This window comes from Gottfriedia sp. NPDC057991 (assembly GCF_042886615.1).
GTDB lineage: Bacteria > Bacillota > Bacilli > Bacillales > Bacillaceae_G > Gottfriedia.
The window spans coordinates 1,531,542-1,577,737 of record NZ_JBHVQN010000001.1 but is presented as its reverse complement, the minus strand read 5'-3'; the positions used below and the strand labels follow the sequence as shown (position 1 = coordinate 1,577,737).

The window sequence follows — 46,196 nt, the reverse complement described above, 5'->3', positions numbered from 1 at the left end:
GTTGGAACGCCGTATGCGGTGAAAGTCGCACGTACGGTGTGAACAGGGGGAAAAGGGAGCGATAACTTCAAACCCTTACCTATCTGTATCAATAATAAATGTTATATTTACTTGTTATAACAATGACATTGTTGACAATTTTGAGGATTATAAGGAACTACCAACTAAATATGAAATTATAGAAGACTTTTGTTCGACTATTCATGATGAGAAAATACAAAAAATGCTACTAATCACCTCGGGGGAAAAGGAGCATTTTGAAGATTTAAAGATATGGTAAAAGAATTTGAGATTGAAATAGATTGGTAAAAATATCGAGATAAACGGTATAGACAGTAAAATCATTGAAACAGTTAGCTAATATTGGGAACATAAACCTTCTTTTTGGCTTGAGATGGGAATAGGCTTACAGCTGTAATTCAAAACATTAAGAAAATCAAGCAATGCACCTAAACGTACAACATAGGTGTATTTTTTATGTTTTAAACACTATTTTTTCACTCAATCCAATAAAAAAATATGAAATAAAAAAGAGTGTAGAGAAATTTTAGAGTTTTCTCTACAATAAGAGATTTTTATATTATGAAATCTCTTTTTTATTTTAAGTGTGTTAAAAACGTTGAAGTCGTCTTTGGAAAAGGAGTGGATTTTATTGGAAATAAGCAAATTTTTTTAAAATGAATCTAGATAAAAAGGAACGAAGTTTAACAACTATCCTTGAATTTCTTGATGAAATATGTCGGAAAACATTTAAAAGTTGATTTAATAGGGAAACGAATAACCCAATTGACTGAATATTTAGAATAATTAATAATAAAAAAGACTTTTATTTTTGAAAATTTGGAGGTTGAAAATGGGGAAAAATATTTCTAGAAGTAAGTTCGTCAAAAGTTTTTCAGTATTAGCATTATCGTCCAGCTTTATTCTTGGCTCCCTAAGTCATATAACAACCGTATCAAAAGCTGCAACTTATTCGAAAGTAGATGAAATGCTAGCCAACCTATCACCAGCTCAAAGAGCATCACTTCACCAACTCTCAACGAGTAATGAGACAGGACTTCAAGTTAATCCTGATATCGATTTAGATTCTACTACCCAAACGAGTGTAATTGTTGAATTTAATAATAAACCAGCAAAAGTCGCACAACTTGAATCAAGTTTAAATGGTCAACAGCTAACAAACACTGAAGCATCAAACTTGGTTGATCAAGATCATGCAACTTTTTCAAAGGATTTAGGACAAGTATTAACTGAAGACAATAATGAAAAAGTAGATTTTAAAGTAAATCGTTCATTTAAGTATGCTTTTAATGGTGTTTCGATGAGTCTACCAGCAAATCAAATTAAAAACCTATTAAAATCGAAAGCTGTTAAAGCAGTATGGAGTAATGAAGAAGTTCATGCAGAAGTCGATAACTCTAAAGAAGATATGCAAACTGGGGGATCGAGCAATCAAACAGCTCTTTCTTTTCTAGGGGTAGATAAACTTCATCAGGAAGGAATTACTGGTAAAGGAGTTAAAGTAGGAGTAATTGATACAGGTATTGATTATAATCATCCAGATTTAAAGGATGTATATAAAGGTGGGTACGATTTTGTCGGTAATGATAATGACCCGATGGAAACTACATATGAGGATTGGAAAAAATCTGGTGTAGCCGAATTTTTCTGGGCAAATGGAGCATCGTATTATACTGAACATGGAACTCATGTCGCAGGAATTATTGCTGGTCAAGGAAAGAATGATAGCGATTATAAAATGGAAGGTATTGCCCCTGATGTAGACTTATATGCTTATCGTGTATTAGGGCCTTACGGCTCTGGTACAGATGCTAATATTTTGGCAGGTATCGATAAGGCTGTAGCAGATGGAATGGACGTTATTAATCTATCTTTAGGTGCAGGAATTAATAATCCTCTTTATTCTACAAGTATAGCAATTAATCAAGCGGTTCTAAGCGGTGTTACAGCAGTAATCGCTGCAGGAAACAGCGGAAATGATCTGTACACATTAGGTTCTCCAGGTACTGCAGCACTTGCCTTGACTGTAGGTGCAAGTAATGCACCAAATAATTTACATACATATAAGAGTGTACTTCAATCAGGTACAGAAACAACTTCTGCTGACTTGCAAGAAATGGCTAGGGGATACACAGATCATGTTGAGCAATTGAATGGCCAAACTTTTTCTATCATTGATGTTGGATATGGCGCATCGACTGATTATAAAAACAAAGATGTAAAAGGTAAAGTTGTATTAATAAGTCGCGGAAATAATATTACTTTGGGCGATAAAGTAAAATTTGCGAAACAAAACGGTGCAACAGCAGCCTTACTTTTCAATAATAATCCAGATGAAGGTTTAATCCCTTCTTATTTAGGTGAAGGATTAAATTATATTTCAACATTCACATTAACGAATGCCCAAGGCCTAGCTTTGAAATCAAAAATCAATACAACAAGTACATTTACTTTTAATGAACTTGGACAAATCCAAACAAAAGCGGACGAGTTAGCAGATTTTAGTTCTCGTGGGCCGGCCCGTGTTACGTACGATATTAAACCGGAAATTACTGCTCCAGGTGTTGGCGTATTCTCTACTGTTCCAGCTTATATGATTAATAAAAATACGCCAAACGATTATAAATACGCGTATGAACGTCTATCAGGTACATCGATGGCAACACCAAATGTTGCAGGTATGGCTGCACTTTTACTCCAAGCAAAACCAAGTCTGCAACCAAGTGATGTTAAAGCCATTCTTATGAATACAGCTGATCCATTAAGTAAGGACTATAGTGTATTTGAATCGGGAGCAGGGCGAGCGGATATATATAAAGCGGTTCATTCGTCGATTGAAATGAAAGTTCAAAATGAAACACCAATTTTAAAAAATGGAAAAGAAAAAACAATTAAAGATGAAACAGGTGCTCTTAGTTTTGGTTCAGTCGATTTAAGCGATGATGTTAATGAAGAGCGTAAAATTGTAATTAAAAATACAGGTGATGAAACAAAAACATTTGATGTAGCAGTTAAATTTCAAACAGGTTTAAGAGGATCTAAAGATGCTGACAAAAATGGAGTAAAAGTTTCGAATGAACCAACTATTAAACTAGCTGCAAATTCACAAAAAAATACGAGGGCGTCCATCTTCATACCGAAAACAGCAGAGAAAGGTAATTATGAAGGATATATCGTTTATACAAATCAGAATGATTCCGGGGAAACTTATAAAATTCCTTTTGCTGTACATGCTGTTGAAGAAGGTATAGGATTATTCGAAACATCATCACTAGGGTTATCAGAAGATCGTTATAGAGATGGATCTTCAAGTCCTAACACAATTAAGGCTATAACTGCTCAAGTTCAAATGAAATCCAATGTAAGAAATATTGATTTCATTTTGGAGGATGGAAAAACGAATCAGGAAATAGGGTATATTGGAACAGTAGATGGATTTAGTTTAAACGAAGGTGATTTAGTTAATATGTATCTCTTTAATGGTACGTATAGTCCGCTTGCTAACTCTGGAATAAGTTCTAAAAGTGTCGTTGCAGAGGATGGGTTTTATAAGATTAAAATGCTTGCTACAACTGATACTGGAAAACTGTTTACAGAAATTCGCGAAGTAGTAGTTGATAATAGAAAGCCTAAGTATACAATCGATGGACCAGTAGGAGATATAATTGAATATGAGGAAGGGCAAAAATCAGTTACAATAACTGGCTCAGTATTTGATCAAGATATTGATAATTATAAAGCAGCTGGAATGAAGAGTGAGCAGTCTGCAAACAAAGTCTATGATCTAGCACAAGGAGAAGTACCACTAGAAATACCTGTAAATAAAGATGGTACATTTAAATATGATGTACCGATTGGAACAGGTGCTAAAGTGGTTCAATTAGTTGTAACCGACCCTGCAGGTAACGGCAGTATTATACCTAAGACAATTAAAATCGTGAAAAAGGGTACACCGTACTTGACTGCGGTTGTAGATAAAGACACTGCAAAACCAGATGAATTAATTCATGCAAAAATTGTCTTGAAAAATGCAGTAGATTTTAAAAAGGGTACGATAAATTTAAGTGTTGCTTCAGATTATTTAAATATTGAAAATATTGGTTTGCATCCAGATTCTAGTAAACTAGGAGAAATGAAACTAACCAAAACTTCAGCAAGTAGTGTAACGGTTGAAGCAGCTGATACTAATACGCAAACTTTAAATGGAGATATCCCATTGGTGGAAGTTACTTACAAAGTAAAGGATTATAAATTCGACATAAGACCTGATAGCTCCCTTGTATATACATCTGGCTCATATGTAAATCGATCAGGTAAGACAAATTCTCTTATCGCAAATGCGCCTTTTGTTGATTTAGTTCCGACTTATTCGAAAATGACATCTGTTTTATATGCTCAAGGTTTATTAACGAGTGGTGGAGCGTTTGATAGTAGGAGAGATTACAGTAAGATAGGGGCAGATGTATCACTACAAGATGCTGAGGGGAATACGTATAATCAAATCTTTACTCAGTATGGAAAAATTGAAGCTTTACATTTAGCGCTTACTGACAAACCACTCCGAATGACTGTAAAAGTTCCAGGACATTTTAAAAGTATATATGATTTTAAAATTGGGATGCTAAGTGATACAGGAGAATTGATGGGTCAATTTAAAAAGATAATACTTCCAACATTACTTGGTGGAGACGTAAATGGTGATGATGTAATTGACGTAATGGATGCGCTATATATTCAAACATATTGGGGAACAAACAAACGAAGTGCAGATATTAATTTTGATGGAACAGTGGATGCAAAAGACCTTGTATTCGTTGAAAAGAACTATTTAATGCAAAATCCTTCAGTACAAGATGCATCTAAACCCAAAAGTAAATATAAAACGAAAACGTTAGAAATTGTAAAGAGTGAACTAGGTTTATAATCAGTGTATCTCAAAAACCTCAATAAATAAATAAATAAATGAACTCACAAGGTTATTAATGAAGTGAGCCCAAAAAGTTAGACACGTAATTAAATTATACTGCTAGTGAGGATTGGACCCTGTATTGTACAGGGCTCAATCCTTTTAATTTTGTCTTAATTCGTTTGTGATTGTAGTAGTGGATATACTTTTCTAAATTTTAATGTGAAATCTTCGACACTCATAAATTCAAGAAGATAAAATAATTCAGACGCATACTGACTATTGCTTTTGATTCAAAACTCTTCCCCAATCGTTCGGTAGCTCATATGTGTCACTTGATCAATAGGGACAGTTCGGCCTTTATTAGACATGTTCATAACATATAAATCTCCAGTGATAACAGCAGATTCGATCTTGATTGGTATGACAGTGTCTGACTTTTTGTCAATTTTATTAATAGTTTAACTCTTTTCTTTTACATGATAAGACCTAACGAAAACACCATATTGACCAATTGAAAGATCTCTAAGATTCCCATTTAATTCAAGGCGTTTTACTATTTTATTAAGAATGTAACAGTTAAGAATTGCGATTCATACTAATGGTATAAGAAAATCTTATTAACCTATCAATATTTCGAATTGGATTAGAAAATTCTGATTAAGTATACTGTAAATAGCAAATGGGGAAGGAGAACGAATACGGTCGAAATCTGATAGATTATGAGTTCAGTAAATACATATATCTAATGGAAACTGAGCGATTCTATCATAATATTATATATAGTTTGCAGGAGGACTGGAGAAATGGGGAAGAAGTATTTAAAAAAGAAAATTGTCAAAAATGCTACAGCTCTAACTTTAGGTGTAGGTTTAATTTCTAGTAGTTTTCACACATTTAACTTTAATGGAACATCTAAAGTAAAAGCAGCTTCGCTTAATACGAAGGCAGAGTCAATTTTAGCAAATTTAACGCCGGCTCAAAGACAAGCATTAAATCAGATTTCTAAAAATGATGATCAATCAGGCCTATTTGTAAGTCCAGAAGTCGACTTAAATAGTACTGAAAATGTGTCGGTAATTGTTCAATTCAATCAAAAACCTCATAAAGTAGCAGTACTTGAAGCAGCATTAAAAGGAAATAGTTTATCAGATAGTGAGGCTAAAAACTTAGTAGATGCTGATCATACTACATTTAATAAAGATTTAAACACTTTATCAAGTGAAGATGATAAGAATTATAAAATTAGTCATGAATATAAAAATACATTCAACGGTGTCTCAATTAAGATACCTGCAAATAAAATTAATTCACTTTTAAAATCAAAAGCGGTTAAAGCAATTTATAGTAATGCAGTTGTAAAAGCCGAACAACCTGTTGCAGAGGCGGCACCTTCCAATGAAGCAAGAGGAAAAGGTATGGCTGCAGAAAATGAATTTTTAAACATAAATAAGTTACATGATGAAGGTTATACAGGTAAGGGCATTAAGGTCGCTGTAATTGATACTGGGGTTGACTATAATCATCCTGATATCTCACCTGCTTATAAAGGCTATCGAGCACAAGCAGGAGTTGATCCTAAAACGATTGATCCGAATTCTGTAAAAGGTTGGGACTTCGTTGATAATGATGCTGATCCAATGGAAACAACTTATGCTGATTGGGTAAAAGCTGGTAAACCAAATCCAACTAACAATGGTTCAGATTATTATACAGAACATGGAACACATGTATCTGGAACAATTATTGGACAAGGTAAAAATGATAGTGATTATGCAACAAATGGAGTTGCGCCAGATGCGGATCTTTATGTTTACCGAGTTCTAGGTCCTGGTGGAAGTGGAGCATCAGATGTCGTCGTTGCAGGAATCGAAAAAGCAGTTTCAGATGGCGTGGACGTTATGAACTTATCTTTAGGAGCAAATTATAATGATCCTTTAACAGTAGAGTCCATTGCAATTAATAATGCGGTATTAAGTGGTGTAACTGCAGTCGTTGCAGCTGGAAATTCAGGAAGCGGCATGTATACAGTAGGTAATCCAGGAAATGCTTCTTTAGCTCTAACAGTTGGCGCTAGTGATGTTCCAAGTGAAATCGCTACGATGAAAGCAACAGTAGCAAATCAAACTTCAGATTTACGATTAATTGCAACAGGTTTTACTAGTGATTTAAATACGTTAATCACACCTAGTCAACCACTTCAAATCGTTAATATTGGACAAGGTAATAGCTATAACTATAATGGAGCGAACGCTAGAGTTGATGGTAAAGTCGTCCTAATTCAAAGAGGAGGCAATACGATCAACGATAAAATCTTACAAGCTAAAAACCGTGGTGCTGTTGGAGTTATTATTTACAACAACAATGCAGCTGAAGGGCATTTACCTTTTAACTTAGGTGAGGGTACAGATTTTGTTCCATCATTCTCAATGACGAACGCAGATGGTGTAGCATTAGCGCAAAAAATTCCATTAGGCTCAACGGGTTCAATTTCACTTAGTGACCTAGGAAAAATTAAATTACCAGGAGATAACTTAGCGGATTTTAGTTCTCGTGGGCCATCACGTGTAACATATGACATTAAACCTGAAGTTACTGCACCGGGTGTAGCTGTATTATCAACTGTACCAGGATTTGTACACAACCATGATAATCCTTCAGATTATAAATATGCCTATGAAAGATTGTCTGGTACATCAATGGCAACACCAAATGTTGCGGGTATCTCTGCATTACTTTTACAAGCGAAACCAGATTTACAACCAGAAGATGTAAAAGCAATCTTAATGAATACAGCTGATCCTTTAAGTAAACCTTATAGCGTATTTGAAGTAGGTGCAGGACGAGTTGATCCGTACAATGCAATTCACTCAAATTTTGAAATTAAAGTAGAAGAGAAGTTCCCAACAATTATTAACAATAAAGAAAAATTAGTGAAAGAAAATTCAGGAGCGATTAGCTTCGGAAATGAAGCCTTTGAAGGAAAAGATATTGTAGATACTCGTTCAGTTACATTGTTTAATAAAGGTGAAAAAGCAAAAACATTTAATGTAAGCGTAAAATTCAATACGAATTTACGTGGTTCAAAAGATGCTGGAGCAAATGGTGTAACACTACAGACAGATTCGACGATTACGTTAAAAGGAATTTCTCAAAAGAAAACAAATGTGACATTAACGATACCTAAAGAAGCTGAAAAAGGGATTTATGAAGGTTATATCGTTTATACGAACAAAGATAATCCATCGGAAAGTTATAAAGTACCGTTTGGTGTTCACTATGTAGAACAAGGATTTGATAGCTTTACATTATATAAACGCTCAGTTCCAGAATCAGTAAGAATGAGCAGCCAAAAGTGGAATCGTGGAGATGCTGCTTATATGAGCTTAAAATCGCATATGAAGATAATTGATGCAGTTATTTCTGATCCGAAAACTGGTAAAGATCTTGGCGTTATTGGTACATTTGATGGAACAACAATGGACGAAGGTGTACAATATGCGATGTATTACTTCTACAAAGGATATTACTTCCCATTTACGAATGATCCAAACAACCCAATTGGATTAAGAACAGATCAAATCGTCATGCCAAAAGCAGGTCAATACCAATTTAAACTGATTGGGCAAGATGATAATGGGAAAATTTATACAGTCACACAAGATTTCTTTGTTGATAATACAAACCCTAAATTTGATCTACATGTGGATGGCGAAGTACCAGGAAAACAAATTGTCGAATTTAAAGATGGACAAACTTCTGTCGGTGTAACGGGTCATATTACTGATGATAATGTTGACGTAAAACGAGCAGCTGGCATGACTGCTGATCAAACACAAAATCAAATTTACTATTCTTACAACTCTTGGTTACCAAATGGTAACATGACGCTCGATAAAGATGGTAATGCGTCTGATGACATCGCGATGTTGCCTAACGGTATTTTAAGCGTTAAATTTGAAGGGATGGACGAAGCTACAAATGGTGGCATGCAAAAGCAATATTATTTTGTAAATGAACATACTCCATATGTTTCTGTGGAGGCGAATCATTCAACACTATATAATGCTACTATCGTAAAACCAGGTGATACTTTTACTATGACATTAAATGCAAACAATGTAAGTAAACTAATGAAAGCGAACTATAAGTTTTCTGATGCACCTTCTACAAAAATTACAAATATTGCATTAAATCCTGAAGCACAAAAACTTGGCGGAACGCTAGATGTTAAACAAACTACTTCAGGAAGTACAATCTCATCTGACGTAACTGTAAACTTTAATGGAACTACAGGAGTAAATGGTGATATTCCTATGCTTGATTTAACAATTCAAATTCCAACAACAATCGTACCAAGTCTGAATAACACGTTTAATCGAGTAACATCAACTTTTACGAATGTAGATAATGTAACAACTACCCCATTTACTAACGTTTCTACTATAGGTGTATTAAATAATCAAACGGAGATTAAAGGATCAGTTTATGGAGAAGCATTTTTAGCTGCGAATGGTCAAGTTGATTATACTAAAGATTACTCTAAGATTTCTCCTACAATCACGATTGTAGATCATAATGGAAAAGAAGTAAAAACGAATGTCGTTAATAAAAGTGGACAGTTTGATATTTTAGGAAATGAACCGTCTAAAGAAGATTATACGATTATTCAAGACATTCCTGGTCACTTTACTACTTATAAGAACTTTAATATTTATGATAATAATTATGGTACCCTTGAAGGTGGACCATTTGGAGTTTATTATAATTTAGGTTCAGATATAGTACCTACAGCAACTGCTGGAGACGTTAACAAAGATGATGTAATCGATATAATGGACGCATTAGCAATCCAAACATATTGGGGAACAAATAAGCGCAGCGCAGATATTAACTTTGATGGAACTGTCGATGCAAAAGACTTTGCATTTGTTGAAAAGAATTACTTAATGCAAAATCCTTGGGTCGTAGCACCACCTAAAGCAGTTAAGAACTATAAAGGTGCAACTTTAGAATCAGTTAAGAGTCAATTAGGATTACAATAATCGTAAGCCCTGAAAAAACATATTTTTAGGACTTTGTCTTCACAATGTAAGCCTGTTCTCAATACTCGAGAACAGGCTTTTTCAATTTATACCTATCGTTTTGTAAATTGTTAAAATAACTAATATAGAAAATATAGTTTGTAGTATACTAATAACGTTGATAGAAGGAGAAGAATATGAATATTGAAAAATTAGTATATCTTGTCGAAGTCGCCAAAACAGGTTCCTTTTCGATTGCTTCACAAAATCTTTTTGTGAGTCAGTCTGCAATTAGTCAATCGATTATTAGTATCGAAAAGAAATTTGGTATAAAATTGTTCGATCGTAAAAAAGGTAATCGTGCTATTCTAACGAGTGATGGAGAAGAAATTATTAAGAATGTGAAAGACATTTTTATAAAATATCAAGAACTTATCGAAAAAGTACAAATTATTAATAATAATGTGAATGGTAAGTTAAAAATATCTACCGCACCAGGTTTTTTTGCAGTCCTTTTAAACCCAATTTCATCGATCAGAGATGACTATCCTAAAATTAATATCGAGATTTTTGAAAAGCCAGGACAAGTTATTATTGAAGATATTTTGGAAGAACGAAGTGATATCGGTGTATTACCTTTTATAAAACATTTACTGGAAAATAATGATCGCCTAGTTTATCATAATTTATTTGAAGCAAAAATGAAATTAATGGTAAATAAAAACTCTCCATTAGCAGAAAAAATATTTGTTACACCGCAACAAATCGTCAATGAAACACTGATTACCTATGATGGGGAATTCATTCATTGGTTTAAAAAACTTTTCTATAGGGAGTTTGGCATCATGAATGAGTTATTTACTACAACAAGTACTGATACTTTAAAAAAAGCGGTCGAAGAAAACTTAGGCGTGTCATTTGTACCTGCTTTTAACGGAGTTAATTATAATTTGAGTGATGGTGTAATATTACTCGATATTGTAGATTACGATGCTGTCAATCTACAATATGTATGGATCATGTCTAGTAAAAGGCATTGTTCAAGTATGATAACTGATTATATATTGAAATTAAAGGAAGAACTAAATTCATAATTTGTAAAGGGGTGTCCAATAAGTCAGAGTAACTGATTAAAGGGCGGTCCTTTTTTATATGCTCTAAGTTCAACGCTTTGAATATTTTTGATAAAGATGTGAGTTTTATGCACACCTCTCTTTTTTGTTTGGATAATGAAAGGCTTCCCTCATCAATACGAACAAATTTAAAATTCCTTTTTTTACAAAATAAGTAATAAAACCTTCATGCGCATTGTTTTCGTTCATATTGCTTTTCTTTATAACGCTGATAATACCAGATTGCAGTACTAATCCAAAATCCTCCAATAAAGTAACCAGCAATTACATCACTTGGAAAATGAACACCTAAATAAATTCTGCTTATGCCAATTAAAAGAATCATTATTAAACTTATTATGATCAATAGAGAACGCCCAGATTTTGTACGAATATTTCTCCACAATATAAATGCTAAGATTCCATAAACTGTCATAGCGTTAGTTGCATGCCCACTCGGAAAACTATATCCACTTATTTCAATTAAACGGTGTAAATCAGGTCTCGCCCTATGAAAGAAGAGTTTTAATAAAACACAAAGAATATTTGAGCCAATAAGAGCTGCAATAAATAATATTAACTCAGAACGGTGATCTAAAACTTTATAAAGAAAATATAGAATACTTATAGAAAGTAGAATAATAAATACGCTTGAACCTAAAAAAGTTATTATTTTCATAAAAGATGTCATGTCCGGTGATTCAAGTCCTTGTATAAAGTTAATAACTGTGCTATCAAAATGATATATACTATGATTGCTCACAAGTAATGCCATGAGTCCGAAACCAAAAAGTGACAAAAGACTAATTAAAAAAGCAATCGACAAAAAATACTTTAAATTCATTTAAAAATACCTCAAATTTACAAAGTTGTTATTGGATTGAGTTAAGATAATATCTTTTCCATTCCGTTTTACTTATATGTCATAATTTTACTTTTTCATTGATTAAATGTCTACATGGTACGTTTGTTTAGAACACAATGATAAAGATATAAAATATTATGATAATACAAAAAAACAATCTGTTATTTCTCAAAGCAAAGTAGTTTCCATTGCAAAAAATGCTGTTAAAGGTAATGTAATAAAAGTGGAAAAAGAAGAAGGAATAAAATATGAAATCGAAATGGAGACCAAAAAAGGCGAAGCAGATGTTATGGTTGATGGAACGACAGGTAAAATTTTAAAAATAGATTATGACGAAGAAGGTTTTGGGGATACATTAAAAGTTCCAATAACCAATCATTTCATAGTATAAACTTCAACATTCTATACGATCAAACTGTGATAAAAAGGTTTGATCAGCGATATTTTATTATGATTTGTACTACTCAAAAAAATAAATCTAAAAATTTCATTTAATGCAATTTCAATTGTTTTAATAAAGAGTATATGGTAAATTAAGGTCATTAACTTATTAAAGCTGTTTAATAAGTTTTTTAAGGTGGTGAATTTAGTGAATGAATTTTTAGCAACTCCAAGCAATATGAAGAAAATGGTACTTCGTGGTATTCGTACCATACTCTTAAAACTAGGTAGTGCAACTAAAGTTGAATTAAGTCAAAGGCTAGAAATTAGTTTTCCTACAATTAGTAAGTTTCTAACAGAAATGGAAAAAGAAGGAGAAGTTCTTTTAGTCGGATTAGATCATTCTAGTGGTGGAAGAAGGGCTAAAAGATATTCTTACAATCCTGAACATATGTTAGGTTTAGTAATATTTTTAGAGGGAACTGAAACGAACTATATCATTTTTAATTGTGTTGGCGAAATCAAGGAACAAGGCAAAGCGCCGAGTGCATTAATAGATAATAGTTTGCATTTTTTAACGATGACCATTGAAAGTATCATAACTAAATATCCAAAAATCAGTTCAATGTCGATTGGAGTTCCAGCGGCGGTTGATAATGGAAAAATCTTTTATATCCCGGGATACGAACAGTTTCAAAACATTAATTTAAAAGAATATTATGAAGAGCATTTTTCAATCCCTGTCATAGTAGAGAACGATATGAATGCAGCTGTTTTAGGTTTTCACAATAATAGAGGTATAAAGGATAAACAATCCCTTGTTTATTTGTATTCAGGGCAAAACGGTCCTGGTGCGGGAATAATGGTAAATGGTGATGTTGTAAGAGGAAGTACTTTTTTCTCGGGTGAGGTTTCATTCGTACCTCAATATAATGAAAGAAATTTTGGGCAGGCATTAGAAAATAGAAAAGGACTTAAAAACCTAATAATAAGTGAGGACTATGAAATTGATGCAATCAGCAGGTTAGTCGCCTCATTTGTAGCGATCATTAACCCTCATATCATCATTTTTTGTAATGATGAAGTTGAAAACGTAATATTAGATAAAATTAGAATTGCTAGCTCAAAATATATTCCGTCCGAACATCTTCCAGTGCTTACGACGAGTGATTGGAAACAAGATTACTTATATGGATTACAAAGTCTTTGTCTTAAACTTATGATCGATTGAATATTTAAAAGGTAGTCATATAAGGTGGTGAGTCGCATTCAATTCTAAAATATAGAAAAAAATAATACTTGGGAGTGATAAATAAATGAAAATTGAACATGTTGCGATATGGGTTAATGATCTGGAAGGTATAAGGAAATTTTACGAAACTTTTTTTAATTGTAAGTCAAACAATAAATATCATAATAGTAAAAAGAAATTTGAATCTTATTTTCTTACTTTTGAATCTGGTGCACGATTAGAGATTATGCGTAAAGAGGGAATTAATAAAACAAATCCTGATGTTCCAATTGGTTGGGCTCATATTGCAATCTCTTTAGGAAGTGAAGATGCCGTCAATCAAATGAGTGCCAAATTTATAGATAGCGGTTATTCGCTCATCAATGGTCCTCGTTTTACTGGTGATGGGTACTATGAGAGTGTCATAGAAGATCCTGAAGGGAATCTTATTGAGTTGACTGTTTAACATATACTTATTAAAGATGTTAAATAAGTATTTGATTCCGCACTTTTTAAATAAGTTCGCTTTTTTTATACTTTTTAAACGTGTTTAAAAAGTATTATAACTCTATAACTAGGAGGTTAAGTATGGATACTTCATTAAATACCCGCCAAATTCAATTATGGCGGGTCGCCATATATTTCATTTTTGCACTGACTGGATTTGCATTCGCATCATGGGTATCTCGTACGCCTGCAATTAGGGATTCACTAGGATCTACAACAGCAGAGATGGGTATAATCATATTTGGGCTTTCCGTAGGATCGATAATTGGACTGATAAGTGCCAGTATCCTTATTGCTCAAAGGGGCGGACGTTTTGTCATGGTTTTTGGGCTAGCTGTAGTTTCTATTGGACTCTTAATTGTTGGAATCAGTGGTTCATGGCTGACAAATAGTATGATGGTATTTTTAGGGCTTATCGTTTTTGGTTTCGGGCAAGGAATATGCGATGTAGCAATAAATGTAGAGGGAACCGCTGTTGAGAGAGCTGCACAAAAGTCGCTCTTAACCGGTTTTCATGCAGCATTTAGCTTGGGTACGCTTCTTGGAGCATTGGTTGGTTCGACAATGACTAAGTCGGGTATCTCTGTAACGATTCACTTGTCACTTACAGCCTTGGTTATCGTTCTGACTGTTTTATCTTTATACCGTTTCATAACTGCTGACACAGGTAAAGAAGTTGCTAGTGACGCTGTTAAAGTAAATAGAACGAAGGAATATATGGCTGTATGGAAAGAGCAACGTACAATCATGATCGGAATCATTGTTCTTGGAATGGCTTTCGTTGAAGGATCAGCAAATGACTGGCTACCACTTATTATGGTTGATGGCTATAATGTTACGCCAGCAATGGGTTCGGTTGCATATGGGATATTTGTCGGTTCAATGACGATTGGACGTGCAATAGGAGATAAAATATTAGACCGTTTCGGTAGAGTGATCGTTTTGCGTGCCTCAGCACTTTTGGCTTTTATAGGACTGATAATTGTTATATTGAGCCAAAGCTTTGAGGTAGCAACTATTGGTATTGTATTTTGGGGACTAGGGGCAGCATTTGGTTTTCCAGTTGGACTGTCTGCTGCAGGAGACGATCCAAACAGAGTAGCTGCAAGAGTAAGTGCAGTATCGACCGCTGGTTACCTAGCATTCCTAGTAGGACCACCATTTTTAGGAATTATCGGTGAACATATAGGGTTACTTCGTGCTCTAATTTTCGTCCTTATTGCTGTAACGATCTCTGGACTGCTCTCAAAAGCTGCGAAACCTATAGGAAAACAAAATAATTTGGAAATGGAGTCGAAAATATCTAATTCCGTAAAATTGTAGTTTGAAAAGTATTGATCCTGGAATTTCAACATAATTAGTATAACAACGAATAGAGGATAATTATTAAACGATTATCCTCTATTTCTTTATTTGGTAAGTTAGTTAGTGTAGGGAAATTCTATTAAAAAGGTTGAAAATCCCCCAAACCATTAACCAAAATGGTTAAGAGATATTTTTTTCAACTTAATCTCTAAGAACACAAAATTTCAACCGATCAATTTTTGAAATAGTGACCCATATCAAGATCCGAAATTAAACTTGAGTGTGTTGGATGCCATCCTAATAGTTCTTGAGTTTGTACGCTTGACCTTGGGATGTCTTGCGAAGCGATTGTACCTAGAAAACCAAAGTGCTCGAATGCTTTTTCCTGAGTTAGCGAAAAAGTTGGGTTTATCAGTCCACACTATTCGGTTTTATGAAAAAGAAGGCTTGTTGGACAGTCGTCATAGTCGTCATGTTCAAAGAGAGGAAAATAACTATCGTAACTATTCAGACGAAGCGGTTGAACGCCTGAAACTCATCAAAAAATTTCAGGTTATAGGATGTTCTTTAATTGAATTAAAGGATATATTAGAGGACAAAGACAAAAATACCCGTTCTAATCAACAGGTAATTGAATGGATTTCTCAAAAATTAACTGAAATCGAACGGATGAGAAATGAATATGATCAAATGCTTGTTACTCTTAATATCATGTTAGAATACAGGAAGACATTAGATAATGATTTAAAAAATGAATAATCTTAATAGTTTACTAATGTTTTTCTTTTAGTAGAAATTTGTATATCCATTTTTTATAGGCTATACTACTTTAAACCATTTCTTTACCTGAGCTCCACGTTTGAATTTCCCCCTATTCTTAAATGGATAGGGGGTTTTTATTTTTTATTAGATAAAAAAAGTCAGATTCTATTATTAGAATCCGACTTTTTAATGTTTAAATTATGCTTTTTTAACGTTAGTTGCTTGTGGTCCGCGTTGTCCTTTTTCTACATCAAATGTAACTGCTTGACCTTCATCTAATGATTTAAATCCGTCAGTTTGAATTGCTGAGAAGTGAACGAACACATCATCACCATTTTCACGCTCGATGAATCCAAAACCTTTTTCTGCATTAAACCATTTTACTTTACCTTGTTCCATTTTTGTTTCCTCCTAGTGCGCTTTACACACGTTGTAATAATTATATCTTAACATTAAATGTAAAGATAATCAAATTCACCAAAATATTGGTGAATTTACATATTTTTTATAAACAATTTTCACTTAATTCTTAGTCATTAATTTTAAAAATAAAAACACTAACTAAAAAAAATCATTTACTTATTGACATGTCTTATTTATTACTGGTAGAATATTTATTTTGACAAAAAAATAATAAATGTTATGCTTATATAGGTTCATAATTAAATGGGGGTGTAGATAATGTTTGAAGTTGGTGATAACATCTTTTATCCAATGCAAGGTGCAGGTGTAATCGAATCTATTCAAGAAAAAGAAGTACAAGGTGAAATACAGCAGTATTTTATTATAAAATTACTAATTAAAAAGATGGAAGTAATGATTCCAATTTCAAAAATGAGTAATTCAAGAATTCGAATGGTCGTTGATTCAAATACACTCGACAATATATTAATAAATTTTCATAATGGAGAATCTGATTGTTCTCTATCATACAAACAAAGATTTAAGCTAAATACTGAGAAAATGAAAACAGGTAATATTGAAGAAGGCGCAGAAGTAGTACGTGATTTAATGCGTATAGATAAAGAAAAATCTCTTAATTCAAGTGAAAAACAAATGTTAGGTAACGCAAGTAAAATTTTTATAAGCGAACTTGAATTAGTTAAAGGGATATCAGAAAGTAAAGCCAAAGAACTATTATACGGGTAAAAATTCTTTAACTCAACTTACAAAGGAAGATTACAGAATTTCAAATTTTTAAATCGTGTATGAAACGAAACCCCTTATATAAGACATTAGCCCCGTTCAATTTATGCTAATGTTCCTACTTTTAAATTCCATTTAGAATATAATGTTGCTAATTTAAAAATTAATCCATTATATATTGAATAACTGAAATCGAGTATCCATTTCATATTTAACTTGTTCAACGATAAAAAAACATCCAATTTATTTGGATGCATATTTAAGTATTCCGCTTAAAAAGAGTGAATCTTCTAACTGTGTGCACTCTTTTAGTTTGATTAATCCATCTAGTTCTAGATCCTTAGCTAGTTTTTCAATCAAATTTGTATCATTTTCCAAGGAATTTTTAATGTCGATTATAAAGAAATTTCCTCTTGTTGCAAGTCGAAGGTTCTTTAATAGATTTTCCTTACTCATTTTCACAGCTCCCTTCTAAATTATATAATTCGACACAGAAGTGGTGTTATCCTGTAAATTCAATTAAGTTACAAATTTATCTTCAGAGTATAACATTAATAGTTCTCATACACTTTCAATATACAAATACACATAGTATTGTGAATAAAATTAACTTAATGAAGGTATAAAACGAATGTTGTGTATTCATTTTTTATAAGCTATAATACTTTAAACCATTTCTTTACCCGAGCTCAACGTTAAAATTCCCTCTATTCAATGAATAGGGGGTTTATATTTTTAACAGAAAAAAAAAGTCAGATTCTACAAATAGAATCCGACTTTTTTAATTATGCTTTTTTAACGTTAGTTGCTTGTGGTCCGCGTTGTCCTTGTTCTACATCAAATGTAACAGCTTGACCTTCATCTAATGATTTGAATCCTTCAGATTGAATTGCTGAGAAGTGAACAAATACATCATCACCATTTTCACGCTCGATGAATCCAAAACCTTTTTCTGCATTAAACCATTTTACTTTACCATGTTCCATTCTTGTTTCCTCCTTATGTGCTTGAACACATTTAATGTTTATATAATAACAATTTAATGTTAGATAATCAAATTGTCTTGTAAAAAAACAGGACTTTTCACTTACTTAATTGGAAATTAAAGGATTTTATTGCACTTTTTTTAGAAATCATTGGATTATAGAAGCTATTTACGATAATTAATTAAGGATAAAGATAGACACGAGCCCATCATTTTCTTCATAAGATACTTTGTAAAAAATAAAAAATATGAAGAGATTGATTAATATGTCAACTTGTCAAAGACTTGCGGATATGATTGGAGGAGAAGTTGTTCAAGCAACACCTGTATATGTTATTATGCGTCTTCGCGATATTAATGCAACTATTTTAGGGCGTAGGACTCGTTCTCCTTTAGCACTTCAATTCATGTTATCTTTTGAAGATAATGGTTTAAACTTTGGCGAATCTGTTATCTGTCAGAAAGAAATTAACCCATTAATGACAGCTTTACGAAAAAGAGGAATTATCGTGACTGCAGTTCATAACCATTGGCTGTTTGATAAACCACGATTAATGTATAAGCATTGGGAAAATGTTGATATGGATCCGGTTGACTTTACTAGAATTAGTTTTAAAGCAACAAAAGAAGCAGGCCTTTTTTAAGTATACTTACTTGAAATTGAGTGACTAAAATTGCATAGTTTAAAAAACAATAAATGATTTAAAAAAAAGCAAATGGACAGTTTACTTCTGATCCGTTAGCTTTTTTTAATAATTCTCTTTTTTCAAAAAATAGTCACGAGTTTTGTTTAGGTAGTACTGCGAGCATCGGATAAAATTCCGTTGTCATGATCCCAGCAATCACGGCTGGATCTTCTTCGATAAGTTTCGGGACTTGAGCTTCATTTTCAACTTCAATTATTGCAATCCCATGAGGTGATGAAGGATTTCGAACCGGTCCGAACACTAGAGCAATACCCTGGTTTTGTTTGTCAGTCCAATAAGCAATATGTTTTCCCATGATATTCCGTTCTACATCTGTCATGTCCTGTTGAAAGGTTGTCCTTGGGGGTATAGATTTTAGCATAAAGTGCATCTTTACTGAATCATTAATTGGTGTGTTATCTGCCATTCTTAATTTACCTCCATTGATTCTGAAGATCTTTACCTTCAATTATTTCACAAATCACCTTTGAATACACTTCACTATTTAAGATAAATCAAATTACTGAATAATTTAAGAAATACAGTAGAAAATATCCTATCTTATTTTTTATTAATAATTTTTAATTGTACAAATGAACAATAAAGTTTTATTATTAGTTTACAATGTAAACAGTTTATAAAGTAAACTAATGTAATGGGTGATATGATGTCAGATTTTCAACAAGCAATTGATTTAACAAATTCATTTGTTTCAATTGCGCGCCAACTTAAAAAAATAAGCTTACTAACCGCTACTAAACTTGGTCTAACATTCCAACAATTAATTATCCTAAATTCAATTCGAAATAACGAAGGCCTAACACAAAAAGAACTAACTGAACGCTTAAGAACTGCTAAAAGCAGAGTTAGCCTTAGTATTGATGAGTTAGAGAAAAAAAATTATGTAAAAAGAGAAACGTCAGCTTATGACCGTCGCGAAACTCAATTATTTTTAACACCTGATGGTGAACGATTATGTCAACGCTATCGTGAAGAATCAGAAGCTTATAAGAGTTTAGCAAATTCACTGGAACAATTTTCACAGGATGAGCTTAATATACTTATAGACATGCAAAAAAAAATTTTAACTGATTTGTTAAATGAACAAACAAATTGTTCGAAATAAGGAGGACGTTTAATTATGTCAGGATGGGGTGGTGGACCTCCAATGGGTCCCCATGGTTTTGGGCGAATGAAATTTGATCAAAACGCACAAAAACCAAATATAACAAAGGCAATACTACTTAGAATTGCAAAATATTTTATTCCGTATTGGAAGCAAACAACACTTGTCGTGTTTATTTTATTAGTTACTTCAGTACTAGGCATTTTACCGCCTATCATCATTCAACATATTGTTGATACAGCCTTACCAAATAAAGATTTAAATCTCCTAATCTATCTCGTACTTGCCTCACTTAGTACTACGATTATTTCAGAGTTATTGGGTGTGTGGCAAAATTATTTAAATGCATATGTTGCCCAAAAAATTATTTACGATATGAGAAACCAAATGTATCTTCATTTACAACAAATGCCATACCAATTTTATTCAAACGTAAAGCAAGGTGAAGTGATCACCCGAATGACGGCTGATATTTCTGGTGTTAAAGCTGTTTTTGATAGTACGATTGTGAGTTTCGCTAATAATCTATTCATTCTTATTTCTACCGCTACCACATTGTTAATAGTGAACTGGAGGCTTGGAATACTAGGATTAATCATTGTACCATTATTTATTCTACCGACTCGTAAAATGGGGAATGTTCGTTGGAGTATTGCAAAGCAGACACAGGAAAAAACAAGTGAGCAAAATCATATTATACAAGAAACATTAAATATTAGTGGTTATTTATTAATGAAGCTTTTTACAAAGGAACAAAGGGAATTTAAAAATTTTGATGACATTAATGTACAGGCTACTAATCTTAAAATAAAGGAATCTATGGCGGGTCGCTGGTTTATGATGATTTTATCAACTTTTACTAGCATCGGCCCAATGCTTATCTATTTATATGGTGGATATTTATTTATTCACGGTCAGATTACGATTGGAGCTATTATCAGCTTCGTTGCTTTACTTGGTCGTTTATATGGGCCAGTTGGACAATTAACAAATCTTTATGTAAATATTACTAGTTCGATCGCGTTATTCGAACGTATTTTTGAATATTTTGATATGAAACTAACGATCAAAGATCGTGATGATGCGACTGAAATGAATGTTAATCATTTAGATATTGAATTTAGCGATGTATCATTTTCTTATCAGCAAAATAAAACTGCATTGCAAAATATTTCCTTTATTGCTCCATCTGGTACAATGACTGCTTTAGTTGGACCTAGTGGCGCTGGTAAAACAACCATTACCAATTTAATTCCTCGTTTGTATGATTTCACATCAGGTACAATCAAAATTGGCGGTCGTGATATTAGAGAATTCACGTTAGAATCATTACGGTCTCATATTGGACTTGTCACACAGGATAGCTATTTATTTAATGGAACGATTAAAGAAAATTTATTATATGCAAGCCCTGATGCATCTGACGAAGAAATTACGAATGCTTGTAAGGCAGCATATATTCATGATTTCATAATGGATTTACCAAATGGTTATGAGACAGTTGTTGGAAATCGAGGAATCAAACTTTCAGGAGGCGAAAAACAAAGAATTTCAATCGCTCGTGTATTATTGAAAAATCCTGAAATCATTATTCTTGATGAAGCAACTTCATCGTTAGATACTTTATCTGAATTTTATATTCAAAGTGCGATACAAGGATTATTAAAAAATAAAACGTCTATTGTTATTGCTCACCGACTTTCAACTATTATGGCCGCGGATCACATCATTGTTTTAAAAGATGGTCAAATTGTTGAAGAAGGCAAAAATGAAGAGTTGTTAATGCAAAATGGATTATATAAAGAGTTATACAATAAACAATTTGGTAGAAAAGCAATCGCATCAATTGAATAGAAAAAAAGCACAGATTAATTTCTGTGCTTTTTTCATTATGTATTGTAGTAAATTTAATTACTAATTTTTTACGAACTCTTCCTACTTTAATTATACCATAAAAAAATTGGTCAAAATAGACTTTATATTCCTATTTTCTACTGATAAAATCAATAGACATTAACGGTTAGGAGAGATGTTGAATGAATTCTTTAGTTCTCGATTTCCAGGAGATTGATAAAAACCAACTTTTACTCGTTGGCGGAAAAGGGTTAAATTTAGGTGAATTGTCAAAAATTCAAGATATAAAAGTACCAGAAGGATTTTGTATTACAACAGTGGGTTTTCAAAAAGCCATTAAACAAAACGAATCCTATCATGCTTTATTGGATCAACTAACAATGCTAAATGTAAAAGATCGAGAGCAAATTAGTAAGATTAGCACAAAGATTCGAGACATTATTTTGGAAGTAGCAATCCCTTCAGATGTTGTAAATGAAGTTTCTAACTATCTCTCCAAATTCGGCGAGGAACTTGCATACGCTGTGCGTTCTAGTGCAACTGCTGAAGATTTGCCACACGCCTCTTTTGCTGGCCAACAAGACACTTATTTAAATATTATTGGTAAAGAAAACATCTTGCAACATATTAGTAAATGTTGGGCTTCTTTATTTACGGATCGCGCGGTTATCTACCGTATGCAAAATGATTTTGATCACAGTCAAGTATATTTATCCGTTGTTATTCAAAAAATGGTTTTCCCACAAGCTTCAGGGATATTATTTACTGCTGATCCTGTTACTTCTAATCGTAAGGTATTATCAATCGATGCGAGTTTTGGACTTGGAGAAGCTCTAGTTTCTGGTATCGTATCCGCCGATTGTTATAAGGTACAAGATCATGAAATCGTCGATAAGAGAATCGCAACAAAAAAAATGGCTATTTATGGTCGAAAAGAAGGCGGAACAGAGTCACAGCAACTTGATCCCAAAAAACAATTCACACAAACACTTACTGAACAACAAATTTTACAACTAGCACAAATAGGTAGACAAATAGAAGCTTATTTCGGTTTTCCACAAGATATCGAATGGTGTTTAGTAGAAGATACATTTTATATTGTCCAAAGTCGTCCAATCACAACTCTTTTTCCGATTCCCGAAGTAGATGATCAAGAAAAACACGTCTATCTATCTGTTGGCCATCAACAAATGATGACCGATCCAATAAAACCATTGGGATTGTCGTTTTGGATGTTAACATCTAGGGCACCTATGCGTAAAGCTGGAGGTAGATTATTTGTTGATATCTCACAAAATCTTGCTTCACCTGACAGAAGAACAATGTTTATTGAGGCCATAGGAAAATCCGATCCGCTCTTAAAAGACGCTTTATTAAAGGTTGTTTCAGGAGAAGATTTTATAGAATCATTACCTGAGAATACAGCACCAACCTCAACTAGAAATGTTCAAGAACATTCGTCGTCGAGTTTTAAAGCACTAATCGAAAACGATCCAACAATTGTATCTGAATTGATTAAGAAAAGCCAAACATCAATCGAAGAGTTAAAACAAAACATACAAATGAAATCAGGATCAGATTTAATGGATTTTATTTTAGAAGATCTTCAGAAATTACGAGCGTTATTATTTGACCCACGAAGTTCGGCAGTGTTTATGTCTGCAATGAATGCTACAGAATGGATCAATGAAAAAATATACGAGTGGTTAGATGAAAAGAATGTAGGAGATACCATTACCCAATCTGTACCAAATAATATCACTTCAGAAATGGGACTAGAACTCATGGATGTCGCGGATGTAATTCGTCCTTATCCAGAAGTAATCGATTATTTGCAAGATGTAGAAGATGATAACTTTTTGGATAAATTGATTAAATTTGAGGGTGGACAGGAAACTAAAGACGCAATTGTTGATTATCTGAAAAAATATGGAATGCGATGTACTGGTGAAATTGATCTTACGAGAACTCGTTGGAGCGAAAAACCATCTACACTCTTACCAATGATTCTTAGTAACATCAAAAACTTTGAGCCGCATGCAAGTAGACGGAAATTTGAACAAGGGCTAGATAAAGCATTGCAAAAAGAAAAAGAACTTGTAGAACGATTGTTGGAATTACCCGATGGTAAACAAAAAGCGGAAGAGGTAAAAGAAGTTATTAGTCTAATCAGGAATTTCATTGGATATCGTGAATATCCAAAGTATGGAATGATTAGTCGCTATTTTGTGTATAAGCTAGCTTTATTGAAAGAAGCTGAACAACTCGTTAAAATGAATGTCATTTCTGAAGTAGAAGATCTATTCTATCTCACATTTGAAGAACTTCACGAAGTCGTTCGTACAAAAAAACTAGATTACCAAATCATTAACAAACGAAAAGACGAGTACAAATTATATACTAAACTAACACCTCCACGAGTTATAACATCTGATGGTGAAATCATTGTGGGTGAATACAAACGGGAAAATCTTCCCTCTGAAGCGATTATAGGTTTAGCTGTTTCTTCAGGTGTAATCGAAGGAAGAGCACGTGTTATTTTAAATATGGAAGATGCAAATCTAGAAGAAGGTGACATATTAGTTACTTCATTTACTGACCCAAGCTGGACACCATTATTTGTTGCAATAAAAGGACTGGTCACTGAAGTTGGTGGACTAATGACACATGGAGCGGTTATCGCGAGAGAATATGGTTTACCAGCAGTTGTCGGAGTAGAGAATGCTACCAAATTGATAAAAGACGGACAAAGAATTCGTGTACACGGAACTGATGGGTATATTGAAATATTATAATTGTTGAAAGCATAGGCCGTTTTTCCAAATGTGGAAAACGGCTTATTTTTTATTGAAATAACTAACAGTTTAGGCAATTACTGCAAAATAATGTTGTATAATAGTCTAAATATAAAATAACGAGAGAGGAAATGATCATCATGCTTTCATTTATTTTAGTTGTATTAACGCTATTTTTAATACCAGGACCGGCTGTACTTTTAACATTATCCCAAACAATGAAAGGTGGGAAATGGAATGGCATCTTAACAGGCGTTGGTATTGCTGTCGGCGACTTAATTCACACATGTGCATCCGTATTTGGACTTTCTGCAATTTTAATGACTTCTGCATTTGCTTTTGAAGTCGTTAAATATTTAGGAGCAGCCTATTTATTTTATTTGGGGATCACTGCAATCATTAAAAAATCTAAGTCTAGTAAAAAAACAAATCAACCAAAAGTAGTAAATACTAAACTTTCCTTTCGTCAAGCAATTCTTATAGAAGTATTAAACCCTAAAACTGCCCTATTTTTCTTAGCCCTTTTACCTCAATTTGTTCAACATAATGGGCATCCGGTATTCATTCAACTTTTAACTCTTGGTTTGACATTTGTATTACTTAGTATTTTGTACACAACTTTACTAGTGCTGTTATCAAGTGTAATCGGTAAAAAAATCTTTAGTAAAAAAACAAAAGGACCAAAATGGATGGGAAAAGCGATTGGTTTAGTCTATATTGGACTAGGTTTAAGAGTTGCTCTTCAAACACAATCATAACAGTTTATTAATATTCAATATAAAAAGGAGGCCGACTGGCATCCTTTTTCTTTCGCACGGGATATTTGTTTTATCAATTTTTTTGGAAAAAAGGTGTGTTCTAATGATTAATTTTGAAAAATTTGTATATCCAGCAATAATTAAACAAGAAGTAGATGGAGATTTTGGTGTTTATTTTCCGACTCTCTTTCCTAAAAATGGTTGGGAAATATCCTTATCAAATGGCAGAACAAAATCTGAAGCAATCAAAGAAGCAAAGAAAGAATTGGCATTTAGCTTAGCAGGAATCTTAGATGATAATGAAACCCTACCGAAGCCAATACCAATTCAAATTAAGTCAATTTCAAATGGTATGGAGTTAATTGAAGTAGAAACCTCGTTTCAACCATATTACGATAATATAAAGCAGCAACTATTTGGTCGCCATTGGCATATTACTTTTTTCATTGAAGAACATGAAGAGGAAATTGAGGCGATAGCCTATAAAAATAATCAAGGTCTATGGGATATCCTATTTGAAGATTATTCTAAGTTTGAGGAAGAACTATATTTCGATTCTTCGTATAAGAAACTTCCTGAACATCCTAAAGGCATAATACTATTTTCAGCCAAATTGCGAACTGAAGCACAAGAGAAATTTAATCAATTCGTTCAAAATGTTATTTTAAAATACCGTACTAAAAAAGAATGGGGAGAAAGAAGAAAACTACGATTAAAAATGGAACAAAATTTTAAACAATCAATTTTACAAATAATAGATGAAAAAGTAAAAAGCGGTGAGATAACTGAATTTGAAGCTTCAATATTAAGGGAAAGAAACAAAGATTAGAAAAAATTAGGAGCTGTATATTCAGCTCCACTTACATATTCACTCAAAATACAAATGGTAATGGTTTTTACACCCTGGATTAAAGTCAGTTTCACATTTAGGACATTTGTAGTTACAATCTTGATATTCTTGAATCGTTAACTCCTCAAGACAGTTACCACAAAGAATTGCTTTTGTTTGCCATTCATCTTTGCCCCAGACCATTGGTTCATGGTTTGTACTTTCCTCATGGCAAAAATAACATCCATAGTATGTGTCACAGCACTTGAATTTGATGGCAATGATATCTCTTGCTGTATGGTAATGTTTACAGCGTGTATGCAGGTCGATTGAACCGATTACTTTCATATTTTTACCTCTCTTTATACTTCTTACTACTTTATGATTCTTTAATTTTGTTTTACGATTTCGAATAAGACAGCTAATCCGATTCCACCACCACTTCCAATTGCAGCCACAACATAATTTGATTCTAAGTTATGTCTTCTTTGTACTTCATAAAAAAGTCTCGTGACCATGATACTTCCAGATGCTCCATATGGATGGCCGATCGTTAATGCTCCACCACAACTATTTAACTTGGAAGTAGGGATGGAAAGTTCCTTAGAACAGGCTAATACTTTTGAAGAAAAAGCCTCATTTATTTCAAAAAGTTCAATATCTGCAACTTTTAGTTTGTTTCTAATTAATAATTCTTGAATAGCAGGGATCGGTGCTGCACCTGGATAATTAGGATGAACACCAGAAACTTGACTATCAACAAATCGTAAAACTGGTTTTAAACCGTTTTTTAGCGCTTCATTTTCTTCCATGATTAGAACAGCGGATGCTCCATCATGAATTCCACAACTATTTGCAGCAGTGACTGTACCGTTCATTTTAAATACAGGTTTTGCTCTTATTAAAAGTTCTTCCATTTTCCTTTTTTTGAAAAATATTTCATCTTTGTCGTAATCACCAATTGGAATAATCTCCTCATTGAAGTATCCATGATGATAAGATTCCCAGCTTCGTGTATAACTTAATAATGCATATTGATCTTGAGCTTCTTTTGAGATACTGTATTTTTCAGCTACATTTTCCGCTGCAATTCCCATATCTGGATCACCAATTTTGTCAGGTGCAAATCTCGCTCTAGCAGGAAATGGGGAGGTACTAGTACTTTCAACTCCTCCAGCAAGATAGCAATTTCCGGCACCACCTTGGACTAAGTAACAAGCCATTCGAATCGCTTCTAATCCCGCGCTACATTGTCGATCAATTGTGATTCCTGGAACTGTAAGAGGAAGTTCCGCTTCTAATGCAGAAACTCGAGCGACATTTCCACCGGGTCCTACAACATTCCCTAAAATGGTGTCCTTAATTTCGTCTTCTAACCCATTTGCCAAATGCTTGAGCAATGGGGCAGCAAGCTCATGAGGTTGAAAATCTCGTAAAATTCCACCTTTTTTTCCGATAGGTGTTCGCTTTGCTTTGACAATGACAGCTCTTTTAATTTTTAGTCACCTGCATTTCGATTTGTTTAATTAGCTCTGCGCGTGCGATTTTCCCGCTAGTCGTATACGGCATTTCATTTTGAAAAAACCATTTACGAGGTATTTTATAAGCTGATAAGTATGTCTTACAAAATCTTTTTAACTCAAAAGAATTACTATTACCTTTGATAACTGCAGCAACAATCTGACCCCAATACGGATTTGAAAGACCAACGACTGCGACTTCCTCAACATTCGGATGAAGAGAAATAACTTTTTCAATTTCTTCAGGAAATATATTAATACCTCCGTATAGAATCATATTTTTTTCCCGCCCATTAATTGTTAAAAACCCGTCTTCATCAATAAATCCCATATCATGAACAGTAGCCCAACCGTCATCATCTTGAATTGAATGAATAGTTCTTTCATTTTCTTCAAAGTACCTATCGATTAAATACTTACTTCTCACATATATTTTTCCAGTTTCATTCGGTTTAGCTATCTCCTGATCTGGTCGACGGATTTGGATTTCCACACCATAACAAGGTTTTCCGACGCTTTTTGCCTTTTGAACACCATCTCGATCAGATAAAACGGTAATGAAGCTTAATTCACTTGCGCCAAAAAATTCGTAGATCGTCATAGCAGGAAACAATTGACGAAATTCAATTTTGGATTTTTCAGTCCACTTTGCACCGGACGACAGGATTTTCATCGCTTGATCAACTTGAATACCTTCTTTTATTAATGCTTCAATCATTGTCGGAACAACATAAATTGTCGTAATAGGAAAAGAATTGATTCTTGATATTACATTTAAAGGAGAAAATTTTTCTAAAAGAATAACAGTTCCTCCTAAATATAAGGTACTAATCGCACCATATAGAAAATGAGAATGGATTAAAGCTCCAGGAATAAGAGTTTGATCTGCTTCATCTAATCCAAAGTCAAAGCGATTGCAATCAAAACTAGCAACCCATGAATCTTGTGAACGAATAAATGCTTTCGGACTACCGGTCGTACCTGAAGTAAATCCCACATAGAAAGGTAGGTTCTCATTTATTTCGATTGAAGATAAGGAATCAAATTGAGCAATTTCTAGTAAGATATCATCTAAAACCTTAACATTTGGCATGATCGAATTGATCTTATTGTACATTTCTTTTGTTGTAACAATAATAGAAGGATTCGAAAGCTTTACTCGCTTTTCTAAATCCGCTAGATTCCATTTCATATCATAGGGAACAGCGATCCAACCCGCTTTAGAAGCTCCTGCAAACATCTGCAAAAACGAAATACCATTTGGTAAAAGGATACCTATTGTTTTTGTAGTTGATTGGTGAGAGTGTAGCCAATTAGCCGTTTGATTAATTAATTGATTCCATTCCTTATAACTGATTTGTTGATTACTCGTATGGATCGCAGTTTTGTCAGGCGACAATATAGCGTTTTTCTGATAAGATTCTGTAATATTTGCCATTTAAAATCACCCCTATAAAAAAGAGACACAACAAGAGTGTCCCAAAAGATTTACATATTTTTAGCTGATTGATTTGAATGGTTTGTTGTCAATGAGCTTGAAAAAACTGGTTGCTGTCTTAGTTTGAATACTAAAATTGAAGCAAGAATCGCTTTTAATACATCTCCTGGAATATAAACTAAACTTAATTTAACCGCTGTCATAACTGGAATTCCCATAATAACCGCTTGAATTGGGATACCGATTAAGTAGATTAATAGAATTCCAACAGTCAAGTTAATCAATAAGACATGTTTTAATTTTAACGTTTTAAATCGAGATAATAAATACCCAATTACAAAAGCCGTAATTGGCCATGAAATTAAATAACCAACACTTGGTCCAGTAAATACACTAAAACCACCACGACCACCGGATAGAAGCGGCATTCCAACTGCAACTAATAATAAAAAGATGGTTTGACTTAGTGCACCTAATCTAGCACCTAAAACACCACCAGTAAGAATAACGCCAAGTGTTTGTAATGTAATAGGAACTGGTGTAAAGGATAACATAATCGGAGGAACTTGTCCAAGGACACCCATAACTGCTGCAAACATTGCTACAAATGTAATTTCTTTGATCTTCATTTTAATTCTCCTAATGTCAATTTTCTCATAACAATTATCATATTAATGAAACTTAAATTATATGTCAACTAAATATTTATTTTAGTTAACATATATTATATTAAGATAAAAAACTAGAAAAATCTAAGAGGAAAGATTTAAAGACGATAGAAGGAATGATAAGATTTTATAAATTGGTGGACTAGGTTTAATTTAATAAAATTATGAGTTAATGATGGAGGAAATTCATGAAGAAAATCGTAGTAATTGGTTTAGGTGGAGCGGGTAAATCTACTTTTCTAGAAATTTAGGAAACAGGCTAAAAATAGATAGATTTCACCTAGACGCCACAAGAAATCATAAATATGAAGAAGACTTTAACAACTATCAGAAAGTAAGTTGTAGTTATTTTAAAATCTCCTAAAGAAGTTATACGATTTTTAGAAGAAAGTGGAGTTTTAACTAATAATCTCTTGATACGAAAAAAACCTACTCAATGAGTAAGTTTTTTTATTTCGTTGGATTCACAAACAATTTATGTAATTATCTAAAATTCTTAGTATTAGCCAACTGTCTTTTAATTTTTTATTACATTCATTATTTTTTAATTGAGTTATTCTATCGTTCAATATCCTGGAATATTTACTTTCTGACCAATTCGCTCAATTACATCATCCAATTCGTCCGGCTTCAAAAACTCAATCGGAGAAAATCCCTTCTCAAATTGCAATGTATCAGCTTCTAAAATAACGACATATCGACCGTTTACTTTGGCAATATGGAGGTTATCACCAAAATCAGCTAGTAATCCTTTTACAGAAAAGTGATCAGCTTTAAATGATAATTCAATTTCTGGTGTATGTTCCACGATTTGTGCCGCTGCTTCGATGACTTCATTGGGTGTAAAATGCTCTTGAATTTCACGTTTAGGACTTGCTGCCCAAACTTCCATTGCTGCATCGAATTGTTGTCTTTCAACACTTTCCTCTTCAAAAACGTCTTCAATTTTGTCGTAAACCATTTCCATTACTTGAGATTTTACAATTGCAGGCATTGATTCGGAATAGGAAACAAATTTTAAAAAGTCTTCAAAATATCTTGCGTGAGATGCTTGATGGATTTTTAATTCACTCTCTGAGATCATCCCTAATTCTTCCATATAAGGATATTGTATCGATTTCATATTTTTCGTTGTAATCGCCATTTCAACTGTTTTAATGAGAGTAGATTCATCTGCAATAGATGCAACTTTTGGTTCAAAATCACATTTTAGTACAAATAAGAATGGATCATCAAAATATTTTCTTAGTTTCGCTTGAATAACTAAAAATGCTCCTCCGCGAACTGCACTTGTATCAATGTAATTAATGACTAAAGTCTCATTTTCTGCTTTAAACTCTTCAATCGATTTTGCATCACGTATTCGCTGGAATAAATTATAATTTGGATTTGAGTCTAAAGAGTGGCCTTCTTCGACGATAAAGTGACCTAATTTCGTAGGTACAGAATCGGATTTTGGATGTCTTTCAACTTTTCGATTTACAATTCGTTCAAGTTCACCTTCTAAAAAGCCTTTCAATGCGCTTTCTTCAAACATTGATTCGTCTAATGTTTGAAAATGTTTATATCGTTTATCGGATTGTTCACCTTTACCTTCAACAGTAACAACATAAAACGATAAATATGTAATTTCAAAATCCATCCAATCACCTTTTCCTATTTTTCTGTATTTAAGTATATGGATGAGGATTCATAGAGTCAATCATAAACAAATCAAGTTTTGGACAAAATTTCCATAAAAACTATCATAAGATAGAGAAATTTTACAGTTATGAGACAAATTCATTACACACTATGATAAAATAAAGATATAATTAAATGTGGAACCAATAAAATTTAAAGTACTTTGATGTGGTGATTTCACATCTTTTTTTACGTTAAGTGGGAATAAATTGGCAGCAACCAAGTGATTTCAACATAGTCGCCAATTAAGCTCGTCAATCAACGAGTTTTCTTTACTTGCAATTTTATGGTACCAACTATTTGGAGAGGGGATGAGAGACCTGAGAATAGATAGAATAGCTACCATATCATTAATTATCGTAACATTACTTTGGGGCACAACATTTGTAGTAGTCCAAAATGCGATTGCATACGTTGAACCGTTTGCATTTAACGCATTTCGATTTATCCTCGCAACTTTAGTCCTTTTGCCATTTTTAGTTAAAAGAAAACAAAAGACTAAATTAACGGTTAAACAAATCGTTATTACGAGTGGTATTGGATTCATGTTGTTTTTAGGGTATTTACTTCAAACATTTGGATTGAAGTATACAGCTTCATCAAAATCAGGTTTTATTACTGGTCTATGTGTTGTATTAGTACCTGTTCTTTTATACTTAGTCTATAAAGAACGGTCAAACTGGTCTACTGTAATTGCATGTTTAATTGCATTACTAGGACTAAGTTTCTTAACTTTAGGTGATTCATTTTCTATTAATCTTGGAGATGTACTAACACTAATTGGGTCGATTGCGTTTGCATTCCATATTATTTTATCAGGAAAATATACGAAGCAAATGGATCCGCTCACCTTTACAACGATTCAACTAGCTACAGTTGGTATTAGTAGTACGATTTTCTCTCTAATTTTTGAAGATACTTCCGTTTCATTTTCAAAAGAACTTTGGGTCAATCCGACATTCATTTTTGCAGTGGCTGTCACTGCAGTATTCTGTACGAGTATCGCGTTTTGGGTTCAAATGTTTGCTCAACAACATATTTCTTCTACGAAAGCAGCACTAATTTTTATTTTCGAACCTGTTTTTGCCGCATTTACAGCAGTACTTTTTGCAAATGAAACATTATCAATCCAAACAATTATTGGTGGGACTTTTATTGTAGGTGGCATGCTGCTATCTGAAGTTCCTTTACCAAAGAAACGAACAAAAGAAGTAAAAAATGAGGCAATATAGTAAGAAATGTAAGAAATTTTAAAAAAATGGGTATAATACACATTGACAGATATAATTTGTTCACGTATTATAACTTTAAATTAATAAACGACTTAGAAAAGGAATAGTAAGTTTATAAGCTTTTTAGAGAGGGAATGGTCGGTGCAAATTCCTAAAGCAAGTAAACTGAACCAGCCTTGGAGTCACTGTACCGAAATAAAAGTAGGCTACAGCGGTTTTCCCGTTAAAGATGTTAAGAGATTATGTAGAGCTTTTACATAATAAGTAGGGTGGTAACGCCATGAATGGTCCCTTTTGATCATTCATGGCGTTTTTTGTTTATCATCGGCTTATTTCGTATTTTCTATATAGTAATTAGGGTGGTAACGCCGAGAATGGTCCCTTATAGATTATTCTCGCGCGTTTTTTATTTTCTAAAAATTGATTAGGAGTAGAGAAAATGACTACAAAAAAATTTGTTGAAGCAATTACAGATATGGATGTTGATTTTGCACAATGGTACACAGATATCGTAAAAAAAGCAGAATTAGTCGATTACTCAAGTGTTAAAGGATGTATGATTATAAGACCTTATGGTTATGCACTATGGGAAAATATCCAAAAAGAATTAGATTTTCAATTTAAACAAACAGATCATGAAAATGTATATATGCCATTATTTATCCCTAAATCTTTATTACAAAAAGAAGCTGATCATGTGGAAGGATTTGCACCTGAAGTAGCTTGGGTAACGCATGGTGGTCATGATGAATTGGCTGAACCATTAGCAGTTCGTCCAACATCAGAAACACTATTTTGTGAGCATTTTTCAAAAACAGTTGAAAGCTATAATGACCTACCAAAATTATATAATCAATGGTGCTCAGTTGTTCGTTGGGAAAAAACAACAAGACCATTTTTAAGAACGACAGAATTCTTATGGCAAGAAGGTCATACAGCACATGCTACCGCTGAAGAAGCACAAGCAGAAACAATTCAAATGCTAAATGTTTATGCTACTTTCTTAGAAGACTTCTTAGCAATTCCTGTTATTAAAGGTCAAAAAACAGAAAAAGAAAAATTCGCAGGTGCAAAGGCTACTTATACAATTGAAAGCTTAATGCACGATGGGAAAGCATTACAAAGTGGTACTTCTCATAACTTTGGAGATGGATTTGCAAAAGCATTTGATATTCAATACACAGATAAAAACTCTAAAAGACAATATGTACACCAAACTTCTTGGGGTATGACAACAAGAGTAATTGGCGCATTAATTATGGTTCACGGTGATAACAGCGGATTAGTATTACCACCAAAAGTTGCTCCAACTCAAGTAATGGTCATTCCGATTGCTCAACATAAAGAAGGCGTTATTGAAAAAGCAACTGAATTAAAAAATCGTATTTCAAAAATTGCTCGAGTAAAAATTGATACTTCTGACAAAATGCCAGGTTGGAAATTTAACGAATATGAAATGAAAGGAATTCCAGTTCGTGTTGAAATTGGGCCAAAAGATATCGAAAAGAATCAAGCAGTATTAGTAAGACGTGACACGCGAGAAAAAACGATCGTTTCATTTGAGGCTTTAGAAGAAAATATTACAAAATTACTTGAAGAAATCCAAACATCTCTTTACGAAAAAGCATTAAACAATCGTACAGAAAAAACATATGAAGCAACATCAATGGATGAGTTAAAACAAATCAGTGAAGAAAAACAAGGCTTTATTAAGGCAATGTGGTGCAAGGATCTAGCTTGTGAAGAACAAATTAAAGAAGAAATTGGGTTAACCTCAAGATGTATTCCATTTGAACAAGAACAAATTGCTGATACATGTGTATGCTGTGGGAAGAAAACGGATGTAATGGTTTATTGGGGTAAAGCATACTAAATCTTTCAATAATAACTAGGAAGGTGAATGAACGATGGAAAGTTTACATTCTTTAAAAGAACATCTCTGTATGTTAGAAGAAAGATTACTTAAACCAGAAATTCGTACATCTCAAGTTGAACTAAAAAAACTACTAGCCAATGAATTTTTTGAATTCGGGAGTTCAGGTAGAGTTTTATATAAAGATCAATTAGAAAATGGCATTGGAACCGTAAAAATGACATTAAGTGATTTTGAAATTCATCCATTATCAGACGAAATTACCTTAGTGACTTATCGAATATTTAATGAAGTAAAAAAACAAGATTCCTTACGTAGTTCAATTTGGAAGTTTAAAGATGGTCAATGGAAAATGTATTTTCACCAAGGCACACCAACAGAGTTTTAAGTAAGTTTATAAGTAGAACACGAATCCCACGATTTGTGTTCTTTTTTATAAAGATAATATAATTACCGACTTTTATATCAGTTTCAATTCATTTTCAAATTTATGGTAAGATAATGTAAGAATATTTACTAAGGAGAACAAAATGTATTTAACAATTAAAGAAACAGCGGAATACTTAGATCTTGAAGAATCCTATATAAACCAATTAATTCAAGAACGAAAAATAAGAGCAGTCCATGATGGTGAGCAATATTTAATCTACAAAGAGCAATTTAATAATCATCTAGAACAAATGGTAAAAGCAAAAAAAATGATTGCTGATTACTATAACGAACCAATTCCTGAAGACCCAGATGTAAAAGACGAAGATTAATATAAAATCAGATTGTAAGAGGTAGCTATTACAAGTTACTTTTTTCAATCTGATTTTTTGCAGTTTTTATGTTTTTAATGAAATTCAACATAAAATTATTAACTGGAAATAATTCACAATTGATTACTCTGTACAAATTGTATACATTATTAACATAAGTATTTTCTAAAACTTTCTGACTTATATTTAATGAAAAATTCAAAAGTTACTTTAAGGAGTGTTATACAGTGAAAAAGGGAGTAATGATCATTGTCCCCATCCTTATAACAATATCAATCGGTTTAAGTATGAATAATGCTTATCACGAAATGATCTATTCAGGAGTAGGAGAAGGTTTTACTGATTTTGTTAAATATTTAGTGCATGGACTTTTCTAGTAGTTATTCTATATTAATAATAGTAAATAAATTCCCTGTCTCCTTAATGGATACAGGGATATTTTTTTATATTTAGTTGTTCTGTTCTAAATTTGTAACATTTTTGGAAGTCCAAAAAAAACAATGTTATGATACAAATGAAAGGACCTCGTTCAAGTCTTTTCCCTTTTATTTAGCCCTATTGTACTTGCTCGTATCAATAAGGGCTCTTGTTTCTCATTATTTTATTTACCTTAATTATAAAAATTTTATTAAAAAAGTATTGATAAAATTAAATGGATCATAAATCGAGTTTCAATAATTAAGTATAGAACTTTTTATTTGTTGGACAAAATTTAACCTAAGATTTTAAAAAGTTGTCACAATCTACACTTTAATATTGTGTACAATGGATATACAATAGCCTTATGCACTACAAGCTAAACTCTTTATTCAGAAATAAAAGGAGTGTTTGATATGTCCAATCTGTATGACGATTTTTTTAGAGAGAGCGGTTTTGAAGAAAGGGATTTCGGAAATATATTTTCAAAAGTTACTGTACCTGAAGATGTTCATAAAAATGCAGAAGATGAGGATTTCTGCAAATTAAATAACTACATAGATAAATCTCTTTTTACTCGAGAAGTCTATGACAAGTTGATTCATAACGAAGTAGAATATAAACTTATAGACCTCTCACCAAGATTCGGAATAGATCTTATATGGGCAAAATGGCTATTGAGAAAGTTAAAGGAAATAAATCAAAAAGAGTATAAGATTATTTAATAATAATAACCCTGAATTCATAATTGGATCAGGGTCATTTTTCATTTAATCGATTAAACAACAATAATCTTACTAGCGTTAACCAACTTGCACTAATTTACATTTGAGAAAGTAATTTTGAATAACTAAAATATAACCAAGTTAAACAGTTTTATATTTTGGTCTTCAATTATAAAATTCTATTTTGGATTAAAAAGAATCTACGATAATTAATATTTAGCTTTTTGGAATTGTCCAATATGATGAAACTATGAAAAATCAATCAAATAATATGAGTAGTTCAGATCTAATAAAAGCATAAACAACAATTGTTTATGCTTTTATTATTTACTGTGCATTTTATATGAAATTGTGAGACATGTTCTAGAGATAATTAAATACAGTACTAAATATTATTTTCAAAACTACCAATAACAAAAGTCTAACTAATAATAAACCACGTTACGTCAGCGTTTATTCAAATTCTCCTGCGCCATTCTAACTAATTCTTTCTCCATACTCCCACTGATACGTCCACCTACTTTAGCGTTTTGATGAGAGGTTAGGAAAGGTGATAAATCGTTGGTATTAATGGGTTTGTTAAGAATAAAGGAGAAAGAATATCTACTCATATAGGCAAGTTAAACAGTTTTATATTTTGTTCTTCAATTATTAAATTTTTTTGATTGGAGAATGATTAAAGTTCTAATGCTTTCAATCTATCGGATGAAGATAATATATCCATGCAGTGTTGGATTGTTCTTATCTCTCTGGAAGTATCTAATAAATGTGTTTTTTCATTACAAACAATATGATCGATTCTGCACTTAAATAATTGACTTAAGTTAATAAGTGTTTCAATATCTGGCTCGTTTTTCCCTAACTTCTTCATTTTTGAATTAATAATACTAAATGGGGATATATTAAAAAAAGATTTGTAAGGGGGGATAAACTGATGGGACTTGTAAATAACATGCAGATTTTCTTTATAATAATGTTCTCATTAGTTTCACTCTCATTTATCTCTATGCCAGGGGACGCTGTTAAAGCCGCTGGCACTGGTGCATGGTTTGCTATTTGTATTGTCGCTATTTTATTTTCATTTGGGGTCTTTATTATTGCAAGCCTAAGTAAAATGTTCGAAGGAAAAACAATCCATGAATACTCAATTCTCCTTGTTGGGAAATTTATGGCAAAGATAATTGGTTTTATTTATACAATCTATTTTGTTTTTTTATCAATTATCCTATTTACACAATCCGTAAATTTTATTAAACAAACTTCCTTACCATTAACGCCAATATGGACAATTTTGCTTATATTTATAGTTGTTACATTCTACACTGTTTACAAAGGATTAACGACAATAGGTAGATTATTTGGGATTTATGGGTTTCTTTTTGTTTTTATTCCATTAGCTACCCATATAGGTGAGTTTTTAGTGGGAGATATAGACTATATAAAACCTTTTTTTGAACCAAAACTTGTGAAAGAATATGTTTTGGGAGCTAAGGATTTAATACCTGCATTTATAGGAATTGAGATTCTAACCATTATTCCTTTTGGCCAAAACAATCTCAAAAGAGGAGTACTGTTTTCAATGATTTCAGTTCTGTATGTGGGGGTTTATTATGCTTTTGCTGCAGAAACTTCAGTAATGATTTTAGGGATTAACCAAATTGTCTTATACAAGGCTTCTCTTGTTGAGGCACTTCGTGAAACAAAGCTCCCGGAAGTTTTTTTTATTGTAAGGTTTGATATCGCATTTCTGATTATTGGAACAATCTGTTTATCGTCCGGCCTAATGACAACATCGTTTGCAGCTGTTGAAAATACGGTCAAGCTATTTTCCAGAATAAAAAGAAATTTTTTATTAGTTGTTGTTGGGATTATTATTTATATTTCATGTTTGTTTTTAGATAATTCGCAACCGGTAACCTATTTATTTCTTAAAATATTGCCGATTGGCGGAATAATTACTGGTTTCATTATTCCAATTTTACTATTTATAGTAGCAAAGGTAAAAAAATATGAGAGCTAAAATATTACTTCTTTACCTTAACGTAATGTGTTGTTTTATGATGGTCGGATGTTGGGATGCGAATGAAGTAAAAGGTTATTCGCTAGTTTCTCTCCTTGGTATAGATAGAGTTGATGAAAAAATAAGACTTTTCTTGGAAGTTAATTCGTCATCAAATAGTTCCTCTAATACTCAAAGCAGTACCGGAGAACCATCGGAAATTTTAGTTTCGGAAGGAAAAAACTTTACAGAGGCAAGAAATTCCTATTTAAGGAGGGCCGAGAAAGGGATATTTCTTGGTGCAATGAGAGCGATCGTTATTTCCGATCATTTTTCTAAAGGTGGTTTATCGGAGTATTTTAATCGAATAAGGGGAATAAAGGAATACCCTAAAAGTATCCTCTTATTCACTACAAATACTGAATTAGATAAATTATTAGATCCTACTCAAAGTAACGGAACGAAGATCGGTCAAAATGTTGAGCATTTAAATAATGCATTGGTTAAAAAAAAAATGTTGAATGATAGCATTTTGACGAATGTAATGGAAAATGCACTTGTTAAACATACTGGATATCTACTGAATAATATCGATAAAGTCAACGATAGAATTGAAATTAACGGGTATTCAGTATTTAAAGACAACAAAAAAGTTGGTTTCATTTCTGAAAGTAAAATGAAAGGTGCTAATTACTTCATTTTAAAAAAGCCTGCTAATGAATACAACCTTGGCTTTAAAGATGAAAGCTTAGAAATTTATACAAAAGTAAAAAACAAAAAAATCACTTCCTATTATAATGGTCAAACTATTAATTTTAAGATTCGAATAGTCCTTCACTGCGATGTAAATTATGAATCCGTTTCGAAAGAATTAAATAATGAGGATAGAAAAGAAATGGAGAATGAAATTTCAAAAGTGATAAAACAAGAAATAGTAGAAACCATAAAAACATCACAGGAAAAATATGAGTGTGACTATTTGCAATTATATAAAGTCTTTAGAGCAAAATATAATAGTGAATTTAAAAATATGAATTGGGATAAGAAATATAAGCAGGCTAAATTCAATGTTGATGTAAAGGTAAAATTGAGCCAGCAAACTTTCTAATCGAGAGTAAAGTAGGTGTGTGAATTGATAAACAGAAACTATTACGCTGAGATCATCAATGATAATGAATTGTCAAAGCATGATATTAAAAAGAGAGAACTACAGAATCGAACAGGAAAAATTACTTTCTTATTTGTAAATCAATTAACAGATACAACGATCCTATCAGATGATGCTATAAAACCTTTGAGTTTGCTCATATCAGAAAAAAAGTATGATATTTTAAAAGCTCAGGAAGTTTTTGACTTGTTTTTATATACCATTGATTTGAGCATTGATGATCAAAAAAGCAAAATCATTGAATATATACTTCAAGGTATGACGGTGGTGATATTTTCTAATGATTTGCAATATATCGTCCTAAATACAAAAAAAAACGAGAAAAGAGCTATTTCAGGACCTGAAATAACCTATACAGTAAGAGGGGCACGGGATTGCTTTAACGAAAATTTGGATGATAATTTGTCATTAATTAGGTACAGGATTAAGGACCCTAAGCTAAGGATTATATATCTGGAAGTTGGGAGAAGAACAAAAACAAAAGTCGCCATTATTTACATAGATGATATTGCAAATAAAAAAGTAATAACAGAGGTAACTAATAGGATTAAAAAAATTGATGTTGATGGAATTGTAAGTTCAGGAGAATTGCAAAATCTAATGTTAAATCGATGGTTTCATCTATTTCCTCAGACCGGGATCGTGGAGTCATCAGACCTTGCGGGAGCAGTTCTTCTTGAAGGAAAAGTACTTGTTTTAGCAGATGGAAGCGGACTTGGCATAATTGCACCAAAAGTATTTTTAGAATTCTTTGCATCAGGTGATGACTTATTTGACAATTCATTTATGGCTGTTTTTTTAAAATGGATACGATTATTATCAGGCTTTATTTCTGTTTCGATTACTTCTCTGTATGTAGCCATATTGAGCTTCCATATTGATGCACTTCCAATCGATTTTATTAATTCCATTAGTAATTATTCTCAACAAATACCATTTTCGATATTTGTAGAGGCGTTCATTTTAGAACTACTCGTTGTGATCCTAAGAGAAGCAATGATTAGAGTTCCAAAGCAGATTGGTTCTGCAGTAGGTGTACTAGTAAGTATTGTGATTGGACAAGCTGCAATTATAGCAAATATTTTTAACCCATTATTACTGATTATCGTAGCAGTTGGACTGGTTACGACATTTGCGATACCGGATTATACACTCAGTCACCCTTTAAGACTTTTAAGATTTTTCTTTTTATTTGCATCTGCTACATTTGGTTTGATCGGGTTTACATTAGCGTTAACAATCGTGCTTACAAACCTAGTATCAACGAACTCATTTGGAGTACCCTATTTTTCACCCCTGTCACCTTTTAATTGGAAAGATCTCAGAAATTTGTTTTTCTTTAGACGAGATATGTCAAATTCGAGACCTAATTTCTTAAGAAACAAAGACAAGACTCGATCTTGAAAAGCAAGATTAGGTGAAAATACACCAATCATATGAGCCTATTTATTAATAAAGTTCTTCGAAAATATGACTATCTCTTCCAAATACAGAACCTCTAGGCTGTGGAAGAAGTATTAGTGCAAGCAAAATTGTAGTATCAGGGGATGTAACTAACTGTAATCACTTACGGAAAATCAGCCTAATTATCAAAATGAACATGTTATAAACAAATAGAATGACTCAAATAGGTCAAAACTTTCTTAAATGAATCTTAATCAAATGATGAAAAGTATGAAAAATTAAACTAAATAATATGAGCAGTTCAAATCTAATAAAAAGCATAAACAACAATTGTTTATGCTTTTTATTATTTACTGTGTTTTTTATATAAAATTGTTAGACATGTCCTAGAGATAATTAAATACTAACTATTATACAAATCAATTTATTTCTTATTTTAATACCTATTATTATTATCAAAAATACCAATAAGGAAAAGTCTAATAGTACAATTTATGGTTGAATATGGGAAAGAAAACTATATACCATGGGTGAAGAACAAAATGTAAATACTATTATTAAACCCTGTTAAATTACCGTTTATTCAAATTCTCCTGCGCCATTCTAACTAATTCCTTCACCATACTCCCACCGATACGCCCACCAACTTTACCGTTTTCGTGAGAAGATAAATTACCATTATATCCTTTCGTTAATGGAACTCCTACTTCTTCAGCAGCTTCGAACTTAGCATCTTCAGGATTAGATGTATGCATCACTTTAGCTTTTAAAGCATCTAGTGCTTTTCTAGATTCAGGAACTAAGATTTTATTTTTTCTACTCATCAAACCCACTCCTTTTAGTTGTAGATTTCCCGTTTATTGATTTTTTTAATTATGGAAATAATTGCTATAAAATAGGGAATGTTACATAATGAAGACATGCGTTAATTAATCGATATAAAAGGAGAATGATGATGAAATCTTTTAATGTAACTTTTCACAAAGAAGATAATGTAGATAATATGTTGATCCAAAAATTGAATGACGAGGAATACCATAAGTCTACTGAAGGTGGAACTAGACATTTATTCGAAATCGATACGAATATAGGCTTTTTTGTGTTTCTAGATTCAGAGGATAATGAAGGAAATGTATCTCATATAGTCCTTCAATATAATGAAGAAGATGAAGAACCAGTTGCTTGTTATTCTTTTGCAATGAAAGATTTTTACGAATTCATGGCTTTATATTTAAATGATTTAGAATTCGTTGATGAAACTTCTGAAGAAGAGGAAGTTGAACTGGATGCTTCTAGTTCAATTCATCATTTAGTTCATCTATTATTCCATGTAATTGAAGAAGGCGAAGATTTAGAAGTATAAACTTCCAAATAAATGTATATTCTTCCAAAAAATACCGAGTTTATAGATTTAAAATTGGGTATTTATGCAAAAAATGGAAGTTCCACGATTTTGTTTTGGTTATTAATTTAAGATAATGGTTTCAAAAAAAAGCTCTTGATATTTTTATCGAGAGCTTTTTTTATTTTAAAGATTCTACTTGATCTATCATAAATAACTTTCGACTCAATAGAATTTATACAAGGACATTTACAGAGGAACTTGTTTTAAAAATAAAAAGTAGAATAGGAGTCGATCATATTGAACCTACCACAGTCTGTATTTATAAAAGAAATTGGACCTCGTATTAATTTTCAATATGGATCACGATTATCTATTGACCAAAAATTACAATGGATTAACCATCTTATTGATAGTGGATTAAATCACATCGAAGTATCCACTCTAATGAATTTTCCAAATAAACAACAGTTTAATGAAGCTACTGAATTAGTATTGAAGCTAAAAAGAGATCATCACATAACATATGGAGTATTAGTACCAAATAAAAGAAGTTTAATGCGAGCATTTGTTGTAGATGCAGATGAAATAAACTTTTTTATTTCAACAAGTGAGTCATATAATTTTAAAATTAAAAACTGCTCGATCAATCAATCACTGAAAGATATAAAAGTGATGACAAAAGTAACCAATGATTATGAAAAACTTACTCGCGCTTATATTACAACGGTATTTGGCTGTCACGATGAAAAAGTAAGCCATCAAAAAGCAATCGACTTGGCATTGCAATTATTAGATGATGGAGTGGAGGAGTTATCGTTTGTTGATACTGTAGGCAAAGTAACACCTCTTGAAGTTAAGTTATTTTTGGAGGATTTATTAATCAAAATACCTAAAGAGCGTTGTTCAATACAATTTTATAATACTTTAGGGAATGGCATTTCTAACATCTATACCTCACTTTCGTATGGGATTCAGCGGTTTGAATCAGCAAATGGAGGGTTCGGAGGTTGTTTTCCATCTAATGAACAAAATAGAATGATTGAAACGGAAGATTTAATTTCATTTTTACATCGACTCGAGATTACGACTAATGTTAACGAAGTAAAACTACTAGACGCTACAAACTATATTTCAAACCAGTTAAATGAAAAGCCTACTAGTAAGTTATTTTCAAGATTACCATCCAAAAAGCATCTAACATGATGCTTTTTTATATTGTTTTTAATAATTTGGACAAGAATTGAATTATTTTTGCATATAATTTACTAATTTGAATGAAAGGAGAATTGATTATGTCTAACATTGAAGCAATTATATTAGGCATCATTCAAGGGCTAACTGAATTTCTCCCTATCAGTAGTACCGGTCATTTATATATTGGTAGACATTTATTCGGGTTAGATGAGGCAGGCTTATTATTAGATACGCTAATGCATATTGGTACTTTATTAGCGGTGTTTGTTTTTTACAGTAAAGAATGGAAAGGTTTGATAAAAAAACCTTTTTCAAAATTAACTTTATTACTTTTTGTAGGAACATTACCCGCTGTAATTGTAGGCCTATTATTTAAAGATTTTTTTGATGAAATATCTGTTTCAGGTAAAACGATCGGGTGGGAGTTTATTTTTACTGGTATTATTTTATTTATTGCTGATAAAAGGAGAAAAGGGAAGAAAACAATGGAGGACCTAACATGGGTTGATGCATTATTCATCGGCTCATTTCAAGCACTTGCTATATTTCCAGCAGTTTCTCGTTCAGGATTAACGATCGCTGCAGCATTATTTAAAGGAATGGAACGTAAAAGCGCAGCCTATTTTTCGTTCTTACTATCAACTCCTGCAATTTTAGGTGGAATCGTATTCCAAGGAAAAGATCTTCTTGGCGGAAACGCGGAGCAAATACCGTTTTTCCCACTATTTCTTGGAACATTAGCCGCAAGCCTATTCGGTTATTTAGCCATCAGTTGGATGATCAATTTATTAAAAAAACAATCACTGAATATTTTTGGTTATTATGTTATTTTTTTAGGGGTTAGTATCGTAGTGCTTCAGTATTTGAAGATATTTTAATGTAAATGGTAGGTTATCGACTAGTACACAAAAAAGCACAGGAAGTAATAAACCTGTGCTTTTTATGCTATTACTCAAAGTTTTTTAACTTTTTCTTCATCACCAGTCGTTGCGTTTATAAAGATATCATATGTATCGTGATTATATGTACCTAAAAATTCATAAGTGAGAACTTCTTTATTAAAATCATTTAAGATGACAGCTAATCGTTCTTCTTCAACTTTAACATTTTTATTAAGCTTTGCTTTTGCTTGCTCAAGTGTAAGCTTAGGAGTAGGGATTTTACGTACATGGTTTGACGTAATATAGTTTTTAGCATTAAATCCGATAATTTGCCCGTTATCTAGTGCAACTTTTAATTGAATTGCTTCTGGATAGATCCGCACGTCATCAATTGACTTAACCATTTGAAGTACGCCAATCGTATCGTATTGTGAACTATCATATAATTCCATGTTCTTATAGTTTTTTGAATTTAAATAACTTAAACCTTTTTTCACTGCATCATCTAAACTGATTTGCTGTTTTGCAATTGGTCTATTTGTAATAAAGAAGATTGGCAAACCAGCAGTTTCAGTTATTTCCATATACGTATCAGCTACTGGGTTATTGTGAGCCATAGAAACTGAGTAAAAAGGTTCAAATCGATCATTATCGCTTTTACTTCTAGTCACTTGAATTTTAGTAACATTTTTGAGCGGTACAGCGTCTTCAGCAATTTTTTTAGCTTCATTTTCATCAATTTTTTTACCAGTTAACTTCTTTAAGCCTTTAGATTCTTCTTGGCCATTCGAAAACGTAGGTCCAAAATCATTGTCCGTAGTTGCTTTTACTTGTTCAATATGTTTAAAACCATCCACGATACTATTGTCTCGTGGTGCTTTTCTTTCTTCGGACATTTGGCCAACATCCATCCAAGTTAAGTTTTTATTCATGATGTTAGTTTGTACATTCCGTAGTCCATCTTGAATTTTTTCAGCTGTTGAATATATATTACGTAAAGAAGAATATTCCTTTGCAGTTAAAGGTTCTTTATTTAAATCTCGAACGGCTGTTTTATAGCTAAAATTTCCTACTCCAGTTAAAAAGGCCTGCGTTTTATCAAAAGGTACAAACTTTAGCGGAAGTTGTGCAATGTCAGATTTAGCCTGAATCGAAAGACGCCATACATCTGCTAAAGCAGGGGAGAGAGACGTTCTTGAATTCATTGCTAATGTCGTACCGATTTTATCATGTAATAAATCCATATCAAATGTTAGTTCATTAAAAGCTCTTTGATAATTATTTTCGGCTTTTAAATTCATTTCTTTCAGATCTCGATTTTGAGTATATCCCCAATAACCAGTTCCGATTAGAGCGGCTGCTAAAGCACCTGCTACAATCCAACTACCTTTCATAATTACACCTCACTACAATTATTTACAAAAAATATGTTGACCAATTGTAAGAATAATAGGGCGGCCACGAATCCATTGGTTTGTTGCTGTTTTAGGATTGTAATAATAAATACAACCCGTCGTTGGATCCCAGCCATTTATTGCATCAATTACTGCTTTTTTAGCCTGAGCATTAGGTGTTAAATTAATTTGACCATCAGC

Annotated in this window: 40 protein-coding genes, 1 pseudogene and 1 other annotated feature (1 of these 42 only partly in view); of the genes and pseudogenes, 27 read left to right on the top strand and 14 right to left on the bottom strand. The window is 32.5% G+C overall.

What is annotated here, in order from left to right; all coding sequences use genetic code 11:
* The first annotated feature begins 853 nt into the window (after window positions 1–853).
* Window positions 854–4,945: a S8 family serine peptidase gene (locus tag ACFVR2_RS07770; RefSeq protein WP_387360407.1), complete on the top strand. Its 4,092-nt coding sequence runs from the start codon at window positions 854–856 to the stop codon at window positions 4,943–4,945.
* Window positions 4,946–5,039: 94 nt separating this feature from the next.
* Here ACFVR2_RS07770 and ACFVR2_RS07765 read toward each other — a convergent pair.
* Window positions 5,040–5,196, bottom strand: a pseudogene (locus ACFVR2_RS07765) (IS3 family transposase); the annotation flags it as partial.
* Between the two features lie 537 nt (window positions 5,197–5,733).
* Here ACFVR2_RS07765 and ACFVR2_RS07760 point away from each other — a divergent pair.
* Both ACFVR2_RS07760 and ACFVR2_RS07755 read left to right on the top strand, forming a co-directional pair.
* Window positions 5,734–9,972 (top strand): S8 family serine peptidase, encoded by a 4,239-nt coding sequence (locus ACFVR2_RS07760; RefSeq protein WP_387360405.1) that lies wholly within the window; start codon window positions 5,734–5,736, stop codon window positions 9,970–9,972.
* A gap of 176 nt (window positions 9,973–10,148) precedes the next feature.
* Entirely contained in the window at window positions 10,149–11,045 is an 897-nt protein-coding gene (locus ACFVR2_RS07755) for a LysR family transcriptional regulator (RefSeq protein ID WP_387360403.1), read from the top strand.
* A 205-nt stretch (window positions 11,046–11,250) separates the two neighbouring features.
* On the opposite strand, the gene ACFVR2_RS07750 is transcribed toward ACFVR2_RS07755, so the two are convergent.
* Window positions 11,251–11,907, bottom strand: coding sequence for a phosphatase PAP2 family protein (locus ACFVR2_RS07750; RefSeq protein WP_387360401.1), 657 nt, complete (start codon window positions 11,905–11,907; stop codon window positions 11,251–11,253).
* Window positions 11,908–12,013: 106 nt separating this feature from the next.
* Here ACFVR2_RS07750 and ACFVR2_RS07745 point away from each other — a divergent pair, with 106 nt between their 5' ends.
* The 5 genes from ACFVR2_RS07745 (at window position 12,014) to ACFVR2_RS07725 (ending at window position 16,111) form a co-directional block, all read left to right on the top strand.
* Complete coding sequence (locus ACFVR2_RS07745; protein ID WP_387360399.1) at window positions 12,014–12,319, top strand: PepSY domain-containing protein; 306 nt, start codon at window positions 12,014–12,016, stop codon at window positions 12,317–12,319.
* A 198-nt stretch (window positions 12,320–12,517) separates the two neighbouring features.
* Window positions 12,518–13,540: an ROK family transcriptional regulator gene (locus ACFVR2_RS07740; protein WP_387360397.1), complete on the top strand. Its 1,023-nt coding sequence runs from the start codon at window positions 12,518–12,520 to the stop codon at window positions 13,538–13,540.
* A gap of 85 nt (window positions 13,541–13,625) precedes the next feature.
* A complete protein-coding gene (locus ACFVR2_RS07735; protein ID WP_387360395.1) occupies window positions 13,626–14,006 on the top strand; it encodes a VOC family protein in 381 nt (126 codons plus the stop codon).
* A gap of 122 nt (window positions 14,007–14,128) precedes the next feature.
* Window positions 14,129–15,370 carry an MFS transporter gene (locus tag ACFVR2_RS07730; RefSeq protein ID WP_387360393.1) on the top strand — a complete coding sequence of 414 codons (1,242 nt, stop codon included), beginning with the start codon at window positions 14,129–14,131 and terminating at the stop codon, window positions 15,368–15,370.
* Between the two features lie 330 nt (window positions 15,371–15,700).
* Entirely contained in the window at window positions 15,701–16,111 is a 411-nt protein-coding gene (locus tag ACFVR2_RS07725) for a MerR family transcriptional regulator (RefSeq protein ID WP_387360391.1), read from the top strand.
* Between the two features lie 201 nt (window positions 16,112–16,312).
* Here ACFVR2_RS07725 and ACFVR2_RS07720 read toward each other — a convergent pair whose 3' ends face one another.
* Window positions 16,313–16,513 (bottom strand): cold-shock protein, encoded by a 201-nt coding sequence (locus ACFVR2_RS07720; protein ID WP_098427505.1) that lies wholly within the window; start codon window positions 16,511–16,513, stop codon window positions 16,313–16,315.
* Window positions 16,514–16,795: 282 nt separating this feature from the next.
* On the opposite strand from ACFVR2_RS07720, the gene ACFVR2_RS07715 reads away from it, so the two are divergent.
* Window positions 16,796–17,263, top strand: a complete 468-nt coding sequence (locus ACFVR2_RS07715; protein WP_387360389.1) for a CarD family transcriptional regulator — start codon at window positions 16,796–16,798, stop codon at window positions 17,261–17,263.
* 240 nt (window positions 17,264–17,503) lie between these two features.
* Here ACFVR2_RS07715 and ACFVR2_RS07710 read toward each other — a convergent pair whose 3' ends face one another.
* Window positions 17,504–17,716, bottom strand: a complete 213-nt coding sequence (locus ACFVR2_RS07710) for a hypothetical protein (RefSeq protein WP_387360387.1) — start codon at window positions 17,714–17,716, stop codon at window positions 17,504–17,506.
* Window positions 17,717–18,045: 329 nt separating this feature from the next.
* Window positions 18,046–18,246: a cold-shock protein gene (locus ACFVR2_RS07705; RefSeq protein ID WP_025568372.1), complete on the bottom strand. Its 201-nt coding sequence runs from the start codon at window positions 18,244–18,246 to the stop codon at window positions 18,046–18,048.
* A gap of 265 nt (window positions 18,247–18,511) precedes the next feature.
* On the opposite strand from ACFVR2_RS07705, the gene ACFVR2_RS07700 reads away from it, so the two are divergent.
* Window positions 18,512–18,889 carry a DUF1259 domain-containing protein gene (locus tag ACFVR2_RS07700; protein WP_387360385.1) on the top strand — a complete coding sequence of 126 codons (378 nt, stop codon included), beginning with the start codon at window positions 18,512–18,514 and terminating at the stop codon, window positions 18,887–18,889.
* Between the two features lie 133 nt (window positions 18,890–19,022).
* On the opposite strand, the gene ACFVR2_RS07695 is transcribed toward ACFVR2_RS07700, so the two are convergent.
* Window positions 19,023–19,400, bottom strand: a complete 378-nt coding sequence (locus ACFVR2_RS07695) for a YciI family protein (RefSeq protein ID WP_387360383.1) — start codon at window positions 19,398–19,400, stop codon at window positions 19,023–19,025.
* A 198-nt stretch (window positions 19,401–19,598) separates the two neighbouring features.
* On the opposite strand from ACFVR2_RS07695, the gene ACFVR2_RS07690 reads away from it, so the two are divergent.
* From ACFVR2_RS07690 to ACFVR2_RS07670, 5 genes are all read left to right on the top strand, one after another.
* On the top strand, window positions 19,599–20,057 hold the full coding sequence (locus tag ACFVR2_RS07690; protein WP_387360381.1) for a MarR family winged helix-turn-helix transcriptional regulator: 459 nt from the start codon (window positions 19,599–19,601) through the stop codon (window positions 20,055–20,057).
* A 15-nt stretch (window positions 20,058–20,072) separates the two neighbouring features.
* Entirely contained in the window at window positions 20,073–21,911 is a 1,839-nt protein-coding gene (locus ACFVR2_RS07685) for an ABC transporter ATP-binding protein (protein WP_387360379.1), read from the top strand.
* 182 nt (window positions 21,912–22,093) lie between these two features.
* Entirely contained in the window at window positions 22,094–24,706 is a 2,613-nt protein-coding gene (gene ppsA, locus ACFVR2_RS07680; RefSeq protein ID WP_387360377.1) for a phosphoenolpyruvate synthase, read from the top strand.
* A gap of 140 nt (window positions 24,707–24,846) precedes the next feature.
* On the top strand, window positions 24,847–25,464 hold the full coding sequence (locus ACFVR2_RS07675; RefSeq protein WP_387360488.1) for a LysE family translocator: 618 nt from the start codon (window positions 24,847–24,849) through the stop codon (window positions 25,462–25,464).
* 103 nt (window positions 25,465–25,567) lie between these two features.
* Window positions 25,568–26,293, top strand: coding sequence for a type II toxin-antitoxin system HicB family antitoxin (locus ACFVR2_RS07670; protein WP_387360375.1), 726 nt, complete (start codon window positions 25,568–25,570; stop codon window positions 26,291–26,293).
* Window positions 26,294–26,332: 39 nt separating this feature from the next.
* On the opposite strand, the gene ACFVR2_RS07665 is transcribed toward ACFVR2_RS07670, so the two are convergent.
* From ACFVR2_RS07665 to ACFVR2_RS07645, 5 genes are all read right to left on the bottom strand, one after another.
* Window positions 26,333–26,641 (bottom strand): CHY zinc finger protein, encoded by a 309-nt coding sequence (locus ACFVR2_RS07665; RefSeq protein WP_387360373.1) that lies wholly within the window; start codon window positions 26,639–26,641, stop codon window positions 26,333–26,335.
* A gap of 41 nt (window positions 26,642–26,682) precedes the next feature.
* A complete protein-coding gene (locus ACFVR2_RS07660; RefSeq protein WP_387360486.1) occupies window positions 26,683–27,789 on the bottom strand; it encodes an acetyl-CoA C-acyltransferase in 1,107 nt (368 codons plus the stop codon).
* Window positions 27,785–29,251 carry an AMP-binding protein gene (locus tag ACFVR2_RS07655; RefSeq protein WP_387360371.1) on the bottom strand — a complete coding sequence of 489 codons (1,467 nt, stop codon included), beginning with the start codon at window positions 29,249–29,251 and terminating at the stop codon, window positions 27,785–27,787. The genes ACFVR2_RS07660 and ACFVR2_RS07655 overlap by 5 nt, the downstream gene beginning before the upstream one ends.
* Window positions 29,252–29,301: 50 nt before the next feature.
* Entirely contained in the window at window positions 29,302–29,880 is a 579-nt protein-coding gene (locus ACFVR2_RS07650; protein ID WP_387360369.1) for a biotin transporter BioY, read from the bottom strand.
* A 604-nt stretch (window positions 29,881–30,484) separates the two neighbouring features.
* Window positions 30,485–31,561, bottom strand: coding sequence for a DUF3900 domain-containing protein (locus tag ACFVR2_RS07645; RefSeq protein WP_387360367.1), 1,077 nt, complete (start codon window positions 31,559–31,561; stop codon window positions 30,485–30,487).
* Window positions 31,562–31,913: 352 nt separating this feature from the next.
* On the opposite strand from ACFVR2_RS07645, the gene ACFVR2_RS07640 reads away from it, so the two are divergent.
* The 9 genes from ACFVR2_RS07640 to ACFVR2_RS07600 all read left to right on the top strand — a co-directional run bounded on the left by ACFVR2_RS07640 (window position 31,914) and on the right by ACFVR2_RS07600 (window position 41,181).
* Window positions 31,914–32,834 (top strand): DMT family transporter, encoded by a 921-nt coding sequence (locus ACFVR2_RS07640; RefSeq protein WP_387360365.1) that lies wholly within the window; start codon window positions 31,914–31,916, stop codon window positions 32,832–32,834.
* An 84-nt stretch (window positions 32,835–32,918) separates the two neighbouring features.
* Window positions 32,919–33,130: a binding site (T-box leader), on the top strand.
* 143 nt (window positions 33,131–33,273) lie between these two features.
* Complete coding sequence (gene proS, locus ACFVR2_RS07635; protein ID WP_387360363.1) at window positions 33,274–34,707, top strand: proline--tRNA ligase; 1,434 nt, start codon at window positions 33,274–33,276, stop codon at window positions 34,705–34,707.
* A gap of 34 nt (window positions 34,708–34,741) precedes the next feature.
* Window positions 34,742–35,095, top strand: coding sequence for a nuclear transport factor 2 family protein (locus ACFVR2_RS07630; RefSeq protein WP_387360361.1), 354 nt, complete (start codon window positions 34,742–34,744; stop codon window positions 35,093–35,095).
* Window positions 35,096–35,237: 142 nt separating this feature from the next.
* Window positions 35,238–35,468, top strand: a complete 231-nt coding sequence (locus ACFVR2_RS07625) for an excisionase family DNA-binding protein (RefSeq protein ID WP_387360359.1) — start codon at window positions 35,238–35,240, stop codon at window positions 35,466–35,468.
* A 227-nt stretch (window positions 35,469–35,695) separates the two neighbouring features.
* Window positions 35,696–35,845 (top strand): hypothetical protein, encoded by a 150-nt coding sequence (locus ACFVR2_RS07620; RefSeq protein WP_387360357.1) that lies wholly within the window; start codon window positions 35,696–35,698, stop codon window positions 35,843–35,845.
* Window positions 35,846–36,301: 456 nt separating this feature from the next.
* Entirely contained in the window at window positions 36,302–36,610 is a 309-nt protein-coding gene (locus tag ACFVR2_RS07615; protein ID WP_387360355.1) for a hypothetical protein, read from the top strand.
* Window positions 36,611–37,544: 934 nt separating this feature from the next.
* The gene (locus ACFVR2_RS07610; protein ID WP_387360353.1) at window positions 37,545–38,630 is read left to right on the top strand and encodes a GerAB/ArcD/ProY family transporter; all 1,086 of its coding nucleotides are present in this window, start codon (window positions 37,545–37,547) and stop codon (window positions 38,628–38,630) included.
* The gene (locus ACFVR2_RS07605; protein WP_387360351.1) at window positions 38,620–39,717 is read left to right on the top strand and encodes a Ger(x)C family spore germination protein; all 1,098 of its coding nucleotides are present in this window, start codon (window positions 38,620–38,622) and stop codon (window positions 39,715–39,717) included. Before ACFVR2_RS07610 ends, ACFVR2_RS07605 begins: the two co-directional genes overlap by 11 nt.
* A 24-nt stretch (window positions 39,718–39,741) precedes the next feature.
* A complete protein-coding gene (locus ACFVR2_RS07600; RefSeq protein ID WP_387360349.1) occupies window positions 39,742–41,181 on the top strand; it encodes a spore germination protein in 1,440 nt (479 codons plus the stop codon).
* Between the two features lie 572 nt (window positions 41,182–41,753).
* Here ACFVR2_RS07600 and ACFVR2_RS07595 read toward each other — a convergent pair.
* Window positions 41,754–42,005, bottom strand: coding sequence for an alpha/beta-type small acid-soluble spore protein (locus ACFVR2_RS07595; RefSeq protein ID WP_387360347.1), 252 nt, complete (start codon window positions 42,003–42,005; stop codon window positions 41,754–41,756).
* A 131-nt stretch (window positions 42,006–42,136) separates the two neighbouring features.
* On the opposite strand from ACFVR2_RS07595, the gene ACFVR2_RS07590 reads away from it, so the two are divergent.
* From ACFVR2_RS07590 to ACFVR2_RS07580, 3 genes are all read left to right on the top strand, one after another.
* Window positions 42,137–42,544 carry a cytosolic protein gene (locus tag ACFVR2_RS07590; protein WP_387360345.1) on the top strand — a complete coding sequence of 136 codons (408 nt, stop codon included), beginning with the start codon at window positions 42,137–42,139 and terminating at the stop codon, window positions 42,542–42,544.
* A 279-nt stretch (window positions 42,545–42,823) separates the two neighbouring features.
* Window positions 42,824–43,729 carry a beta/alpha barrel domain-containing protein gene (locus tag ACFVR2_RS07585; protein ID WP_387360343.1) on the top strand — a complete coding sequence of 302 codons (906 nt, stop codon included), beginning with the start codon at window positions 42,824–42,826 and terminating at the stop codon, window positions 43,727–43,729.
* Window positions 43,730–43,818: 89 nt separating this feature from the next.
* Window positions 43,819–44,598, top strand: a complete 780-nt coding sequence (locus ACFVR2_RS07580) for an undecaprenyl-diphosphate phosphatase (protein WP_387360341.1) — start codon at window positions 43,819–43,821, stop codon at window positions 44,596–44,598.
* A 74-nt stretch (window positions 44,599–44,672) separates the two neighbouring features.
* Here the strand turns inward: ACFVR2_RS07580 and ypeB are convergent, their stop codons facing one another.
* Both ypeB and sleB read right to left on the bottom strand, forming a co-directional pair.
* Window positions 44,673–45,998: a germination protein YpeB gene (gene ypeB / locus ACFVR2_RS07575; RefSeq protein ID WP_387360484.1), complete on the bottom strand. Its 1,326-nt coding sequence runs from the start codon at window positions 45,996–45,998 to the stop codon at window positions 44,673–44,675.
* A gap of 15 nt (window positions 45,999–46,013) precedes the next feature.
* Window positions 46,014–46,196, bottom strand: partial view of a spore cortex-lytic enzyme gene (sleB, locus tag ACFVR2_RS07570; protein ID WP_387360339.1) — the final stretch only. It continues 636 nt past the right edge of the window; only the last 183 of its 819 coding nucleotides appear in the window; its start codon lies off the right edge, out of view; the stop codon is at window positions 46,014–46,016.

What these genes read in the sequence shown, in the direction of transcription:
- ACFVR2_RS07770 (WP_387360407.1), top strand. Translation starts at nt 854, where the DNA reads ATGGGGAAAAATATTTCTAGAAGTAAGTTCGTCAAAAGTTTTTCAGTA.
- ACFVR2_RS07760 (WP_387360405.1), top strand. Translation starts at nt 5,734, where the DNA reads ATGGGGAAGAAGTATTTAAAAAAGAAAATTGTCAAAAATGCTACAGCT.
- ACFVR2_RS07755 (WP_387360403.1), top strand. Translation starts at nt 10,149, where the DNA reads ATGAATATTGAAAAATTAGTATATCTTGTCGAAGTCGCCAAAACAGGT.
- ACFVR2_RS07750 (WP_387360401.1), bottom strand. Translation starts at nt 11,907, where the DNA reads ATGAATTTAAAGTATTTTTTGTCGATTGCTTTTTTAATTAGTCTTTTG.
- ACFVR2_RS07745 (WP_387360399.1), top strand. Translation starts at nt 12,014, where the DNA reads ATGTCTACATGGTACGTTTGTTTAGAACACAATGATAAAGATATAAAA.
- ACFVR2_RS07735 (WP_387360395.1), top strand. Translation starts at nt 13,626, where the DNA reads ATGAAAATTGAACATGTTGCGATATGGGTTAATGATCTGGAAGGTATA.
- ACFVR2_RS07730 (WP_387360393.1), top strand. Translation starts at nt 14,129, where the DNA reads ATGGATACTTCATTAAATACCCGCCAAATTCAATTATGGCGGGTCGCC.
- ACFVR2_RS07720 (WP_098427505.1), bottom strand. Translation starts at nt 16,513, where the DNA reads ATGGAACAAGGTAAAGTAAAATGGTTTAATGCAGAAAAAGGTTTTGGA.
- ACFVR2_RS07715 (WP_387360389.1), top strand. Translation starts at nt 16,796, where the DNA reads ATGTTTGAAGTTGGTGATAACATCTTTTATCCAATGCAAGGTGCAGGT.
- ACFVR2_RS07710 (WP_387360387.1), bottom strand. Translation starts at nt 17,716, where the DNA reads ATGAGTAAGGAAAATCTATTAAAGAACCTTCGACTTGCAACAAGAGGA.
- ACFVR2_RS07705 (WP_025568372.1), bottom strand. Translation starts at nt 18,246, where the DNA reads ATGGAACATGGTAAAGTAAAATGGTTTAATGCAGAAAAAGGTTTTGGA.
- ACFVR2_RS07700 (WP_387360385.1), top strand. Translation starts at nt 18,512, where the DNA reads ATGTCAACTTGTCAAAGACTTGCGGATATGATTGGAGGAGAAGTTGTT.
- ACFVR2_RS07690 (WP_387360381.1), top strand. Translation starts at nt 19,599, where the DNA reads ATGTCAGATTTTCAACAAGCAATTGATTTAACAAATTCATTTGTTTCA.
- ACFVR2_RS07685 (WP_387360379.1), top strand. Translation starts at nt 20,073, where the DNA reads ATGTCAGGATGGGGTGGTGGACCTCCAATGGGTCCCCATGGTTTTGGG.
- ppsA (WP_387360377.1), top strand. Translation starts at nt 22,094, where the DNA reads ATGAATTCTTTAGTTCTCGATTTCCAGGAGATTGATAAAAACCAACTT.
- ACFVR2_RS07675 (WP_387360488.1), top strand. Translation starts at nt 24,847, where the DNA reads ATGCTTTCATTTATTTTAGTTGTATTAACGCTATTTTTAATACCAGGA.
- ACFVR2_RS07670 (WP_387360375.1), top strand. Translation starts at nt 25,568, where the DNA reads ATGATTAATTTTGAAAAATTTGTATATCCAGCAATAATTAAACAAGAA.
- ACFVR2_RS07665 (WP_387360373.1), bottom strand. Translation starts at nt 26,641, where the DNA reads ATGAAAGTAATCGGTTCAATCGACCTGCATACACGCTGTAAACATTAC.
- ACFVR2_RS07655 (WP_387360371.1), bottom strand. Translation starts at nt 29,251, where the DNA reads ATGGCAAATATTACAGAATCTTATCAGAAAAACGCTATATTGTCGCCT.
- ACFVR2_RS07650 (WP_387360369.1), bottom strand. Translation starts at nt 29,880, where the DNA reads ATGAAGATCAAAGAAATTACATTTGTAGCAATGTTTGCAGCAGTTATG.
- ACFVR2_RS07645 (WP_387360367.1), bottom strand. Translation starts at nt 31,561, where the DNA reads ATGGATTTTGAAATTACATATTTATCGTTTTATGTTGTTACTGTTGAA.
- ACFVR2_RS07640 (WP_387360365.1), top strand. Translation starts at nt 31,914, where the DNA reads ATGAGAGACCTGAGAATAGATAGAATAGCTACCATATCATTAATTATC.
- proS (WP_387360363.1), top strand. Translation starts at nt 33,274, where the DNA reads ATGACTACAAAAAAATTTGTTGAAGCAATTACAGATATGGATGTTGAT.
- ACFVR2_RS07630 (WP_387360361.1), top strand. Translation starts at nt 34,742, where the DNA reads ATGGAAAGTTTACATTCTTTAAAAGAACATCTCTGTATGTTAGAAGAA.
- ACFVR2_RS07625 (WP_387360359.1), top strand. Translation starts at nt 35,238, where the DNA reads ATGTATTTAACAATTAAAGAAACAGCGGAATACTTAGATCTTGAAGAA.
- ACFVR2_RS07615 (WP_387360355.1), top strand. Translation starts at nt 36,302, where the DNA reads ATGTCCAATCTGTATGACGATTTTTTTAGAGAGAGCGGTTTTGAAGAA.
- ACFVR2_RS07610 (WP_387360353.1), top strand. Translation starts at nt 37,545, where the DNA reads ATGGGACTTGTAAATAACATGCAGATTTTCTTTATAATAATGTTCTCA.
- ACFVR2_RS07605 (WP_387360351.1), top strand. Translation starts at nt 38,620, where the DNA reads ATGAGAGCTAAAATATTACTTCTTTACCTTAACGTAATGTGTTGTTTT.
- ACFVR2_RS07595 (WP_387360347.1), bottom strand. Translation starts at nt 42,005, where the DNA reads ATGAGTAGAAAAAATAAAATCTTAGTTCCTGAATCTAGAAAAGCACTA.
- ACFVR2_RS07590 (WP_387360345.1), top strand. Translation starts at nt 42,137, where the DNA reads ATGAAATCTTTTAATGTAACTTTTCACAAAGAAGATAATGTAGATAAT.
- ACFVR2_RS07580 (WP_387360341.1), top strand. Translation starts at nt 43,819, where the DNA reads ATGTCTAACATTGAAGCAATTATATTAGGCATCATTCAAGGGCTAACT.